The organism is Nostoc sp. UCD121 (genome assembly GCF_014222285.1).
In the GTDB taxonomy this organism is placed as follows: Bacteria; Cyanobacteriota; Cyanobacteriia; order Cyanobacteriales; family Nostocaceae; genus Nostoc.
This window is the reverse complement of sequence record NZ_JACKZS010000013.1, coordinates 1-57671: the sequence shown is the minus strand read 5'-3', so window position 1 is coordinate 57671 and position 57671 is coordinate 1. Positions and strand designations below refer to the sequence as shown.

Annotated in this window: 44 protein-coding genes, 1 tRNA gene and 2 pseudogenes (1 of these 47 running past the window's edge); 22 read left to right on the top strand and 25 right to left on the bottom strand. The window is 42.0% G+C overall.

Translation table 11 applies throughout. The features are described 5' to 3' along the window. Positions 1 to 179, top strand: partial view of an S-layer homology domain-containing protein gene (locus GNF10_RS04925; RefSeq protein WP_185581043.1) — the 3' portion only. 955 nt of this gene lie to the left of the window's left edge; only the last 179 of its 1134 coding nucleotides appear in the window; the start codon falls outside the window, past its left edge; the stop codon is at positions 177 to 179. Positions 180 to 425: 246 nt separating this feature from the next. Here the strand turns inward: GNF10_RS04925 and GNF10_RS04920 are convergent, their stop codons facing one another. Beyond that, entirely contained in the window at positions 426 to 863 is a 438-nt protein-coding gene (locus GNF10_RS04920; protein WP_185581042.1) for a CAAD domain-containing protein, read from the bottom strand. Between the two features lie 944 nt (positions 864 to 1807). Between GNF10_RS04920 and GNF10_RS04915 the strand changes: the two genes are divergently transcribed. Continuing rightward, a complete protein-coding gene (locus GNF10_RS04915) occupies positions 1808 to 3532 on the top strand; it encodes an ATP-binding protein (protein WP_185581041.1) in 1725 nt (574 codons plus the stop codon). A gap of 138 nt (positions 3533 to 3670) precedes the next feature. Here GNF10_RS04915 and GNF10_RS04910 read toward each other — a convergent pair whose 3' ends face one another. The 4 genes from GNF10_RS04910 to GNF10_RS04895 form a co-directional block, all read right to left on the bottom strand. After that, positions 3671 to 4384 carry a carbonic anhydrase gene (locus tag GNF10_RS04910; RefSeq protein ID WP_185581040.1) on the bottom strand — a complete coding sequence of 238 codons (714 nt, stop codon included), beginning with the start codon at positions 4382 to 4384 and terminating at the stop codon, positions 3671 to 3673. 15 nt (positions 4385 to 4399) lie between these two features. Beyond that, positions 4400 to 4711 (bottom strand): P-II family nitrogen regulator, encoded by a 312-nt coding sequence (locus GNF10_RS04905; protein ID WP_069068948.1) that lies wholly within the window; start codon positions 4709 to 4711, stop codon positions 4400 to 4402. A 4-nt stretch (positions 4712 to 4715) separates the two neighbouring features. Further along, positions 4716 to 5684, bottom strand: coding sequence for a sodium-dependent bicarbonate transport family permease (locus GNF10_RS04900; RefSeq protein ID WP_185581039.1), 969 nt, complete (start codon positions 5682 to 5684; stop codon positions 4716 to 4718). 402 nt (positions 5685 to 6086) lie between these two features. Further along, positions 6087 to 6305: a hypothetical protein gene (locus GNF10_RS04895; RefSeq protein WP_311774105.1), complete on the bottom strand. Its 219-nt coding sequence runs from the start codon at positions 6303 to 6305 to the stop codon at positions 6087 to 6089. Between the two features lie 190 nt (positions 6306 to 6495). Between GNF10_RS04895 and pcrA the strand changes: the two genes are divergently transcribed. After that, positions 6496 to 8820 (top strand): DNA helicase PcrA, encoded by a 2325-nt coding sequence (gene pcrA, locus GNF10_RS04890; protein ID WP_185581050.1) that lies wholly within the window; start codon positions 6496 to 6498, stop codon positions 8818 to 8820. 854 nt (positions 8821 to 9674) lie between these two features. Here pcrA and GNF10_RS04885 read toward each other — a convergent pair. Next, complete coding sequence (locus GNF10_RS04885) at positions 9675 to 9968, bottom strand: antibiotic biosynthesis monooxygenase (RefSeq protein WP_185592819.1); 294 nt, start codon at positions 9966 to 9968, stop codon at positions 9675 to 9677. A gap of 536 nt (positions 9969 to 10504) precedes the next feature. On the opposite strand from GNF10_RS04885, the gene GNF10_RS04880 reads away from it, so the two are divergent. Further along, positions 10505 to 11038, top strand: coding sequence for a group 1 truncated hemoglobin (locus tag GNF10_RS04880; RefSeq protein ID WP_260446276.1), 534 nt, complete (start codon positions 10505 to 10507; stop codon positions 11036 to 11038). A 106-nt stretch (positions 11039 to 11144) separates the two neighbouring features. Here GNF10_RS04880 and GNF10_RS38355 read toward each other — a convergent pair. From GNF10_RS38355 to GNF10_RS04870, 3 genes and pseudogenes are all read right to left on the bottom strand, one after another. Next, positions 11145 to 11290 (bottom strand): annotated as a pseudogene (locus tag GNF10_RS38355) (antibiotic biosynthesis monooxygenase); the annotation flags it as partial. A 9-nt stretch (positions 11291 to 11299) separates the two neighbouring features. Further along, the gene (locus GNF10_RS04875) at positions 11300 to 12625 is read right to left on the bottom strand and encodes an MATE family efflux transporter (protein WP_311774104.1); all 1326 of its coding nucleotides are present in this window, start codon (positions 12623 to 12625) and stop codon (positions 11300 to 11302) included. A 485-nt stretch (positions 12626 to 13110) separates the two neighbouring features. Then, positions 13111 to 14028, bottom strand: a complete 918-nt coding sequence (locus GNF10_RS04870; RefSeq protein ID WP_185586134.1) for a metallophosphoesterase — start codon at positions 14026 to 14028, stop codon at positions 13111 to 13113. 135 nt (positions 14029 to 14163) lie between these two features. Between GNF10_RS04870 and GNF10_RS04865 the strand changes: the two genes are divergently transcribed. Further along, on the top strand, positions 14164 to 15015 hold the full coding sequence (locus tag GNF10_RS04865; protein ID WP_185586133.1) for a hypothetical protein: 852 nt from the start codon (positions 14164 to 14166) through the stop codon (positions 15013 to 15015). A 145-nt stretch (positions 15016 to 15160) separates the two neighbouring features. Continuing rightward, the gene (locus tag GNF10_RS04860) at positions 15161 to 15994 is read left to right on the top strand and encodes a RimK family alpha-L-glutamate ligase (RefSeq protein WP_185607124.1); all 834 of its coding nucleotides are present in this window, start codon (positions 15161 to 15163) and stop codon (positions 15992 to 15994) included. A gap of 94 nt (positions 15995 to 16088) precedes the next feature. On the opposite strand, the gene GNF10_RS04855 is transcribed toward GNF10_RS04860, so the two are convergent. Further along, positions 16089 to 18098: a GAF domain-containing sensor histidine kinase gene (locus tag GNF10_RS04855; protein ID WP_185581670.1), complete on the bottom strand. Its 2010-nt coding sequence runs from the start codon at positions 18096 to 18098 to the stop codon at positions 16089 to 16091. A 94-nt stretch (positions 18099 to 18192) separates the two neighbouring features. Between GNF10_RS04855 and cobN the strand changes: the two genes are divergently transcribed. After that, positions 18193 to 22239, top strand: coding sequence for a cobaltochelatase subunit CobN (cobN, locus tag GNF10_RS04850; RefSeq protein ID WP_185607123.1), 4047 nt, complete (start codon positions 18193 to 18195; stop codon positions 22237 to 22239). 9 nt (positions 22240 to 22248) lie between these two features. Continuing rightward, complete coding sequence (locus tag GNF10_RS04845; RefSeq protein WP_185581755.1) at positions 22249 to 23388, top strand: peptidoglycan-binding protein; 1140 nt, start codon at positions 22249 to 22251, stop codon at positions 23386 to 23388. 131 nt (positions 23389 to 23519) lie between these two features. Here the strand turns inward: GNF10_RS04845 and GNF10_RS04840 are convergent, their stop codons facing one another. From GNF10_RS04840 to lipA, 4 genes are all read right to left on the bottom strand, one after another. Beyond that, positions 23520 to 23975 (bottom strand): Fur family transcriptional regulator, encoded by a 456-nt coding sequence (locus tag GNF10_RS04840; protein WP_114080112.1) that lies wholly within the window; start codon positions 23973 to 23975, stop codon positions 23520 to 23522. A 431-nt stretch (positions 23976 to 24406) separates the two neighbouring features. After that, positions 24407 to 25657, bottom strand: a complete 1251-nt coding sequence (gene sigC / locus GNF10_RS04835) for an RNA polymerase sigma factor SigC (protein ID WP_185581756.1) — start codon at positions 25655 to 25657, stop codon at positions 24407 to 24409. A gap of 742 nt (positions 25658 to 26399) precedes the next feature. Continuing rightward, positions 26400 to 27329 carry an NAD(P)H-dependent glycerol-3-phosphate dehydrogenase gene (locus GNF10_RS04830; protein WP_185581757.1) on the bottom strand — a complete coding sequence of 310 codons (930 nt, stop codon included), beginning with the start codon at positions 27327 to 27329 and terminating at the stop codon, positions 26400 to 26402. 67 nt (positions 27330 to 27396) lie between these two features. Continuing rightward, entirely contained in the window at positions 27397 to 28269 is an 873-nt protein-coding gene (gene lipA, locus GNF10_RS04825; RefSeq protein ID WP_185581758.1) for a lipoyl synthase, read from the bottom strand. Positions 28270 to 28407: 138 nt separating this feature from the next. Here lipA and GNF10_RS04820 point away from each other — a divergent pair. Together GNF10_RS04820 and GNF10_RS04815 are read left to right on the top strand one after the other, a co-directional pair. Further along, positions 28408 to 28481: transfer RNA gene (locus tag GNF10_RS04820), tRNA-Pro, on the top strand. A gap of 235 nt (positions 28482 to 28716) precedes the next feature. Next, on the top strand, positions 28717 to 28914 hold the full coding sequence (locus GNF10_RS04815; RefSeq protein ID WP_185581759.1) for a hypothetical protein: 198 nt from the start codon (positions 28717 to 28719) through the stop codon (positions 28912 to 28914). A gap of 28 nt (positions 28915 to 28942) precedes the next feature. On the opposite strand, the gene GNF10_RS38350 is transcribed toward GNF10_RS04815, so the two are convergent. Continuing rightward, positions 28943 to 29074 (bottom strand): hypothetical protein, encoded by a 132-nt coding sequence (locus tag GNF10_RS38350; RefSeq protein WP_260445852.1) that lies wholly within the window; start codon positions 29072 to 29074, stop codon positions 28943 to 28945. Positions 29075 to 29844: 770 nt separating this feature from the next. Between GNF10_RS38350 and GNF10_RS04810 the strand changes: the two genes are divergently transcribed. Beyond that, on the top strand, positions 29845 to 35211 hold the full coding sequence (locus GNF10_RS04810; protein WP_185581799.1) for a translocation/assembly module TamB domain-containing protein: 5367 nt from the start codon (positions 29845 to 29847) through the stop codon (positions 35209 to 35211). Between the two features lie 267 nt (positions 35212 to 35478). Here GNF10_RS04810 and GNF10_RS04805 read toward each other — a convergent pair whose 3' ends face one another. Further along, positions 35479 to 36396, bottom strand: a complete 918-nt coding sequence (locus GNF10_RS04805) for a polysaccharide deacetylase family protein (protein ID WP_185581798.1) — start codon at positions 36394 to 36396, stop codon at positions 35479 to 35481. A gap of 394 nt (positions 36397 to 36790) precedes the next feature. On the opposite strand from GNF10_RS04805, the gene GNF10_RS04800 reads away from it, so the two are divergent. After that, positions 36791 to 37303 carry a DUF3122 domain-containing protein gene (locus GNF10_RS04800; RefSeq protein WP_221643374.1) on the top strand — a complete coding sequence of 171 codons (513 nt, stop codon included), beginning with the start codon at positions 36791 to 36793 and terminating at the stop codon, positions 37301 to 37303. Between the two features lie 132 nt (positions 37304 to 37435). On the opposite strand, the gene GNF10_RS04795 is transcribed toward GNF10_RS04800, so the two are convergent. Next, positions 37436 to 37726 carry a hypothetical protein gene (locus GNF10_RS04795; RefSeq protein WP_185581797.1) on the bottom strand — a complete coding sequence of 97 codons (291 nt, stop codon included), beginning with the start codon at positions 37724 to 37726 and terminating at the stop codon, positions 37436 to 37438. A gap of 347 nt (positions 37727 to 38073) precedes the next feature. Next, entirely contained in the window at positions 38074 to 38913 is an 840-nt protein-coding gene (locus tag GNF10_RS04790; protein WP_185580822.1) for a prephenate/arogenate dehydrogenase, read from the bottom strand. Between the two features lie 69 nt (positions 38914 to 38982). Between GNF10_RS04790 and GNF10_RS04785 the strand changes: the two genes are divergently transcribed. The 3 genes from GNF10_RS04785 to GNF10_RS04775 all read left to right on the top strand — a co-directional run bounded on the left by GNF10_RS04785 (position 38983) and on the right by GNF10_RS04775 (position 42239). Then, positions 38983 to 40557 (top strand): pentapeptide repeat-containing protein, encoded by a 1575-nt coding sequence (locus tag GNF10_RS04785; RefSeq protein ID WP_185580823.1) that lies wholly within the window; start codon positions 38983 to 38985, stop codon positions 40555 to 40557. A gap of 133 nt (positions 40558 to 40690) precedes the next feature. Then, on the top strand, positions 40691 to 41284 hold the full coding sequence (locus GNF10_RS04780; RefSeq protein WP_114080119.1) for a DUF1517 domain-containing protein: 594 nt from the start codon (positions 40691 to 40693) through the stop codon (positions 41282 to 41284). Positions 41285 to 41354: 70 nt separating this feature from the next. Further along, on the top strand, positions 41355 to 42239 hold the full coding sequence (locus tag GNF10_RS04775) for a hypothetical protein (RefSeq protein ID WP_185580821.1): 885 nt from the start codon (positions 41355 to 41357) through the stop codon (positions 42237 to 42239). A gap of 669 nt (positions 42240 to 42908) precedes the next feature. Here GNF10_RS04775 and GNF10_RS04770 read toward each other — a convergent pair. The 5 genes from GNF10_RS04770 to GNF10_RS04750 all read right to left on the bottom strand — a co-directional run bounded on the left by GNF10_RS04770 (position 42909) and on the right by GNF10_RS04750 (position 46953). Next, positions 42909 to 43682 carry a hypothetical protein gene (locus GNF10_RS04770; protein WP_185587864.1) on the bottom strand — a complete coding sequence of 258 codons (774 nt, stop codon included), beginning with the start codon at positions 43680 to 43682 and terminating at the stop codon, positions 42909 to 42911. Positions 43683 to 44098: 416 nt separating this feature from the next. Then, on the bottom strand, positions 44099 to 44506 hold the full coding sequence (locus GNF10_RS04765; protein WP_185587868.1) for a hypothetical protein: 408 nt from the start codon (positions 44504 to 44506) through the stop codon (positions 44099 to 44101). Positions 44507 to 44686: 180 nt separating this feature from the next. Then, positions 44687 to 45307 (bottom strand): J domain-containing protein, encoded by a 621-nt coding sequence (locus GNF10_RS04760; RefSeq protein ID WP_185587866.1) that lies wholly within the window; start codon positions 45305 to 45307, stop codon positions 44687 to 44689. 244 nt (positions 45308 to 45551) lie between these two features. Further along, positions 45552 to 46163 (bottom strand): ATP-dependent Clp protease proteolytic subunit, encoded by a 612-nt coding sequence (locus tag GNF10_RS04755; protein WP_185581293.1) that lies wholly within the window; start codon positions 46161 to 46163, stop codon positions 45552 to 45554. 127 nt (positions 46164 to 46290) lie between these two features. Next, positions 46291 to 46953 (bottom strand): ATP-dependent Clp protease proteolytic subunit, encoded by a 663-nt coding sequence (locus tag GNF10_RS04750; protein ID WP_114080125.1) that lies wholly within the window; start codon positions 46951 to 46953, stop codon positions 46291 to 46293. 238 nt (positions 46954 to 47191) lie between these two features. Between GNF10_RS04750 and GNF10_RS04745 the strand changes: the two genes are divergently transcribed. From GNF10_RS04745 to GNF10_RS04730, 4 genes and pseudogenes are all read left to right on the top strand, one after another. Then, positions 47192 to 48448, top strand: coding sequence for a VWA domain-containing protein (locus GNF10_RS04745; protein ID WP_185581294.1), 1257 nt, complete (start codon positions 47192 to 47194; stop codon positions 48446 to 48448). Then, the gene (locus GNF10_RS04740) at positions 48445 to 49725 is read left to right on the top strand and encodes a VWA domain-containing protein (RefSeq protein WP_185581295.1); all 1281 of its coding nucleotides are present in this window, start codon (positions 48445 to 48447) and stop codon (positions 49723 to 49725) included. The genes GNF10_RS04745 and GNF10_RS04740 overlap by 4 nt, the downstream gene beginning before the upstream one ends. A gap of 45 nt (positions 49726 to 49770) precedes the next feature. After that, positions 49771 to 50157 carry a VOC family protein gene (locus GNF10_RS04735; RefSeq protein ID WP_185592162.1) on the top strand — a complete coding sequence of 129 codons (387 nt, stop codon included), beginning with the start codon at positions 49771 to 49773 and terminating at the stop codon, positions 50155 to 50157. Positions 50158 to 50229: 72 nt separating this feature from the next. Then, positions 50230 to 50673, top strand: a pseudogene (locus GNF10_RS04730) (Rpn family recombination-promoting nuclease/putative transposase); the annotation flags it as partial. Between the two features lie 149 nt (positions 50674 to 50822). Here the strand turns inward: GNF10_RS04730 and GNF10_RS04725 are convergent. Next, positions 50823 to 51899: a PIN/TRAM domain-containing protein gene (locus GNF10_RS04725; protein WP_185580506.1), complete on the bottom strand. Its 1077-nt coding sequence runs from the start codon at positions 51897 to 51899 to the stop codon at positions 50823 to 50825. Between the two features lie 251 nt (positions 51900 to 52150). On the opposite strand from GNF10_RS04725, the gene hemW reads away from it, so the two are divergent. From hemW to GNF10_RS04710, 3 genes are all read left to right on the top strand, one after another. Beyond that, entirely contained in the window at positions 52151 to 53332 is a 1182-nt protein-coding gene (gene hemW, locus GNF10_RS04720) for a radical SAM family heme chaperone HemW (RefSeq protein WP_185580507.1), read from the top strand. 58 nt (positions 53333 to 53390) lie between these two features. Continuing rightward, on the top strand, positions 53391 to 54278 hold the full coding sequence (locus tag GNF10_RS04715; RefSeq protein ID WP_185580508.1) for a UTP--glucose-1-phosphate uridylyltransferase: 888 nt from the start codon (positions 53391 to 53393) through the stop codon (positions 54276 to 54278). A gap of 94 nt (positions 54279 to 54372) precedes the next feature. Continuing rightward, entirely contained in the window at positions 54373 to 55494 is a 1122-nt protein-coding gene (locus GNF10_RS04710) for a class I SAM-dependent RNA methyltransferase (RefSeq protein WP_185580509.1), read from the top strand. Between the two features lie 181 nt (positions 55495 to 55675). Here the strand turns inward: GNF10_RS04710 and GNF10_RS04705 are convergent, their stop codons facing one another. Then, complete coding sequence (locus GNF10_RS04705; protein WP_185580510.1) at positions 55676 to 57295, bottom strand: NAD(P)/FAD-dependent oxidoreductase; 1620 nt, start codon at positions 57293 to 57295, stop codon at positions 55676 to 55678. Between the last annotated feature and the right edge of the window lie 376 nt (positions 57296 to 57671).

Genomic DNA, 57671 nt, shown 5'->3' with positions numbered 1-57671 from the left:
CTCCCAACAAAGTAGCTAGTCGGGCTGAAGTGGCGGCGATGATTCATCAAGCTTTAGTAAAACGGGGCAAATTGGAGGCAATTTCATCTCCAAGTATAGTGCGATTGCCCAGTACATCTCCAGAAACTTCGCGCACTCCCAAGGTTAAATTGTCTCCAGGAGGCTCACCTCAGCGATAATTCGTAATTCGTAATTCGTAATTAAACTAAGAGTCACAATAAGCTAACTCTAAGGATAGTAGCGTTATGGATCGGATCTAAATTCTCATCTATAACGTAATCACGAATTACGAATTGTTAATGAACTTGGCAGGGAATTTTAAGAGAAGTCTGAACGCCAACTTCCGGCATTCAGACTTCGGTGATTTGGAATTAGAGCGTATTCTTATCGAGGAGTACGTCTCATAGAGAAGCGATAATTAGATATTAAGCTTCTGGAATTTGTTTACCAACCACTTGTGATTTAAGAGTGGTGATTTCACTAGTTAACTCTTTCCTCGTTGAGGCTTTGAGTAAATAGCGGTAAACAAACCAGGCAGAGTAACCAATCCCTATCAACTCAAAAGTAGGTGCTACTAAAGGGATATCATTTAAAGCATCTAATATTGCCAAGAGTACTTTAACACCAACAATTGATCCTACAATTAAACCAACTGTTACCAGGGGTTGCTTATATTCATTAAAGAAGCTTCCCACATATTCTGGCAATGTTGCTAAAAATGTTGAAACTTGCTCCCCATATTTTAGCCATTCATCTTGAGACTGTGCGGGAGGCTGGAGTTTTGTGATGGTTCCCGTTTGGGTGTTGATCTCTGCCACTGTAGTTTCTTTGGATGCGGTTTCAGTAAAATCTTGTTCTGGCATTTTCACTCCCATTAATTTGACAGTTGAGTTTTTCTAATCTGGATAATTGCAACCAAAAGGCTGTTGGTTAGGTAATGCACAAGTGCATCAGTACAATTGGTTAAAGGGCACAAAAGGGTTTGAGTGTCCTTTAACTATAATTGCCCCGTAATATCTACTGCATCAACTACAAGGTAGACAGTCAGTAGGAGGATAGAATTCAGAAGGGAGTAGGATGTATTATAATCGTCCTCCTGAGTTCTTTTCTAAATCAACTGGAATCCTCTGGTTGTGATTATCTCATTCCGTGTCATTTGTTCATAATCGTACTAAATCTAAGTACAAATCAGGCAAAATCAGCCCACCTCTCATTTATATAAGCCTAAAAGCCGATTTTAGCCAATATTAAAGCTATCTTAAGCCGGGTTCGTCAATTAACGCATTCGTATTGATATTAATACGTAATAAAAGTTTTTGTGTATTCACATCGACTAGACTTTCAACCTATTTTATGATAAGCGTGCTGGTAATTGGGGATGAGGCAGAAATAACCTAATGCCCCATGCCCCATAATCAAACCTTTTGTTTTTTTCCTGATTGTATTAATTTTATAAGGAAGCAGTAAGGTAGACTGGTGGCTTACCTGATGTCAAGAACTAATTGCTATCAACTGTATATTGAGAAAAGTATTGTGGTAAGGAGAAGACGGTCTCAGAAAGGTCTTTAGTTCGGGAAATTATTTGTTACTGTTGAAAAAAGTGAATTCGGTTCGCTGTCAGTAAGTGTACTTAGCAACATTGCTATCAAAATAACTCATAGTATATGAGGTTATGCGAATTATCTACTAAGCAATGATTTGCTGTTGCTATAAAAGAAGATAATGTAAATGTTAATAACCAATTAAACTGTTTGTACAAGCTAAACTGATTTGGTAATTTTTGCGGGAAGGCAAGGAGGTTTGAGAAATGCCAACTCAAAAGCCAACCCTTATCGATAGCAGTTCAGAAACTAAAAAAGTGTCAGCCGAAGAGCCATCGACAGACGAACTACCGACTATAGAATTTCCCTCACGAGGGAAACTCAAAGCCAGTTCTTGGCGCATCCATCAAAAAATTGGCTATGGGTACTTTGTAGCTATCGGAATTGGCTTTTTTGGAGCGCTAACTGGGTTAGTGATTGCCAACTACTACCGGGGTAGGGAAGTAAGGCAATTCAATCAAGCTTATGAACAAGGGCAACTACTGAGTAATTATAGAGATGCAGTAGTAGGGGCGCAATTACATAGCTCTAATCTAGTTGCTGTATTAGAAAATTCCCAGCAACTACAAACCAAAAAAGCTGATTTTTTGAAGAATGTTGAAAAAGCCCAGCAATTAGAGTCAAAAATTTCTGGATTTATTGACAGCAAGCCTAAAAGACTAGCGGCAACAAGTTCGACTTTACAGACGCTATTGCTAGATTACAAGAATAATTTAAAAGCTTACGTTGAGAAAATCGAGGTCGTTTTACAGAGAATTGACTCCCAACCAGCGCAGCCTCAGCAAATTTCTGCTGCCCGATCGCAGTTATTGACAATAATGCGTGGTGAAACAGCCATGCGCCTAGATCAGCTTTCTGAAAGCTTGGCTAACATCCTGCAAACTGCTGAGAATCAAGAGCAAGAAAGGCAAAAAGCTGTTGAGCAGGCAAAAGTAGTTGAGCGATTTATCGTAATTATCAGTATGCTCGTTTCGGTGGCGATCGCAGCTATTGTAGCTTGGCGTACCAGCCGAGCGATCGCGGAACCAGTTATCACCGTTACCCAAGTAGCTGAACAAGTAGCGCGGAAACATAATTTCGATTTGCGAGCGCCCGTCACCACTGAAGATGAAATTGGCCTACTCGCCAAATCTTTAAATCGTCTGATTGAGCGAGTATCTGAGCGAACAAAAGAACTACAACAAGCTAAAGAATTAGCTGAAGCCGCTAGCAAGGCAAAAAGCGTATTTTTAGCCAATGTCAGCCACGAATTACGCACACCATTAAATGCTGTCATTGGCTTGAGCCAACTTCTAGAAGACGACGCTACCGATCTTGGTTTATCAGCAGACTTTATCACCGACTTAGAAACAATTAACGCTGCTGGTAAGCATCTACTGCACTTGATTAACGAAATCCTCGACTTGTCAAAAATTGAAGCGGGGAAAATGACTCTCTATCCAGAGACATTCGAGATTGCAAATCTGATTCATAACGTCGTCCTCACAGTCAAACCAGCGATAGAAAAAAATGCCAATGTTTTAGAAGTGCATTTTGATGAACAACTTGGAACTATGTACGCCGATCAAACTAGGATGCGGCAGGTGTTATTAAACTTATTGAGCAACGCCAGTAAATTCACTACAAACGGCAAGGTGACGCTGACAGTCAAAAGAGAAAAGGATGAATTACGACTGGATGCTCCTTTGGGGATGATTACTTTTACTGTTACCGACACAGGTATCGGTATGTCTAACCGCCAACAGCAGCAGTTATTTCAACCTTTTACCCAAGGTGATACTTCGACTACGAAAAAGTATGGAGGTACGGGACTGGGGTTGGCAATTAGCCGCCACTTTTGTCAGATGATGGGTGGTGAAATTATTGTCAAAAGTCAGCCAGGAATTGGTTCTACTTTCACTATTCGTCTGCCAATGACTGTGCAGGATTGAATGGGGCATTGGGCATTGGTTATTAATTCTTCTCCCCCTGCTCCCTGCTCCCTGCTCCCTACCCCCTGCTCCCTGCTCTCTGCCTCCCCTGCTCCCTGCTCCCTGCTCTCTGCCTCCCCTGCTCCCTTATCTCCTGAATTAAGTAATGATACTCACCCTCCCTGTATCCAAGTCGTAACGACCTCCCACAATTTTCAATTTACCTGACTGCACCTGCTCACTTAAAAGCTTTGATTTTTGCAACCGTTCAATTTGATATTGCACATTTGCCACCACACCATTCTCAACCGCGTCACCTGGCTGATTCTTGACCCTTTTCAGGGCTGGCTTAATTGCCTTCACAAAAGTACTAATATCACCGGGTAACGATTCTTTTTGTACAGCTGCGGTTACAGCCCCACAACGTTCATGCCCCATCACCATCAGCAGTGGAGAACCTAATAAAACAACGGCATATTCAATACTGCCGATCGCTTCATGTGTGGCAATATTTCCGGCAATCCGAACATCAAAAATGTCTCCAATGCCTTGATCGAAAACAATTTCTGCGGGGACTCGTGAATCCGCACAACTAAGAATCGTTGCAAATGGATGTTGAGCTTGAGCAACTTCCTGCAACCGCAGTGCAGATTGATCGGGGTATTGGGGTTGATGATCGACAAATCGCTGATTTCCCTCGATCAGCTTTTGTAAGGCGGCATCGGGAGTAAGGGATTCAGCAGAAGTTGAGGGGATTTCGGCAGCTTTCGCCTGTTCTACTCGCCAGAGTAAATCGCTGGCAGATAGCATCATTCCAAATGCCCCAGTGATTCCCAACTTCAAAAAGTCACGACGTTCTATGAAATGCTTCATTGATTTATAACTTTTTTACATTGACGCAACACATCTGACAGAGCGAATTTCCATCACATCGGAAACGTAGCAAGTACCTCCGAACTTATTAAGGAGTGGTTTGATATTTTCTACAACAGGCTTGAGTTGTTCTGGCATACAAAACGCGAGGATGTAAACATTATCAAGCATGGTCATGTCTAAATCTTCTGTCGTTCCTTGTAATCCTTTACCAGCAACATTTCGGATTACGGCATGATTATGTACACCCGACTTGTCTAAATTATCTAAAATTTTGGCAAGTTCAAAGGAATTGGCAATAATTTCTATCTTTTTAACTACGTGCATATTATTAACTCCAAAATAGGTTAATTCCGTAGAGATATAACGGAATTCCCACAATAATATTGAACGGAAATGTCACCGCTAGAGCAGTAGAAACATACAGGCTGGGATTTGCTTCTGGAACAGTCATCCGCATAGCCGCCGGGACAGCAATATAAGAAGCACTGGCACACAATACAGCGAATAAGAGCGAATCTCCGCGAGGCATACCGATCAATTTGGCAATAACTAACCCAATGCCTGCATTGAGTATAGGAATTAGTATGGCAAATAAAATTAGGAAAACTCCGGTTTTTTGCAAGTCTTTAATTCTTCTGGCAGCGACTAGTCCCATGTCCAGTAAAAAGAAGGTGAGAACGCCATAAAACAACCCTTGAGTAAAAGGTTCTAATACGTGCCAACCGCGTTCTCCTGTCAAGACACCGATTAAGAGACTACCGACTAATAGAAAAACTGAACTATTAAGAAATGCTTCTTGCAAAACTTCCGGCCACGAAAGTTCTCGCTTTCCATCGGCGGTGAATATATTCACCAAAATTAGACCGACTATAATCGCTGGAGATTCCATCAGGGCAAGGGCTGCCACCATATAACCATCAAAAGGGATGCCAAGCTCAGTTAAAAAAGCGCTAGCTGTGATGAAGGTGACGGCGCTGATAGAACCGTAGGTTGCTGCGATCGCCGCCGCATCGTAAGTATCCAATTTCCACTTCAAGATAAAAAAGGTGTAAATGGGAACAACACAAGCCATCATCATTGCTGCTGCGAGTGTTAGAACTACTTCCTGAGTCACACCGCTTTTGATTAGTTCTACCCCTCCTTTAAAACCAATGGCAAACAGTAGGTAGAGCGAAAAGAGTTTGGGCATTGGTGCGGGAATTTCTAAATCAGACTTGACAAAAACAGCAGTCATGCCTAAAAAGAAAAACAGGATTGGCGGATTCAAAATGTTGGATACAATTAAGCTCAGATCCATATCCACCCACCCTTGTATTGGTTAAACCTGAAATTAAAGAAATTTTTCATCTTTAAAAACATAACGGTTGAATCGTGATGTATTGTGTATCGCTACCCGATGTCAATTGGGTACTCAAGGAGTTAATTGTCCTATTCGTGACAATACTTATTGATTAGGTATTAAACAGCGCTGATAACAGAAAAAGTGAGAGCTTGCCCAACATTTTTTGATGTTGGATTCCCCGTCGCTGATCTTACGACAGAAAGTGTAGGGAGAACTCGCGATCAACGTATTTAGCGTAGAAAAAATTAACGTATTGTAGGGGCAATTCATGAATTGCTCCTACACAAACCTTGCTTAAATCCCACTATTTTTTGATTTACAACAGTTTTGTAAATCCTGCTTGCTCAAAAGTCAAGGTTATGATTCTCGCTTTGGCATTCCATAGAGATAATGGTCATGCTGGTGTGCCAAATCGCCAATATCTGTATCAACTGCACAGTTTTTAATCAACTGCCTCAGTTTATCCCAATCTGAGTCTTCTGGCATTGCTGGCTCAGGTGTGCGGTTTTCTTCGACAAACACAATTATCACTGACTGCCCCTCATGCCCTTTAATTGGTTCATTAGGATGAACCACACCGTTTTGGAATGTGCCTTTGACTAACAGTATAGCTTTTTTTTGCTTCTACATAAATCATGATAAAGTACCATTCTGGTTAAGAATATTGCCACACAATCTTTATTGACCAAGTTTCGTTAGGATATTGTAACCTGGGCAATAGCAACTCTCTATTGATGTGACACCAGGCAATCGCTTTTTCACATCCATGACAACAACCATCGACTTTCTCAGTCACCTTAACCCTAGTCAACGTCAAGCTGTCGAACACTACTGTGGCCCGTTGCTAGTTGTTGCTGGCGCAGGTTCCGGTAAAACACGAGCGCTGACTTATCGCATTGCAAATCTGATTCTGAAACACAAAGTTGATCCAGAACATATCTTGGCGGTTACTTTTACCAACAAAGCCGCACGGGAAATGAAAGAACGGATTCAAAGGCTGTTTGCGGAACAACTGGCAATGAAACAACACGGCCAGCGTTTTGATTTATTGACAGAATATCAACAAACGCAACTGCGATCGCAAGTTTACAAAACCACTATCAAAGACTTATGGTGTGGTACTTTCCATAGTCTCTTTTCTCGCATACTCCGCTTTGATATTGAAAAATACGTAGACGAAAAAGGACGCAAGTGGAATCGTAATTTCTCTATTTTTGATGAATCAGATGTAATAAGTCTGATCAAAGAACTCGTTAATAAAGAACTAAATTTAGACGATAAGAAGTTTGATGCTCGCTCTGTTCGCTACGCTATTAGTAACGCTAAAAACCAAGGTTTATCGCCCCAAGAATTTGAGCAAGACCAACCAAATTATCGCGGACGAGTAATTGCCCAAGTTTACAATTTATATCAAGATAAGTTAGCACAAAATAACGCTCTCGACTTTGACGATCTTATTCTTGTACCTACTAGATTATTTCAACAAAACGAGCAGGTATTAAGTTACTGGCATCGCAAGTTCCGTCATATACTCGTAGATGAATATCAGGATACTAACCGCACTCAGTATCAACTGATTAATTTATTAGTTACTAATGGCGAAACCAAAAAGAGCGAATGGCAATGGGAAAATCGCTCAGTTTTTGTTGTCGGCGATGCAGACCAATCAATTTACAGCTTTCGGATGGCAGATTTCACCATCCTGCTAGGTTTTCAGGAAGACTTTGGCGATGGTTTGGTAGATGATGATACCCGAACGATGGTTAAGCTAGAAGAAAACTATCGTTCTTGTGAAAACATTTTGCAAGCGGCTAATGAACTGATTGAAAATAACACCCAACGGATTGATAAAGTTCTGAAGGCAACGCGGGGGACGGGTGAACAGATTACTTGTCACAAAGCTGATGAAGAACTTGCAGAAGCGGCATTTGTAATTAATCAAATTAGCACTTTAGAACAGCAAAATCCAGAGTTAAACTGGGGTAGTTTTGCTATACTTTATCGGACGAATGCTCAATCTCGTCCCTTTGAAGAATTGTTGGTGAAATATCAAATTCCTTACACAGTTGTGGGGGGAATGAGATTTTACGATCGCAAAGAAATTAAAGATGTCGTCGCTTATTTAAGAGCGATAAATAATCCGGCTGATACAGTCAGTTTATTACGAGTTATTAATACTCCCCGGCGGGGAATTGGCAAAACCACTATTGACGCTTTGATGAACGCATCTCAGCAATTAGGGACGACTTTGTGGGAAATACTCAGCGATGAAACATCAGTTAATACATTAGCTGGACGGGCGACAAAAGCTGTAAATAACTTTGCCGCAATCATTAGCCGTTGGCAAGCACAAGTCGCTACGCTTCCGGTGACAGAGGTTTTGCAAGGAATATTAGAAGATTCTGGTTACGTTCAAGACTTGATGAATCAAGGCACAGATGAAGCCACAGATCGGGTACAAAACGTTCAGGAACTTTATAACGCTGCACTGCAATTTCAAGAAGAAAACGAAGAGATTTCCCTGCGAGATTTTCTGAGTAGTGCCGCCCTCAGTTCCGATTTGGATAATTTAAAAGAAGGACAGACAGCCGTTTCTTTGATGACTTTGCACGCTTCCAAAGGTTTGGAATTTCCCGTAGTCTTTTTGGTGGGATTAGAACAGGGGCTATTTCCCGGCTACCGTTCCCTAAGCGATCCTGCATCTTTGGAAGAAGAACGCCGCCTGTGTTATGTGGGAATTACTCGCGCCCAAGAGCGGTTATTTTTATCACACGCGCGGGAACGTCGTTTGTATGGTTCTCGTGAACCTGCGATGCGATCGCAATTTCTCGACGAATTACCAGAAGAATTATTATCTACTAAACGCGCAAGTCGTCAAAGCTATACCAAGAGTGCCTCTACTCCTAATGGAAAACAAGACTCAACACAGAATTGGCAAGTAGGCGATAGAGTATTACATAAAACCTTTGGACTTGGTGAAATTACCCATGTTTTCGGAACGGGTAGTAAGATGTCTGTGGCAATTAAATTTGCTAGCTTAGGACAAAAAATTGTTGATCCCAAAGTAGCACAGTTGCAACGAGTAGAGTAAGAAGTATATAAACGACCAGATGGACTATATATATTTTGATAGTGCGTTGCTACAGGACAAGCTGTATCAACTACAAAACAAGCATTTATAACTCCAGAACATGCTGTAGTAACTAAAACTTGTTCATTTGTAACTCCAGAACGTGCTGTAGTAACTAAAACTTGTTCATTAATAAGTTAGGAAGAAGTTTTATTAACTAAAACTCCTATTTTACTTATCATTTTTGGAGTTTTTATAATCAATGATTAAATTGATTTAAATCCAACTTTAGTTTTACTTATCTAAAAACGAGTATTTGTAACTAAAACATCAACATCTATAAGTTGAACTTAAGTTGCATTAACTCCAGCTTCTTCTGAACTTATCAAAGGATGAGTTGTTGTAACTTATTCTCTTAAAACTGCTAGACGGCTACAGCAAAGAAAGCTTTGCGATGTTATGGTGTTTGCAAAGTATCTCAAATGCTTGTCTCACACACGCATTACCCTTCGTAACCCTATAGTTTACACACAAGTCAAATTATCCCCCTTAATCCCCCCGATGTATTGGGGGGAAACTGGAAAATCTTGTTCCCTCACGCCACATGCTTCAAGTCGGTAAAGCCGCCCAACGCAGTGTCTCCCCTTTATAAGGGGAGGGTTAGGGTGGGGTAAAACCTTAGTTAATCAGCTATTCCAGACTTGTGTGTACACCGTAGCCTTGGTAAGGGGAGGGGCGGTTTTGGCTTTAGACAAAACCGGAGTGGGGTGACGCGGTGAGTAACGGTCAGTAAATGAACTTAATATCGCGTCTTGACAAGGGTTTTATGTTAAGTTTGCACCAATGAGCAATGCTAAACCCTTACGACTTATTTTTTATATTTCAATTTCTTCAAAGTGTTCAACAGTAGGAAATGGTTCATAAAAATGATGCAGAAGTTTTTTCCACTCTTGATACTCAGCAGAATTTCTAAATTCTACAGTATGAGATTCTAAAGTTTCCCATCTGACAAGTAATAAATATTTACCTTGGACTTCTATACATTTATGCAATTCATGGGATAAATATCCATCCATTGAGGAAATAATTTTAGAAGCTTTTTTGAAAGCAGCTTCAAACTCTGATTCTAGACCAGATTTGACATTAAGAATAACTGCCTCAAGAATCATAAAGTTTTGCGGTGACAATTGGACTAATGTTATTTAGTATAATTTTAAGCATATTTACTCATGAAAATGTGAGCATTAACTTTGTTTTTGAAGATGAACTGATTTTCTAAGCAAACCTTTCAATAAATTATATGTATTTTAAAAAGTCGAAAAAGTAGGAAACGTAAGTTTTTTATTCTAATAATTAAATATTTGTGAGATCAGTGGTAGTATACTTCTTGCTTGATCAATCAAACAGAACTTGTTTTAAAAGTAAGTGCTTTTAAAACAAGTTCTGTTTGGGCGCAATATTTCCTAAAAATGCGTGTTCTATATTTCAGGCATTGCTATTAAAAAGATGAGAAAGTCTTTGATTTTCTCAGAAATTTACTATGGAATAAAGTCAGAACTACAAAGTTTTCGAGACATTCCATACAAATTTTAGTAGTCATAAATTCGGTTGTTTTTTAGGCTTCATCTTTGTAGCCGAATTTTATTGTGTGAATTAACAAAACTGATCCAGCATCAAACTTAACAGAGGGGCTTTGACGATGAAAATGCAAAACCTATTTCCAAAAGTTTTCGGATTAACATTGCTTTGTATCACAATCATGGTTGTGACTATTTTCAGGTTAAGCCCTAGTTTGGCTATTTCCACGACAACACCGCCAGATCAACTATCAGCAGAGGAAGTGACTATAGCCCATAATTCAGCAGGAGGCTCTCTCTATAATAGATTAGGAGGCTACAATGCAATTGCCGCAGTCATTGACGATTCCGCAGAAAAGATATTTGCTGACCCATTGATTGGTAAATACTTTATTGGCTTGAGTACCAACTCAAAACAGCGACTGCGTGAGTTGCTGATAGCTCAATTCTGCCAAGCAGCAGGTGGCCCTTGTGTGTATACTGGGCGGACTATGAAGCTTTCTCATACTGGAATTGGCGAAGGTCTCACTAATGGTGAATTTTATGCTTTTGTTAATGATATAGCGCTAGCCCTTGATAAAAATGGGGTCAAGCAACCAGAGAAAAACCAAGTGCTGGAATTTGCCAATAGTCTTAGAGACCAGATTGTTGAAAAGTTATAGACGGGCATGAAGAAAGATTGTTGACCCAAAAGTAGAGCAGTTGTAATGAGTAGAGTAATGCAATCGCAGAACCCCGATTTTTCAAAGAAGTCAGGGTTCTTATTTTTCATATTTCAATTTCTTCAAAGTGTTCAACAGTAGGAAATGGCTCATAAAATGATGTAGAAGTTTTTTCCACTCTTGATACTCAGCAGAATTTCTAAATCCTACAGTATGAGATTCTAAAGTTTCCCATTTTACAAGTAATAAGTAAGCTATCCATTACCCGTGGCTAGTTGTTTTCTTGCTAAACCGCCAAGTCATGACTATTGCAGCGATCGCTAAACCAATAGCTAGTCCCCACCAAAGACCAATAGCTCCATACCCCGACCAGATTCCAAAAGTATAACCAGTCAATAAACCAACGCACCAATAAGCAAAAATCCCAATAAACATCGGAATTCGAGTGTCTTTTAGTCCGCGTAATGCTGCCCCCGCAGTAACTTGCACACCGTCAAATATTTGAAAAATCGCTGCCACTCCCAGCAATTTCACTGCGAGGACAACCACATCTGCATTGTTTGGATCGTTAATGTCAATATAAAGAGAAATAATTGACTTTGGTACTAACCAAAATGTCATGCCTACTACAGCCATAGATAAAGCTGCAATAGCAATACCTACATATCCAGCCAGACGAGTAGCAAGCAGTTCATTTTGTCCAACTAACTGCCCAACACGTACTGTTGTCGCTAGAGAAATGCCTACTGCCATCTGGAATGATATCGAAATTGTTTGTAAAGCAATTTGATGGGCAGCAAGAGCGTTTGTTCCTAATTGTCCTATTATGAAAGTAACAACGGTGAACAGTCCCCCTTCGACTGCAATCAGCCCTCCAATTGGCAATCCAACCTGAAAAATCTCACTAATGATCCGGCGATGCTCTAGGGAAAAAGCTTTTTTAGATAAAGGTCGAAAAATACCGTAAACTGCAAACCGAGGCTGATTACATATATAAACTATCAAAGCAACAAACATACTCCAAAGTGAGAATGTGCTTGCCCAACCGATACCAGCTAAACCCAGTGCAGGGAATCCCAGTTTGCCAAACATCAGCACATAGTTAGCTGTGAAGTTGAGCAGAGTACCCAAAACCACAGTTACCATCACTAATTTCGGTTGAAATAGAGCAGCAAGAAAGCTTTTAAGTACTGCAAAGCCTAAAGCAGGAATAAAACCCAGTGCGATCGCTCTTAAATAAATCTCTGCTAGTACTACTGTGTTAGCATTCTGCCCTAGTAGAAGTAGTAAAGCACCTCCATTGTAAATCAGTAATGTAGTTGGTATTCCTAGTACCAGAGCTATCCCTAGTCCAAGCCGGACAATTGCGCCAACTTTTTCTCTATTTCCAGTCCCGTATGCTTGGGCAGCTAACGGACTGACAGCAGAAAGGATACCACTAACGATCAACAGACAAAAACTAAAGAGAACAACTCCCAAACCTCCAGATGCAATAGTCTGACTTCCCAACCAGCCCATCATTACCGTATCCACAAAACCAGTTGCAGATTGAGCCAATTGTGCTGCTGCCAATGGTACGGCTAACACAAAACATTTTTTAACTTCAGAAAACATATACTTGTAACCCGATGTTAAGAACAAAGGGTTTTTCCAAATCTAAACCCATATTCAGAAGATGTTTGCTGCTCCTGTGAAATATATCTTAATGGAGTAAGAGGATTCGCGTTACAGTCTTACGGAGGAAAGACTAACGGGAGATGAATTGCGACCAGGTAACAATGAACGCGACAGTAAAAACACGTTTGCCCTGGCGAATGGAATAGAGCCTCCGGCACGCTGACGCGTTAAGCGAAGCTATGCCGTTGGCGCAGCCTCTCGTAGAGAAGGCTTTACGCGGCTATACAAACAAAACCCACCTCCGTGGGTTTCAAATTCTTCGAGTCCGCGTAGCCGCGATTTCTAATCGCTTGGTATATTTGCTTTTTGTAAAAGTATTTTATATAGCATTTGATGCTTGGTACGATTCTAAAGTATTCTTGAGTGCAGAAGTAAGTTCTTGCTGAGTCATAGAACTAAACTGATTTTAATTGAATAATGCCTTTATCAAATACGCGATTATTAGTAGCGATCGCACTTATTTCTATTCTATCTTTATACACCTCATAAGAGGCAAAACTTAAATCACTGGTAGAATACCCTGTCCACTCAGAACGCCCTACAGGACGATTACCAGCACCTGCACCACAAATTAAGTAAGTTGTCCCATCAATAGCACGAGTGCGTTCATAATTGTGTTCGTGACCATTGATGTAAAGTTGAACGCCGTATTTTTTAAATAGAGGAGTGAAAGTTTTAGTAAAATCTGGATTACTCCCATACTGACCCGATGAATAAATCGGATGATGGCCAAATACGACTTTCCAAGGAGCTTTACTAAGACTTAATTCTTTTTCTAACCAATTTAACTGGTTTTTCCAATCAGCATTACCGTTAGTATCTAAAGCGAAAAATTGTACTTGATTACGTTTAAATGTATAGTAACGTCCCTTCATATTAAAGCCAGCATATTTGACTTGGGGATCGCCATTGGCAGTACGAATATCGTGATTACCTAAACAAGCATAAAATTTCACACCTTGCTTGAGTAAACCTTGATAAGGACGCTCAAAAACTGCACCAATTTTCTCAATTTCGCCGTTATTGTAAATGTTATCTCCAGCTAAAACGACTAAATCATAAGGATTTTGTTTATGATATGCATTCATCGCTCCAGCCACAGCATACTGTCCTTTAGCTCCAGTCCCCGTATCAGCTACAGACACAAAACGTAATAACAAGTCTTTTTTGCTTGGGTTAGCAGCTATAGCTGTTGTTGAATCGCCAATATCAGCACTTTGATGATTTTGATGAGCTAACATCCAGCTTAAAAATCCTGTACCAATGGTGCTGACGCTACTTAAAAATAAAAATTGACGGCGTTTCAGTTTCATAAGTCACCAAATTTAATAAATAGTCAGTTTAGCTGAAGCAATGTGCAACGAAGTGATACATTAAGGCAAAAGAAGGCAGCACCAGTAATAATGTACGTTGTTTGTCTTTGATTCGCTGCTTTTGGTGAAAGTTCCATGTCACAAGACAATCAGTCAAAACCGACGGATGAGCAAGTAACTCAACCTCCCCAAAAACCTTACCAGAGAGTTCAGCCATTTTGGAAGGCTAAAATTATCCAAGTTCTCCGAGGGACGATTGGGGTTTTAGAAGTAACGGTGGACAAACTGGAGACAGCACCCCCATCAGGTACTAAGGAAACACCCGGCTTTTTCCAGCAGCTTCAGTTGCGATGGGGTGGACTGTTAAGGACAATCCGCTTGTTTTTGCCATCAAATTTGTCAACAAAGTTATCAGATACAGCTTTGACGGGAATTGTGACTGGAATTGCTGTAATTCTCGTTTGGACAACTACAACTGTCTTTACTGGTAAACCTACTGAAATCGCAACGGTTCCTCCAGTTGAAGAGGTTCCTACACCGACACCAACAATAACTATTCCACCGGAGTCAGTTGTACCAGAACCGCAGCCGCCACAGCCACCAGAGAAAATTACGCCACCGCCGGAACCTGAACCAATTCCCACCCCAACACCAACGCCGACACCAGCTATAGAATTGACACCAGAACAAGCTTTGATTGCGGCTATTGAAAATCAGGTAGCCGAAATTAGCGATCGCATTGCCTCTGGTCTGATAAAGTCAATTCAAGCCAACTTCCGCACGAGTAACTTGATTGTCAAAATTAGTGATGATTGGTACACTCTCAAAGAATCCCAGCAAGACAAACTAGCTGCGGAGATATTACAACGTTCTCAAGAACTTGATTTTACCCATTTAGAAATTATCGATTCCCAAGATAAGCTGATAGCGCGTAACCCAGTTGTCGGTACTGAAATGGTGATTTTTAAACGGCAAACAACAAGCTAAAATAATTCGTAATTCGTAATTCGTAATTCGTAATTCGTAATTCGTAATTCGTAATTCGTAATTCGTAATTCGTAATTCGTAATGGGCTTCTCCGCCCTGCTACGCTAACTTAATTCGTAATTTTTATCTTTAAATTGAAGTATTTATGTTAGATAACCTTTCGCTATTGCTCAAAGCTTGTGAAAATTTAAATATCAGCTATGAAATTATTCATCCGGCTGAAAACTTAGTAAAAATAAAACTGAATAATAAACAACATTTTTTTTGCAATTATAGTACTCCGATAATAAATCAAGCCGTAGCACAAATTATTAAAGATAAGGAATATACCTACCATATCTTAAAGAACAAAGTTAAACTACCTCGGACAGTTGGTTTTCTTTCCCCTTTTTGTGACCTGCAATATAAAATTTACTTAAAATTTCCAAGTTTTGAAGATATTATATTAGAAATAAAAAAAACCTTTGAAACACCTGTAATTGTTAAACGTAATTCTGGCTCAAGTGGACATAACGTTTTTTTATGTCACAATACAGATGAAGTTGAAACTGCTTTAAAAGAGATTTTTAATATTAATAATAAAAAGTACGATTACGTTGCGATCGCTCAAGAGTTTATTGACATAAAATCTGAGTATAGAGCCGTTTTTCTAAATAAAGAGTTAGTTCTACTCTATGAAAAAGATATAACTAACGCAAAATTTGCAGGCAATCTCAGCCCTCTTCACTGGGATGGTGCGAAAGCAAAATATATCAATGATCCACAAATATTATCAGAGATTGCTAATTTCGCTAAACCAATTTTTGAAGAATTAGATATTGATTATGGTGGTTTAGATATCGTTTTAGATCGAGATAACCAATATTGGTTAATTGAAATCAATTCTCATCCAAATTATACTATTTTCACTAGAGACAATGGAGAGGAGGCTGTGGTGAGAATTTTTGAAAAAATGCTCATTAGCCTAGGATCAAATTGAATAGATAAATTATAAAAAAGACGTGATAAATCACCGTCTCTACAAATACTGATTATTGTAAAGACGGCGATTCATCGCGTCTCTTGCTTAACTCTTAACTCAGCACTCTCATTGCCTGAGTTGGTATCCATACAGTAAAAATGGAGCCAATACTGATGGTTGATTCTACTTCAATTCGACCCCGATGGAGTTCTACAAGTTGTTTAGTTAAAGCTAATCCAAGTCCAGTGCCTTCGTAGCGGCGGCGATAGGGTGTATCGAGTTGCTGAAATTTCTCAAAAAGTAATGGTAACTGTTCTTCGCGGATGCCAATCCCGGTATCTTCCACTTGAAAAATAGCGGTATCATCCTCCACCCAAAGCCGTAAGGTAACGCTACCACTTTCGGGAGTGAATTTAATCGCATTAGTTAACAGATTCGAGAGAATTTGTGCTACTCGTTCGGCATCGGCGGTAAAGCGATCGCGCCTGGGATCGATTTGCAAATCAAGGTTGAGATTGATTTGTTCGCTTGTTGCTTTTTTTCGCAGTGACTCCACAGCATTTTCAGCAACATTCGCTAAAGAAAATTCCGAAATATTTAAAGCTGTCTTACCAGCCTCGATTTGCGATAAATCGAGGATGTCATTAATCATTTCTAATAAATGTTCTCCACTGTCGTGGATTGTTTGCAGATAATCGCGCTGTCGTTGACTCAATTCACCCAAAGGCCAGCGCAACAATGTAGAAGACATCCCAATCACATAAGTTAAAGGCGTGAGTAATTCGTGACTGATGGTAGCGAGAAATTCACTTCTGAGGCGGTTAGCAGCTTCGGCGGCGAGGAGAGCATCACGTAGTCCAATTGTGCGTTCAATAACTCGTTGTTCGAGAGTTTGTTTTTCTTGGGTGAGGGTTTGCATTAACTCAGCTTGGTAAATGGCGATCGCTAATTGTTCTGCGATCGCAATCAGCAAGTTTTTTTCGCTATCAATCCACTGGCGTGGTTCATTGCACTGATGAGCAATCAGCAGCCCCCACAGCTTATCCTCAAGTATAATCGGTGCTGCCAACTTAGCCCGCACTTGGCTTTCCCTTAAAAAATTCAACAAACACTCTTCTAGAGCATAAGTTTTTTCGACATCATCCACAGCTAACGTAAAGCCTTGGCGATACTTCTCCCAACATTGAGAGGTTCGCATAAAGCAATTTTTTTCTGTGTAATTCAACACGCAGGTAATCGCATCTGTAGCACGGGCTTCATAGACAATATAAGCTCCATGCTGTTGGTAATCTTCTACTAAGGATTGATTATTTACTGAGATAGAAGTTGAGCGTTTCCCGTTATCCTCATCTGTAGAAGACTGGTATTGTTGAGTCTTGACTTTGGAACCTTCAAATTTATAGATTACTAATCGGTCTAATTCTAGAAACTCACGCACCTGTGTAATTGCCGTTGCCATAATAACAGGCAAATCCAAGCTTTTGCGGATCTGCGTTGTTACCTGATTCAACAACCGTTCTTGGGAAATCTGTTTTTTTAATGCATCTTCCACTGGCTGACAGATATAAACTGCCGGCGCAGTTGGGCTTGGAGGTGCTATTATTTCTTGGTTTGGCTGAGTTAAAAGATATTCTAATAGCAACAGCGAGAACTTACTTTGGAGGGTAGCATCATTGGGCCCAATAATTTGGCGATAGCGTTCGAGATTTTGGTGAGTATAGGAATCGCACTCAAACAAGTCTCTCAATTCGTGGAGAAAAGAAGCGATCGCCTCTAAATTAAATGTCAATCTAGCATTGAGTGCTGAATCAATTCCCTGCTCCTCTGCTCCCCGTTCACTGAGCGAAGCCGTTCGCGCAGCGTCTCGTAGAGAAGTGCTGCTCCCCTGCTCACCTTCGTCAAAATTTCCTAACAAAAGCACACTAAACTGCTCAGAAACCACCAACGTAAACCTTTGCCTTTGCCACTCCACAGGTATGCAAATCCGCGCCAAAACAGCTTCTGTCAGTATCAGAGCGGCACTTCCCACCGTTTGAGCCATCTGCTCCAACAATTCCCCAAGCTGATTAAATACAACAATAGGCAAGGTTCGAGAAAAGCTCAAATCAGGAGAACTAAGCATTTTTAATCATTACTGGTAAGAGGGGGCTAAATGCAGGGGAAAAGTTTGTTTTGATTGTGTAATAACCAATAGTTTAAGACGGTAATACAGCATTATGCATCGTATAAGTAGCACATCGGGTGGATGGAATCAGTCAGAGGGTTTAATTTTTATAGAACAAACTCCAGCGCCTTTCGTGTTGATTACGGCTGCTGATACCGACATTCAAACTTTGGCAGTTGCGGTTACAAAATTACCTTCACAATTTCCTGCCTTAAGAGTCGCCAATCTGTTGCAATTGCAGCAACAGTTAAGCATAGATACTTATGGAGAGCAAGTTTTGGAGCTTGCCCAAGTAATTATTTTGCGCCTATTAGGAGGACGTTCTTACTGGAGTTATGGCTTAGAAGTAGTGCAAGAAATTGTTCAACGTAATGGTAGAACCCTCATTGTAATGCCAGGGGACGACGCTTTTGATCCCAACTTAATTTCTCAGTCTACCGTGCCTTTAAGTGTTGCTAACCAGGTATGGCAGTATTTTAGCGAGGGCGGCGTAGAAAATTTTGTTAATGCTCTGCAATTTATCTCTGATAGTTGCCTGTTAACTGCATACAATCCCCCGCTACCCCGGCCGATTCCGCGCGTGGGATTGTATGAATGGCAAGTGGGGGGACAAAGAGGCAAGGGGACAAGGGGACAAGGGGGACAAGGGGGACAAAGAGAATTAGAGGCTGATCCATCCACTTCAGAACTCTGTTCATCCACTTCAGAACCTCATTCCCAATCCCCAATTCCCAATTCCCAATTCCCAATTCCCAAAATTGGCATCCTCTTCTACCGCGCTCATTATTTAGCTGGAAACACTAAAGTAATTGATGCTTTATGCCAAGCCTTGGTACAGAAAAATTTACAACCAGTGCCAGTGTTTGTTTCCTCATTGCGTGAACCCGATGTTCAAACGGAGTTGAGTGAATTTTTCCAACCCAAAGAAGCCGCATCAATAGCTGTACTGCTGAATACTACCAGTTTTTCTCTAGCACGGTTGGAAAGTGAAACACCCCAAACTGAACTATGGGAAAAATTAGATGTGCCTGTGTTGCAGGTAATCCTTAGTGGCGGATCAATTGAGCAGTGGGAGTCACAATTTCAAGGGCTTTCTCCCCGCGATATTGGGATGAATGTGGCGCTACCAGAAGTAGATGGGCGGATTATTACTCGTGCTGTGTCTTTTAAAGCAGTACAAACTCGTAATCCCCATTTAGAGACAGATGTGGTAATTTATGAACCAGTCAGCGATCGCATCGAGTTCGTTGCTAAACTAGCAGCAAACTGGGCGCGTCTACGTTCCAAACCACCTCAAGAACGGCGAATTGCCCTAATTTTGGCAAACTACCCCAACCGCAATGGACGGCTTGCCAATGGCGTAGGACTCGACACCCCAGCTAGTTGTGTAGAAATCCTGCAAGCTTTACATCAAGCTGGGTATGAAGTAGAAAATCCACCTGCTGAAGGAGACGAGTTGATTCAACGGCTGACAGATGGTGTAACCAACGATCCAGAAGGTAGAGAATCACTTCCGGTACACCAAAGTGTTTCTTGGGAAGAATATCAAGAATATTTCGCTTCATTACCGCCAGCAGTTCAGCAAGGTATTAGTGAACGGTGGGGAATGGGGCAAGGTGCGGGAGGCAAAGGTGAAAGCTCTTCTCCCCTGCTCCCTGCTCCCTGCCCCCCTGCTTCTATCCCCGTTCCCGGAATTCAACTCGGCAACATTTTTGTGGGAATTCAGCCAGCAAGAGGTTATGATAATGACCCCAGTTTGAATTACCATGCGCCGGATTTAGAACCAACCCATGATTATTTAGCTTTCTACTATTGGGTTAGAGAAGCTTTTGGTGCTGATGCTGTAGTTCATGTAGGGAAACACGGAAATCTAGAATGGCTACCCGGTAAAAGTGTGGCTTTATCGAATAATTGTTATCCAGAAGTAGCTTTCGGCGCACTTCCCCACCTGTACCCGTTTATTGTCAATGATCCTGGTGAAGGTTCCCAAGCCAAACGTCGCGCTCAAGCGGTGATTATAGATCACTTAACGCCGCCAATGACTCGTGCGGAACTCTATGGTTCTTTGCAACAGTTAGAAAATTTAATTGATGAGTATTACGAAGCCGACAGTTTAGATCCTTCGCGTTTACCAGTGATTCGCGATCGCATCCACGAACTGGTGATCAAAGAAAATCTCCATCTAGATTTGGGAATCCAAAATGAAACAGAAATTTTTAAGTCTGAATCCTTAATTTTGAATTCTATCGGTGGTTATCTTTGTGAATTGAAAGAAGCCCAAATCCGCGATGGGTTGCACATTTTTGGGCAATGTCCCCAAGGAAGGCAGTTGCGAGACTTAATAGTAGCGATCGCTCGCATACCCAATCGCCATTCTTCAGGTATTACCCGTGCGATCGCTCAAGATTGGGGTTTAGATTTCGACCCCCTCACAGCCGATTTGTCAATGCCTAGTGGTGAATATTCAGTAGTCAATGGCACAGAATGCCGTACCCTCGGTGATATCGTCGAAGTCCTAGAAGAACACGCCGCCCTCTTAGTAGAACAACTAATAAATCAGGATTCAGAATTCAGAATTCAGAATTTAGAAATCAGGAATCAGGAATCTTGTAGAGACGCGATTCATCGCGTCTCTACCTGGATACGCGATCGCCTGCTGCCAGCTTTACAACAAACCGATCAAGAAATCACCCATTTATTACACGGACTCGATGGCGGGTACGTCCCCAGCGCTCCATCTGGCGCACCCACGCGCGGCCGCCCAGAAGTTCTACCAACAGGGAGAAACTTTTATTCTGTCGATATCCGCGCCATTCCCACAGAGACAGCTTGGGATATCGGTAGAAAAGCTGCTGAAACCCTTGTGGAATATTACACTCAAGAGCATGGCGAATATCCCAAAACACTAGGTTTGTCATTGTGGGGAACAGCCACCATGAGAACAGGCGGTGATGATATTGCCGAAGCCTTAGCTTTACTCGGAGTTCAACCAGTATGGGATGGTGCAGCGCGGCGAGTAGTGGATTTTGAAATTTTGCCTCTAGCGATTTTGGGACGACCGCGTGTAGATGTAACTTTGCGAATTTCGGGATTCTTCCGGGATGCTTTTCCCAACTTAATTGATTTATTCGATCAAGCGGTATCAGCAGTAGCAGACTTAGATGAACCGCCAGAACAAAATCCCCTAGCAGATGCAGTTCGCCAAGAAACTGAATTGTGGACAAGCCAAGGATTAACTTTAGAAGAAGCCTCGGTGCGATCGCGCTATCGCATATTTGGTTCTCGTCCAGGTGCTTACGGTGCAGGACTCCAAGGTTTAATCGAATCGCAAAACTGGACAGATGATGAAGATTTAGCCCGCGCCTACATTAACTGGAGTTCTTACGCCTATTCTTCGGGAGCAGGGGAGCAGGAGGCAGGGAGCAGGGGGCAGGGAGCAGGGGGAGATAAGGAGAATAACCAATTCCCAATTCCCAATACTTCGACTTCGCTCAGTACAAGTTCCCAATTCCCAATGCCCAATACCGAAGCCTTCAAACAACGCTTATCCCAGATGCAAGTTGTCCTGCATAATCAAGATAACCGTGAACACGACCTACTCGATTCTGATGATTATTACCAATTTCAGGGTGGCTTAACCGCAGCCGTGCGTTCTCTACAAGGAAAAAACCCCCAAACATATTTTGGTGATAATTCCATACCTGCCCAACCACGAGTCCGCCAACTCAAAGAAGAAATTTCACGCGTGTATCGTTCTCGCGTAGTTAATCCTAAGTGGATTGCAGGAGTTATGCGCCACGGTTACAAAGGTGCTTTTGAAATGGCGGCGACAGTAGATTTTTTATTCGCCTACGACGCTACAGCTAAATGTGTAGAAGATTATATGTATCAAGGCATAGTAGAGGCTTACTTGCTCGATCCAGTTGTGTCAGAATTTATTCAGGAAAAGAACCCCTATGCTCTGCGTGATATTGCTGAAAAATTATTAGAAGCACACAAGCGCAATTTATGGGAGGATGTAAATATAGGAACATTAGAAGCTTTGAGGAACCTAGTACATCAAGCTGAAGCAGTTATCGAAGAAAAATCAATGGTGTAGGAAACAAATATGGAAAATCTTGCGTATTTGCACCTAGCTTTCGCCTACGAAGACAGCACACCCAGTGAATTGGTATCCCTCAGTTCTTTGTTTAACAAAGCAGCTGCACCAGACTGGAAACGGCTTTCTGGCAGGGCTTGGAAGTATATGTTGCCCCTTGCTCTGTCCTTGTCTATTCTTGGCGCTGTCAGCAGCGTTATAGCACTGGAAAAAGGCGATCAAGGCCCCTCTGTTAGAAATCTCCAACAAAAGTTGAGAACAGCAGGCTTTTACCAATCCTCTGTTACCCAAGTATATGACGCATCCACACAAGAGGCTGTGCGCCGCTTCCAAAAAGCCGCCGGTTTACCAGTGGACGGCATTGTTGGAGCAAGCACACTGCAAAAGTTAGAAAACTGGCAAGCTAAAAAGCCCAGTACTACGACAACACAAGCAAAAAAAGCCACTGTTGTCAGTACACAAGCTAAAAAGCCCAGCACTACTAGTTCGGTTCGTTCAGCCACCAACCAACGCCGTAATCCTAACTACCTTGCTAAGGGTGATGAAGGTGAAGATGTCAGAGCCTTGCAAGAACGCTTAAGAATCGCAGGCTTTTATTATGGGAATGCCACAGGAATATTTGGTCCAATTACCGAAGAATCTGTAAAGCGGTTCCAAGATTCTTACAAATTAAGCGTTGATGGAATTGCCGGCCCCGCAACATTGCGTAAATTGCCGGGAATTGGCATTGGCGATGGAGAAGAGGCTCCCAAAAAGGTAGTCAATCGAGATAAACTCCGTGTAGGCGATCGCGGTGAGTCAGTTAGAATTATCCAAGAACAATTGATCCAGGCAGGATATTTAGAGGGAGAGCCAAATGGCTACTATGGCCCCTATACTGCCGATGCTGTACGAAGATTCCAGGCAGCTAATTTCTTAGCAGCCAGTGGCGTTGCTGGCCCAACTACGCGAGCTAAGTTATATAGCTCAGTTAATACTGCTAAAAAAAGCGAATTTAATACCCTGGAAATCCAAACGCGACTACGGGAGCGGGGTTTTTATAAAGGCAAGCTGAACGGTGTAATGGCAGATGACACCAAAAAAGCGATTAAACAAGCCCAAGAATTCTACGGCATCAGCCTCAAGGATCTTAAGAGCGGACGCTTTTAACATCCGCTTTGGTCTTGTTAGTATCAGTTCCCAACTCGTTGCTAGCCTCTAGTAACAGCAAATTACGAACTGCTCAAAATTCCACTTATTTGGTTAGTTTGAGTAGTTTCGTCTGATTATTCACCCAAGTGCTAAAGCGGCATCAGCGCCCGTTGGCACTTGGGACACACTGCATGGATTGTCATTTGACAATCAAGCAGGTGGAAACCTTCTTTTTGGGCGGTTTTCGATCCAATTTTTAAAATTGAATCATTTTTAAACTCAATAGTTGAGTTGCATCTAACACAAATCAAGTGATGGTGATGATGAGGATAAGGCTGGTTGATCTCATAATGCTTATGTCCTTCACCCAGTTCTAATTCCCGTAAAATTCCCATCCTGGCCATCAACTTCAAAGTCCGATAAATAGTTGACAGACTGATCCCTTCACCATCAGTTTCTAGCCGATGATAAAGATCCTCCGCACTTAGATGTTCACCTTGCGGAAGTTCTTGAAAAATGTGTAAAATTGTTTCGCGCTGGGGAGTTAATCGCCAGCCTCGCCCGTTCAGTTCTGCCTTGAGTGAAGTAGTTGTGTAGACAGTCATACTAATATTTCTCAACAAAGCTTGTTAGTTGAGAATATAACAAATCTTGGGAGCAATTTGCAACAATCATTGCCTATTGAGAATTTATGCTAAATATTTAAGAACAATTCATTAAATCTTGATCAAAATTCAAATAATAAGCTGTATTGCATTTAATTTGCATACAGTTAATAGTTAGGATACTTGTAACGATTGCATCCCTTAACTTTAAATTTTAGATGAGTGAATTTTGAATTGTTTAACCGATCCCCACCTTCAAGATATCTGAGCAAAGCTCTGGGGGAACTCTTATACAATTAAATGCAAATTACTTGCTATAAGCCTCTAAAAGGCTTTCAATCTGGGATAAAATCAGTCCTTTGTCCCTAGTCATTTGTCAAGTGTAGTTTTCTAATGACAAATGACTAATGACAAATGACTCTTAACATTGATTAACTTAAAGACTCCAAATAATCGCGGATGAGGTTGCGACGCTTGGGTTGGCGTAGCTTTTGCAAAGCCTTGGATTCTATTTGCCGAACTCGTTCGCGCGATAAGTCGAGGGCGCGACCAATTTCTGCTAAAGAATAAGGATGACCATCTGCCAAACCGAACCGCATCAAAATTACATCGCGTTCCCGGCTAGTCAAATCTGACAGAAGATGATGCAAGTCTCTTTGTAAAGATTCTCGCATTAACATTTCTTCTGGGGTTACACAGTCAGTTTCGAGTAATTCGCCTAACTCAGTGTCTTTATCTTTGCCTACTTTGGTTTCCAAAGAAACAGAGCGAGGAACCCGTAACAAAACTTCTCGGACTTGGGTGGGTGTCATCTCTAACTCAGTTGCTAAATCCTCTAAAGTCGGAGTACGACCTTTTTCTTGAGCAATTTTGCGTTGAGCCTTTTTAATTTTGTTTAACTTTTCGGTAATATGAACCGGTAGGCGGATAGTGCGACTAGAAGTTGCGATCGCTCGTGTAATTCCCTGACGAATCCACCAGTAAGCATAAGTACTGAAGCGATAACCCTTAGTGGGGTCAAATTTTTCTACAGCCCGCTCCAAACCTAATGTACCTTCTTGGACTAAATCCAACAATTCCAAACCACGATTTTGATACTTCTTAGCAACAGACACAACTAAGCGAAGATTCGCCTTAATCATGTGTTCTTTTGCTTGCAGTCCTTGGGTCTGAACTTGCTCCAACTCTTCTACAGTCAACTTGGCAATTTCTGCCCAGCGACGTTTACCATTTGCCAAAGTTGGCCTAAGATCGGATAAAACTATATCAGCAGTAGCAGCCCATCTTTCCAAAGACGGCCGATGTCCCAGTTCCGAAGTAAGACGTTCTTGAACTTCAACTAACCTCAAATAGGGCGTAATCACTTCATCCCCTTCCTTGGCGGCCTTAGCAAGTACTATCCGCATCCGCAAGTAGCGTTGGACTTTTTGAGCTTCTGAAACCTCTTCATCGCGCCCCAACAAGCGAACCCGACCAATTTCTTGAAGATATAGACGTACTAGGTCTGTACTCCGACGGTTACTACTAGCAGCAAAGTTAGCATTGTCAACAGAAGCGATCTCTAGATCGTGTAGGTCATCTACCGATAACTCGCTTTCATCAACCGTGAGATCCGAGTCCAAAGCCTGGCGGGACTTTTTGGTGTTGTAGGGGGCATCTGCATAAAAAGATGTTGCTGGCATAAGATCGTCTCAATGGCTCCAGGTAACAATAGATTTCGGTCAGCTTAGATTACGGTCAGCTATTCAACTGTTGCTATTGTTCCCGCGATTAACGATGAACTAACATAGTTGAAGGTTCCATTACAATTTTTTTAGAAATTAACTGTAATGGTTTTATTGGATACAGTATTACTGGACTTAATCGGCTGCTAAATTTTTGATTTAACCAATAGCTATTTAAATTGGCAGCTAGGCTTTCAATATTTCAACTACTTAGTTAACATTTCAACCTTGGTGGGTTGTGATAGTAACTTTTGTAACACAGTATAAACATCCTTCAGTGAATGTCATCTTTATATTTGGCATAGTCACATTTACATGCCTACAAAAGTAATATCCTGACGATTTAGCAATTTTTTCTCAGGATTATTCAGGTATAAGTAGGACTAATAGATATCGGGGAAGTGATTAGTATTAACGGCAAAAATTCTATCGATACGGAGATAGAAAACGTAGGAAAGTTATTAAATACTCTCTCCGTGTCTTGCTAACCCGTCAATTTCAACTTGATTATGACTTACGCAAAACTATACTCATGCTGTAGGAGCAATTCATACCTGCTACAGCAAGGGTATGCTCTCAATACTTTTCGGTTAACGGGGAAAGGGGAAGAGTTTAAATTTACCTTTCCCCTTTACCCTTTAAGCTTTCCCCAGACCAAAAGAGAGATTATTGGGTTTATCCGAAAAGTATTGGGGATGCTCTAGTAGTTGTACTCTGGCTTGATATCTCGCAGCATCAGTTCATCAAGCGCTTGCCGGGGTGTGATTTCTCCCTGAAGTAACCGATAAACTTGCTCAGTAATTGGAACTGGAATGTTTTGTTGCTTGGCTCGTTGCATCAAAACCTGGCAAGTGTTCACTCCTTCGGCTGTTCCTTGTAAATTTGCAAGGGTTTCTTTAAGTGTCTTACCACCAGCTAGCTGGTAGCCGACTTGGTAATTGCGGCTTAAGGGACTATTGCAGGTTGCTAACAAGTCTCCAAGACCCGATAATCCATAAAATGTTTCCGTCTTTGCACCCCAGTCGTTACCGATGCGAACCATTTCTGTAAGTCCACGGGTGACTAAAGCAGCTTTGGCATTGGTTCCTAGATGTAAGCCATCGCATACACCAGCTGCGATCGCAATCACATTTTTTAGCGTTCCCCCCAGTTCCACCCCCAAGGGGTCAGGATTGGTATATACCCGGAAACGATGAGAAGAAAATACTAACTGCACTACTTCCGCAGCTGTGGGAATATTACTGGCTACCACTGTTGCTGCTGGTAACTCTAGTTGAATTTCTTTAGATAAATTAGGCCCAGACAAAACAACCACTGCATGGTTAGGGAATACTGTTTGCCAAATTTGTGACGGCGTGCAAGTGGTTTGGGGATCTAAGCCTTTGGTCGCCGTCACAAAAATCGTCTCTGGAGAAAGGGGGAAAGACTGGACTTGGGAAGCAACATCTCTCACACCAATCATTGAGATAGCGGATAGGATTATTTGGGCATCTTCTAAAACTGTTTGGAGAGTTTGGGAACCTTGACGCGACCACACGCGCACCTGATGACCATTCGCTGCGGCGAGATTTGCCAGAGATGCACCCCAAGCACCTGCACCCAGAATTGCTACAGATTTTGAATTAGTCATTAATCACTATTCTCCCCATCACCCAATCACCCCATTCTCTTAGCAATCTAAAATCTAAAATCTAAAATTAGCTCCGAGGATAACGTTCCATTAATTCCCTGACTTGTTCTGCATGATATGAGCTTCTTGTCAATGGAGAAGAAACAATTTGTAAAAATCCAATTTCTTCACCGAATGTCTTCCAAGCAGCAAATTGTTCTGGGTTGATAAATTCATTTACTTGTAAATGTTTTTGACTAGGTTGGAGATATTGCCCAATTGTCAAAATGTCGCAATCTACGGTTCGTAAGTCTTGCATGACTTGGCGAATTTCGACATCAGTTTCACCGAGTCCAACCATAATCCCAGATTTTGTGTATGTGCTAGGAGAAAGTTGGCGAGTTCGCTGTAATAATTCTAAGGTGCGATCGTAGTTTCCTTGGGGACGCACCCGGCGATACAGGCGTGGAACAGTTTCGGTATTATGGTTTAATACCTCTGGCGCTGCTTGTAGAATCAACTCTAAAGCATTCCAATTACCGCACAAGTCAGGAATTAGCACCTCAATTGTGGTGTTAGGTGAAACAGTGCGAACCGCATCAATACACGCCACAAACTGAGATGCACCCCCATCAAACAAGTCATCTCGATTTACAGAAGTGATTACTACATGATTAAGGTTCATGCGGCGAACAGCTTCCGCTAGTCGTGCAGGTTCCGTGGGATCTAGTGGTTTCGGTTTTTTCTCAAAATCAATATCGCAGTAGGGACAAGCGCGTGTACAAGCCGGACCCATAATCAAAAACGTAGCAGTACCGGCATTGAAGCATTCGCCAATATTCGGACAGGATGCTTCCTCGCAAACTGTATTGAGGGATAAATCCCGCAAAATGTCTTTAACGTTACCGATGCGCTCACGCTGAGGTGCTTTTACCCGCAACCAGTCTGGTTTTACAGTCACAATCCGCTTTTACCACTAGAGTTATACAAATTTAATCGTAGCAAGCAAAGCCTTGGGTGAAACGATCATATATATAGATGTAATTCTGTAATTTGGCACGGGTTGTGATATTCTTAATTTACAATGCCATTCTTATGGCGGGATGTGGCGCAGCTTGGTAGCGCACTTCGTTCGGGACGAAGGGGCCGCTGGTTCGAATCCAGTCATCCCGATTTTTTTTAGAGCGACAAATTATTTGTCAACTGCTTTCATATTGCCTTAATGTAGCTGAATTTCTTTGAGTACACAAGGCACGCGATCGCTACTAAACTGATGGAGTTTTAGACAATCAGCAACCAAAAGATTAACATAACTTGTTACCTACCACTGCATGAAATAAGTCTCAAGATAGTGTATGCCTCACCACAGAAGGACTTAAGCTTGGCGTATAAGTTTTAGGAAATAGTGATGAATAAGGAAACAGTTCCTAGTCAAGCTGAAAAATCGAGTCCAGAAGGTGAACCGTCGCAACTAAGTCCAGAGCTACTGGACAAAATCAAACACCCTGCGAGAATCGATGATGTTATTCGGGAGCAATCGCCAGAAGAACGCAAGAGTAACCCAGCTTTAGTACCAGAAATGATTGATGATTCAACCGATCAATGATCGGTTGGCGATGGAGTAATCTAAAAGCTCAGGTTTCTAAATTTTTAGATAAGTCAATAATCTTGTTAGTAATTGGTTGCTGTCTAAGACTAAGCAGTTTGTCTTGATATACTTCCGGCGTGTTGATGTGTAGTAGCACCGCCGGAATATCATGTTTCACTTAATAAATTACCGGATAAAATTATCTGGGTTTTTGTAAGTGCGTTCACTTAGTGTTTCGTAGACATTCGCGTACCATTACTGAATAAAAATAGATGCCTCATTTTACCTTTCTAGCTGGGCGCATTAATCAACTATAAGTTTTTTCTAAATAAAAATAAGCCAATTTTTCCAACTATTTAAACCACCATGATTAAGCTGTAATCAATAATTTATCTAAATAGATTCAGCCTAATTCACTATACATAAAAATAGTATTAATTGAGTAAAATTGCTGCCCAGATGCCCGACTTCTTCAAGAACGGGGAATCTAAATCTAGCTTCAGGAATTTCATTCAACTCTAGATTACTCTTAAATTTAAAATTACTTCCTGTCATCTATATTAAGTTAGATTATACAGAGTTTTAATTTTCTAACCAGGGTTGTATATACAGGAGTTATCACAAAATATATTCAGGAATTATGCAAGATTATGGAATAATATGAAACATTTACAAAGCGTCTCATTGGGGCAGCTTCTCCTGGAGAATAGAAGTAGCATGCCGCAAAGTTATTGCGAAAGTCTTCATATTATGAAACCATAGTTTGTAACTTACCGATACAACTGAGGCTAGTACAGCACGGCGCAAATAAACCACCTATTCCAAATCAACGAAATGCCTACGCTGTATTCATTTTTAATTTTTAATTTTTAATTTTTAATTCCGCCTTGCGGTACTAGCCTGTCTCTCGGCTCACTCCAGAAAAAAGTACTGGTACTAGTAACGATAATGACGCGCTCTCCAAATTCAAAAAATAATCAGGAACCATCTAATCCTCGTTTATGGCTCCTCCTCTTAGGACGTACCAGTTTGGCTCTCGGTGTCATTTTGCTGGTTGGAATTGCAGTCGGTGCTTGGTGGGCTAGAAGCTATGTATATAAGGATTTAGCGCCATTAGTGCAGCAAAATCTCGAACAATTGCTTGGGCGACCAGTAAAAGTAGGAAAAGTTGAACGTTTTTCGCTCTCTAGTTTGAGATTTAGCTCTTTATCCATACCAGCAACTACCACCGATGCAGACCAGGTGGTTGCAAAAGCCTTGGATGTGCAGTTTTCGCCCTTGCAAGTTCTCTTAACTCGAAAACTGGTATTAAATGTAATTTTAGTTCAGCCCAGTGTCTACATCCAACAGGATCGAGATGGTCGTTGGGTTACAGCCCAAGTGAAGGCTGGGGAAGGAAAAGGTGCTATTCAAACCGAATTGCAAACACTTCAGATTCAAGATGGAAATGTGGAGTTGATGCCGTTCGCCGCACCAACTAGACCGAAAGGTTCAGTAATATTAAATCAAGTTGGTGGTGTTGCGCGATTTTTTGATCAAAATCAGAGGATTGGTTATGACATCAATGCTCAACTCGCCAGGGGAGGTGGAGTAAAAATCGCTGGTGAAACCCAATTAAAAGCTCAAACAACTAGCCTCAACCTTTCAACACAAAATTTACAAGCATCTGATATCAGTCGATTAATTGAGTTACCAATTGCCTTGCAAGCAGGGTATTTAAATGCTGACTTAGCGCTTCAGATCCCACCTAAACTGTCAGACATAGCGATTACGGGAACGGCTACTGCTAATCAAATCACTGCCAAAATTAAAAATATCCCTCAGCAAGTTTCTAATTTTAATGGAAGATTTTCATTTCAAGGTCAGACAGTTGCTTTAGAAAATTTGAGTACTAACTTTGGCAAAGTTCCCATTCTGGCTAATGGAACAATTAATAATCAAACTGGTTTTAATGTCTCTGCTCAGATAAAACCAGTTAGTGCTAAAAATATTTTAGATACATTGAATGTAAATTCGTCAGTCCCAGCTAGTGGCGAAATTCAAGCAAATATTCAGGTGTTAGGCGCACTTCAAAAACCAGTCCTTAGCGGTACACTAAGCAACACAAAACCTATTCAAGTTGACCGCGTTCTCTTCAAAGCCATCAATACTGATTTCCGCTTGAATGTTTCTCAAACTGCATCTCAACTTGCTGTCTCTAATTTGAAAATAGTCCCCGCAGCAGGTGGTCAAATTACAGGAGGCGGTCAAGCTAATTTGGGAGCCAAAAGCGACGTAAGATTTAATGCTCAAGTTGACGGTGTATCTGGGGATATATTAGCGCGTGACTATGGCGTTAGTTTACCGATCGCAGTTGGAAATGTCTCGGCAAAAGCAGAAGTCTCTGGCTCACTTGGCAAACAACCATTAAACCTTGATATTTCCAGTGTTCAGGTAACGCCGCCAACAGGGGGGCAAATTACAGCCAGTGGTCAAATTCAACTAGCTCCCCAAGGTCAAGTAGATATAGGTATTCAAGCTCAAGGTTTACCAGGAAATGCGATCGCTCAAGGTTACAATATTTCAACTCCTCTGAATCTGGGTGGTATATCTGCGAACGCTAAAGTTTCTGGATCGCTAGGTACACCCTTAAACGTCAATGTTGCTCGCGTTCAAGCAAATCCAGAGGTGGGAGGGCAAGTAATAGCTAGCGGTCAACTTCAGCTTGCACCTCAAGGTAAGGTGGCGTTGAATGTACAAGCCCAAAATTTGCCAGGAGATGCGATCGCACGAGCGTACAAATCCTCACCTGGCATTACCATTGGGAATGTATCGGCAAATGCCAATATCTCCGGCACTCTGAGCAACCTACAAGCAGTAGCGCAAGTGCAAGCGCCTACAGCTACCTATCCCACTACCGGACGAGTTGTTGTTGCCAAACAAGGAGAGAATATCCTTTTACCAGGTGCGGTGTTGAATGTGGCAGGTGGGACAATTGTGGCTCAAGGTCAACTTGCACAACAACGCTGGCAAGGATCTGTCAAAACTTCTCAAATTCAACTCAACCGTTTCTCACCACAACTGCGAGGACGGCTTAATAGCAATCTTCAGTTAGCAGGGACAACAGAATCTTTCCAGCTTGCAGATATTCGCGCCGCCGGGCAAATCCGCCTTTCCCAAGGAGTATCATTGCTGGCAAAACCGCTTACGGCTCAATTTCAGTGGAATGGACAGCAGATTATAGTTGAAAACGCAACTACCCCAGGATTGAGTGCTAATGGTGCGATCGCAATTCAAACTCCACCAAATAGCGCACCCAAAATCGCTGGGTTTAATTTAAACGTACTGGCACAGAATTTCAACTTAAAAAATACAGGCTTTCAAGTTCCTGGAGACGTAGCGTTAGCGGGGGTACTTGATTTTAATGGAAAAATTACAGGTAATCTTGATGTTCCGCAAGCTAACGGCAACATCCGGCTGCGGAATTTTCAGGTTAGTAGTTTAGCGTTTGACCCACTTTTAACTGGAAACGTGAATTTTCAAGGGGGACAGGGAGCAAGTCTGCGATTAGCTGGGAAGCAAGACAGGATTGCGCTTAACCTGGGTGCAGATTATCGCCCAACCTCATTTTTAGTCAAGCGGGATGAGGCAGTTACTACAGGTAGAACCGAGGGAGAGAACTTACTCATCAACGCTCAACAGTTTCCTATAGCTTTGATTGGGGGCTTTTTACCGAACAATCAATTGAAACCTTTAGGGGGGCAACTATCGGGAAATTTAGTTGTCAATCTTAATAATTATGCAGTTGCGGGAGACGTTGCGATCGCAGGGCCTCGTGTTGCCAGAGTTGCAGCAGATGAATTTCGCGGCAGCATCAATTATGCTGATGGTACTGCTAGCTTGGCTAATGGTCTATTGCGGATTGGAGATAGCAACATCGCCTTAAGTGGAAATGTGCAAACAGGGAATGACCCGCAATTTCAATTCCAAGCTAACTTAGACCAAGCCAGAATCGAGAGACTTTTGCAAGCATTTAATATCTTCGACTTTCAAGACCTTGGCACAGGGTTGCAGCCTCCAACGTTGGCTGGAGCAGAGGTACTTGATACCAAGCCTATCAGTTTGCCCAATTCAGATTTGCTCACACAGCTTGCATATTTTTCAAAAATTGCAACATCGATCACACAACAACAGCAATTAGAGGCAAAAAGAGACTTATCTTTACCTACCCTTGCAGAATTAACGGGTGCTTTGAGTGGCGGAATTACAGCTAATGGTTCATTAAAATCTGGGTTGAATGTCGGCTTTAATTTCCAAGGTGCTAACTGGAAATGGGGTGAATATTCCATTAATCAAGTCGTTGCTCAAGGCAATTTTGCCGATGGAATCGTCACACTTTCGCCCTTGAGTATTGGGATAAATCAAGGTCTGGTGGCATTTTCGGGACAGTTAGGAACTGAACAGCTATCTGGAAAGTTGAATGTAGCAAGTCTACCTTTATCACTTTTACAACCTTTTATAGAAAGATATCCCATAGATATCACTGGTAATGTAAATGCTGATGCCACATTAGGAGGTAGTTTACAAGATCCCAGAGCGCAAGGGAATGTGACACTGGCGAATGCAACTCTCAACCAGCAACCTGTACAAAGTGGACAGGTGAACTTTGACTACAATAATGCTCGTTTGAATTTCGACAGTACCTTACTAGTAACAGGAACGCAACCAGTTACGATTACAGGTAGCGTACCTGCGCCGTTACCATTTGCCGAGGTGCAACCAGATAGCAATCAAATCAGCATCAACGCCGATGTGAACAATGAAGGATTGGCACTATTAAATCTGTTTACTAATAATCAAGTAACTTGGGTAGACGGTCAAGGAAAAGTAGACTTAAATGTTCAGGGTACTTTAAACGAACCAATTATCAATGGAAACGCCACAGTTAACAATGCAACCATTAGCGCTCAAGCTTTATCTGAACCCCTAACGAATGTAACAGGGACAGCACAATTTAATGGTAGTACGGTGAGTGTTAACAACATTCAAGCTCTTTACAATGAAGGGCAAATAACTGCATCAGGTATCTTGCCAATTCTCAATCCTCAGCCAGCCACAGCGAATCCCCTGACAATATCAATAGCAGACAAACTCGACTTTAAGCTTGCAGGATTGTATGAAGGTGGTGTCGGCGGCAATGCTGTAATTCGCGGAACAGCCTTAAAACCCGTAATTGGTGGAGAGATTCGGCTAAGTGATGGTCGAGTGATTATTGGAAATACTGCTAAGACAAAACCAGCCGCTACAACAGAAGCTAACACTAACGTCATAAATCTAAATAGAGAACAGGTTAACGCTAATGCTATACCTACAGCCCAAAGTAGCGCTAGCGGAGTTACTAAACCAGATAATAATGCTAACACCGCAGCAACTCCACCCAATTTACCTGTAGAGTTTGCAGATTTAAGGTTGAGTCTAGATGACAATGTTCGTGTTACCACTGAATCCCTATTAAGCTTTGTACCAGGAGGAGCCGCATTAAGTCAGCCCATACTGAACTTTGAGGCAAAAGGCGACTTGACCATCAATGGTACATTAGCCAAGCCACTTCCTGAAGGATTGATTCGTTTGACAGGAGGACGACTGAGCTTATTTTCCACTGAGTTTGCTTTAGCGCGAGGCTACGAACAAACTGCGCGGTTTACTCCAAGCCAAGGACTTGACCCTACTTTGGATGTCCGACTTACTGCGATCGTACCGGAAGCATCAGCAACGAACAGCCGAATTTTGGAATCACCATTGTCTGCTGAAATCAGCGATGTTTCTGCGACTAACTTCGGTACTTTACGTACCGTTCGCGTTCAAGCAAGAGTGGACGGGCCAGCGAGTGAATTGGGCGAGAATTTGGAACTGACGAGTGAACCTAGCCGTAGTCGTGGAGAAATAGTTGCTTTGCTAGGTGGCTCGATTCTTGGTTCTTTCGGTCAAGCAGATGCAGGACAAGGGCTGACTAATTTCGCTAGTTCTACCATTTTAGGTGGTTTACAAGGAACTATTACTGCGATCGGTCAAGCTGTTGGTTTCAGTGAATTTCGGATATTTCCTACCCCTACTACTAGTAATGAAACAAGGACAGCTTCAGTTCTGAATTTATCAGCAGAAGGTGTGTTTAATATTAATAGAAATTTCTCTGCTTCTTTATCACGCCCTCTTTCTAGCGATGAGTCTTTCCGTTATAACGTCCTTTATCGACTCAATGATGAAATTTTGATGCGAGGCTCAACTAATTTGGGAGATGAAAATCTATTCCAAGTTCAGTATGAAACTCGATTTTAGATTCATACAATTCAGTTAAACCTCGTCTACCTTGAGAAACGTAGTTTTGTAGCCTATTAGATTTTAGATTGCTGCAATCTTAATGCAGACCGATGCAATGGCATTGTTAATCGATGCAATAGCGTTCCCAGTCGATGCTATGACATTGCTCGCCGATGCAATGTTAATGCAGACCAATACAATGGCATTGCCAGCCGATACAATGGTATTGTCAGTCGATGCAATAGCATTGTTACCCAATAGTTTAGTTTGTCACTGATGATTAAACTAATGGTCTGGATTTTCATGATTTGTGACTACAGGTGATACTGCCGTTACTGCACTTTCTTCTTGGGCTTGCATTTCCAGCAATTGGGGAATTGTCACAAATCGATAGCCTTGAGCCTTCAAACCTGCGATCATTTCTGGTAAAGCTTTGACAGATTTAGAACGATTACCGCCCCCATCATGCAAAAGTACGATCGCACCTGGCTTTGCATATTTCAGCACATTTTTAACCAGCATTGGCACTTGAGGCGAATGACGTTCAGCATCTCCCGACTGTTCTGACCACATCATGACAGCGTACTTCTTATTTCTGGCATATTGGGCTAGTCCGTTATTCAGAAAGCCTCCAGGGGGACGAAACAGAGTAGTTTTCTCTCCAGTCGTCTTGTAAATAATATCTGCTGTGCGGTCAATTTCACTAGCCGCAGTCGCTTCATCCATTTTAAAATACCAATGATGCCATGTATGATTGCCAATTACATGACCATCAGCAGCCACTTGCTTGGCAACTTCGGGAAAATATTTCACCATTTGCCCAAGCATAAAGAATGTGGCTTTAATATTATTTTTCTTCAAAATTTCTAAAATCTGTGCCGTATTTTTTGGGCCAGGGCCATCATCAAAAGTTAGGGCAATGACTTTCTCATTTGCTTTTAGCTTTGCTTGATAAACAATTGTTCCCTGAAAAGTCTTTGGCACTTCATTCATCTGGTCTGTAGCTGAGGTGATAGACTGTGCATCTACACTAATTGCCTTATCTAAATTTGTTTTAACATTCTCACCTTTTGGCTTTTGAATTCCCAACATACGGTCAAGTTTAGTTGTGCCTGCAAGCAGACTGATACCCACACTACTTACACCAGCAATCAATGCAATAGTTATTACCTTTAGAAACGGCGATAATTTACGATTAGACACATTAAATCTCCTTCAATATTAGGGGTTGGGCATGGGGCATTGGGTATTGAGTTATTAATTCTGCCCCCAGATCCCAGCCTTTTTCTCCCTGCTCCCCACTTACATACTCGTACTTAGCTGTAAATTAATATATCTGCTGCTAAAAGAAAAAAGAATACGATATCTTGAAACATCCCAGCTTTTTAAGCGGGGTTAGGGGGGATCAATGAGTACATAAAATCACAGCCAGCCACTTTTAAAACAACCTCTTAAGCATAGGCCGGCGTAGACATCGCTATTTCTCCCAGCATACACCGCAGCCTTTAGACTAAAATTGTTGCTTTGAGAGTTAATTCTGACATCTTGGTGGAGCTTCTTCGGCTCTGCTTGTAAATTGTGCTGTAAAATATGTTAGATGAAGCGAAAATTTCAACAATATTTTTGGTGTTGTGCCTTAATAGTGTTTTTAACATTAACTGGATGTGGATGGGGTGTGGAGTCAGCACAAGCGCTGTTGCGTCAACATCATGATTCTCCCGGTACTTTACGCTACCATTCACAAGTATCTGTCAAAGATGAAAAAGGATATGCTTGGCAAGTACTGCTGTTCAAACAGAATTACACCAGTGCAGTAAAAGATTTACGGTTACGCTTAGTTGCTTTTCCGGGTGTCGTTAAAATTGCTCACCCCCAACCATTGTTGATTGAGACAGTAGCCGGAAAATTGCTCAGTGCATCGGATGCATACTCTTTAACTGCACCCGTTCCCAATGTGGGGGAATATAACTTAACTGATATATTACCGAAATTGCCAACAACTGATGCGCTCAAAGTCTATGTGCCTCTCTCTAATGGACAGAAATTGGTTCTCAACATATCCAACACTGTAGTCACTGAGTGGCAATGGCTAGTTACAGAAATTGATTAGTAAAAGCATTTCAATATAAAAATAACCCAATGGTGACGGGGGGCATAATTACTGCCTGCGGAGGCAGAAATCCTGTCTTCATATACTTATAACGACGAGTTAAAGCCTCCCACATCACACGCAGGAGTAATGTTAGTCTTGAGACTCCTCAGAGATAGTTTCCGATTCGGTTTCAAGTTCTTCTGTTTGGACTTTGACTGGAGGTTTAACGGGTTTTGGGCCACGCGCTAGGGCAGGATTCCCCTGCTGCCTGTTTTCATCTCCGTAAGATGCTTTTTTCCCTTTGTCAGAAGAGCGGTTACGGCTCGGTTTTGAGCTTTTGGGGTTGGATTCAATAGGAGTCATAGAATCCTTATTTTCGGAATTGTTGTCAGTATTTGCTTGGGACTGACGTTCCGATTTTTTGATTGGACGTTCTACCATTGTTGATTTTTGTAAATTTATCTGTATAGTACATCGGTTTGGTGGCTGTTAAACTGTTAATTAGCATTTTTTTAAAGGTTTTATTGTTAAAATTATTAAATAGCTATGTTTATTGATTTAGAAAAGAAAGTAGCTAACTAACTTTATCAACTACATCAAAAAACATTCTTGCAGAAGAATTCAGGAGCCAGAATCAAGAAAAAACTTTCCAGGTTTTTCTATGACCACTAAATATATATATTTAGTAGGGGTCTTAAACTAATTTATTTATCTGCTTTTTCGATCAGAATTAATTCTGTAAGCGGTAGCGGGGCGTTTAGCCCATTCTGACTCCTTATCCCTGAATTCTAATCAACAAAATCAGGTCGTGCCTTACCTGTTGATTTCAACTTTTGCTCTAAAACTGTCCAATTTTCTTGCTCAATTAAATTAGTTAATTCATCGAGATTGTGACGATACTGTTGCAGCGATCGCAGCAATGCTTGACGATTATACCGCGCCATCATCACGCCCAACTCTGGATTCCCACCACCCACACGGCTGGTATCCCGAAAACCCGAACTAGCTAACTTTTGAGCTAATTCCAAAACATCGGGGTCAGTTTCACTCAAACAAGCAGCAATCAATGAGGAACTGACCATTACAGGTAAATGGGAAATCCAGCTAACAGCGCGGTCATGTTGCTCTGGCTGACAATAGTAGATATTAGCTCCTAGCGATCGCACAATTTCTTCTACAACCGCAATTGCACTCGTTGGCGTTGTAGCTATCGGTGTTAATACATAAGGTTTATCAACAAATAAATTCCGTTGTGCAGCTTCTATGCCACTATCTGTTCTTCCCGCCATTGGATGACCGCCGATAAAATTATCCCAAATGGGAGAAATCGCCTTGACTATCTGTGCTTTTGCTGAACCCACGTCAGTCACGATGGTAGTGGTAGGCAAATGAGCGATCATTTGCTTCAATTGGGGCACAATAAGCGCTAGAGGTGTACAAATAAATACAACCTCTGCGGCTGCTAACAGACTCAAATCAACTGATGCTTCATCAACACTGCCGATAGCAACTGCCTTTTGACAGGTAGATTCACGGCGACTGACTCCTAAGATATGATGTCCTTGCGATCGCAAATCAAAACCCAAAGATCCGCCGATCAATCCCAACCCTAAAATCCCAATATTCATTTTTAATTTTGACATTCCGTTTTTATGACTTTACCAACTATTAAAGTTGGCATCCAAGGGGTAGCATCGATGACTGTAGAGGAATTACTAGAAAAGTACGCAGCAGGAGTCTTAAACTTTAGTGGTATTGACCTTGCAGAAGCTAATCTGAGTGGGGTCAAACTCAGTGGCGTGAATCTTAGCGATGCTAATTTGAGTATAGTTAACCTCAGTGGCGCGAATCTGAGCGAAGCTAACTTGAGCAATGCCAAGCTGAATGTAGCCAGACTCAGTGGCGTGAATCTATCGAACGCCATCTTAAATAACGCTAGTCTCAACGTCGCTAATTTGATTCGAGCCGATCTCAGCCGCGCTCAACTTAAAGGAGCCTTATTGATTCGCGCTGAGTTAATTCGCGCTGACCTCAGTCGTGCTGACCTGTCGGAGGCTGACCTCACCAGTGCTGATTTACGAGAGGCGACACTCCGCCAAGCGAATCTCCGCCATGCTAACTTGAGTGAAAGTGTCTTGAGAGGCGCTTCCATGACGGGAGCAAATTTAGAGATGGCTAACTTAAACGCCAGTGATCTTAGTCGTTGCGATCTCAGTGGTGCAAATTTGCGAGATACTGAACTCAGACAAGCAAATCTTAGCCATGCTAACTTGAGCGGAGCAGATTTGAGTGGGGCGAACCTCCGTTGGGCAGATTTGAGCGGGGCGAACCTCCGTTGGGCAGACTTGAGCGGCGCAAAATTGAGCGGAGCTACTTTAATTGGCGCAGATTTAACCAATGCGAATTTAACGAATACAATTTTTATCCACGCCGATTTAACTCAGGCAAAATTAATTAGGGCGGAATGGATTGGTGCTGACTTAACTGGAGCAACATTAACTGGGGCCAAGCTTTACGCCACCTCCAGGTTTGGTTTAAAAACCGAAGGTATGATTTGTGAATGGGTCGATCTTAGTCCAGCCGGCGATCGCTCCATTATCCAAAAGTTCCATTCCGAAGACTCACGAGACTTTTTTAACGAAACACCGCCGACAATCCGCATTATTGTTGATGCAGCCTTAGAACACGAAGCCAATTTTGCGATCGCAGGCGCTTACTATCAAATTGCTCAGGAATACCGGATACTAAAACAACCCCCAAGCATCGAAAGTGGTCGTCGTCGAACTGTTTTCACATTTTATGTAGATAGTGACGAAGCATTATTTTCCACTGCTTACATTGTGATTCTTCCCTTTCTAGATGCGGCATTTACTCAAAAGAATATTTCCAGTGTCGTGGAAATGATTAATAGTGAAGTTGTTGAAAATCAGGATTTAAAATTGCCAAAATCGCCCCTAATTGTGAAACAATTAAATATTCTTCTAGAGCAAGCCATGAGTCAGGCGGCAACAATTAAACAAACTAAAAAAAATATTGAAGTAGCCACAAAGTTAAATTTTTGTAAAGCCCCAACTCAAATAGTTTTAACGAATTCTAGCGCCCACACATTGATTGTCCATGACCATCCCAATTTTGGGAAAAGATTTATTAATCGCTCTGCTCTTAATACTTCAACTTATGATGATATATCTAATGAAGCAACAAAATACATCTTACCTTCGTTAAGTATGGTTATAGATTTTGTCAAAGGATTTCACTATATTAGTCATTAGAAATGGGGAATGGGGAATGGGGAACTTGTACTGAGCGCAGTCGTTCGCGTAGCGTCTCGCAGAGAAGTATGGGGAATGGGAATTAATTATTAGACAAATGACAAATGACAAATAACAAAATTTTGGAGGAAAAATGAGCAATCTTTTTAATAAAATGATCGGTCGAACTCGCTATGTAGTCTTTCGCCTATTTCTGCACTTGGGGGGAGGCGAGGTAGCGCCAATTTTGGGAGTATTAAATAGTGCTGGGCGAGATGCGATCGATGCCGATGGCGACTTAGAAGTTTTGGGAGAAGGATTGGTAGAGATTAGCCAAACTCTTCTACAATACGATGAATATTGGCTTTCTGCTGCCAACGAAGGCGATGTATTTTGGAGTGAAGGCGAGGCGGGAGATTATGTTAATGAATTATTTACTGACTCTGCCGAAAGATATCTCAGTGAACCAGATTACAGTTCTGACTCTGGATTGAATGAACCTTTATCTATACCTGTAACTCGCAACGTCATTGTAATGATTACAGTAGCTTATGAAGGAGAAGTACCAGAGTTAGAAACCGATCTTTCTAACGTTCAGGCGCTTAAGGAAGGATTGAAAGCATTGATAAATTTGCATTATAAACATAGATTAAAGGCAATCCAAGTACATTTCTCCCCAGCACAGTTAGGCGATGAACTCACTAGCGATCAACTGTTGCAATATTACCCAGAATTGATTCCTTTATAATATGTTGGGTAGTCCGTACTTACTACTCACATCGAGAAATTGTTAAGCTCAGAGATAGGACAATAATCCAATGATCATGACCATAGTACGTAAATTTACAGCCGTTTTTTTAGCTCTGAGTTTGTGTGTCACAACTGTCGCTTGTGGTGGGGGAAACGAAACTACTCCTCCCGCTAAGAACGTCAGCCAAACCTCTACTAACACAAAGCTGAGTGATGGGGAGTATAAAATACAACAAGCTACTTATGACGATGCAACTGGTGAATACAGCTTGTTTTTACTTAACAATAATCCCCCAACCTTTGCAACCGAAAATTTGCAAATGGCACGGTTAACTGATGATGAAATCAAGCAAGGTAAGAAGACCTATCTGAAGGTAGAAAAGGGACAACCGATTTTATATCTAACGGAAGACTTTAAAATAGATTACGTCCACAACGTTACCGAAAATAAAACCAATCCCCAAACCGGACAACAAGAGACGGTTGTAGTCCGTCGAGAAAATAGCTTCTGGGCACCCTTTGCTGGGTCTGTAGCTGGTAGCTTGGCGGGACAGGCAATTGGTAGTATGTTGTTTAGACCTCAGTATTATGTACCCCCTGTCTATCAATCAGGGCAAGGATTAAGTGGCTTCGGTGGATATGGCGGAAGCTATGGCCAAGCTGTCCAAAACTACCAAAGTCGCTATAATGCACCACCCGCAGCCGTGACAAATCGAACTGCGTTCCGCAATACAGGGACGATTAGAAGGTCATATCCTGGAAATACAAATATACGCAATACACCGCGTAGCACTACAGGTAATAACCGTCCTTCTGGTTCTGGTTTTGGTGGTAGTACGTTGCGACCCTCTGGTAATTCCAGCACTACCAGACGCAATTCTGGCAGTGGTTTTGGTAGTGGACGTAGTACAGCACCCCGCCGCTCTAGTGGTTTTGGCAGCAGACGACGTTAGAAAATTTTCAATTAAATAAGTAGACTGCCTAAGAAGTTAAAGTAATGTGTTGCATAAAGAAGCCGGAGGGTCACAAGTCAATCCTCCGGCTTCTCTTTATATCTATGCAATTTGTGATCAGAAATTATGAATTATTCGGTCAAATAATAGGAAATACTAAATATAAATATTGCTAAGAGAACAGGAATCATTTTATTAAAGTCTATTTGCTTTTTTTGAACTATTTCTAAACAAGACATCGGAATCATCAGGGGCCAGAAGATAGTTGTTACCACAAACATCACAACTGATAAAAATTTATCTTCTGGAGTGGAAGCAGGATGACGTAGAGCAAATATTAACCAATTGATTAAAAAATAACATGTCATTAACAGATAACCAATAGTTAAAGTCAGTTGTATCTGATTCACCGTAAGTACTCCTGAAGTTATGTGAGCTTCACCAAACATCATCCGTACAAAGTTATAACATATTTGGTTTTCTTCCTTGCTCTAGAAAACTATAGTATCTTTATATACTAAACAAGTAACATATTTGTGATGTCAAACTTCTCTTGCTGTTTGTAGAGCCTCATTAACCCTCTTTGAAGAAACTTTTTAAATTTTGGATGATGAATATTTATATAGCACGCTCCAAAATTTAAAATTTGGTTAGCTATGAGAGTAATAATTAAGCAGTCTTAAAAAATCGAATAATTTCGCGGACATGATCGAGAAATTGTCCGTCGGTAGAAAGTTGCGCGATCGCAGTTCGTGCTTCTCTTGCCAAACGCTCATGTTCAGTTTGATTTGTCGCCCGTAATTCCTCAAAATTAGCTGCAATCCGGGCTAAATCTCTGCGAGTCTCTTCGGCGAAGCGTTGTTGAGTTGCGGGTAATGAATAGGGTTGTTCTGAGTTGAGTTGATCTTCTAACGACTGGATTTTTTGCTCCAATATCGAGAAGCGATCGCGCAATTCAAAAATATCTTCGCGTGGATACTTCCATTCTTGGCGAATCATCGCTAATCGCGCATATAAATACTCATAAGCTCGAATAGCTGGACGCAGAATCGTTAATAACAAAGCTGCACCAGAGCTTATATATCCCACCGTACTAATGCCAGTGGCAGCAAGGGTATAAAGACCAACGGCTGAGAATAAGTGTAAAGCAATGGCAACCCAGAGCGATCGCTTCGCCAACAATGTGACATACTTCACTTGTTTCTCATCGACTGGAATTCCTTTTTCAGTTGATTGTGCTGCTTCTGCTAAAACTTCTTTGGCTTGAAAATGCACATTCCACGGTACGGTAACAATTACTAATAGCCACCAAAAACTTGCACCACCAATCACCCAATCAAGAAAGTTACCAGCAGGGATGTGCAACCATTGCAGTAAGCCAAAAGCTGTTAACACCACAACCACAATTCCTGCAATGGAGCTGATGAAAAAGTTAATATACATCTTGCCCTGTCTCCGATGAAACCATCATCTCGATCATGACGATATCCCAGCAGTTATACGGAAATGCTTGTGATGGTTTTTCTATTTGCACACACTAGTTTTTGAGTGATATAGCTACGCTAATTAGGTTGAGTCTCTTTACTACCTTTTTCTTGGAAAGTCCCAATGGACATGATTGTGATGGTTTTTCGAGTTGCACATATACAATAAATAAAATGAACCACTACTTAGAAATAAAGAAGAGAGAAATAATGCAGTACTGCTTTGTAGAGTTTCAAGTAGATGATTCAACAAGATTCAAGCCTTAGTTTAATCCTTCGATTTTATAATTCTTGCAGAAGACGACGGTACAGGATACACAAAATTTAACCTGTAGTTTGGGAAAAGAGTGAGGCAATTCAAACCTTTCCCCGTCGCTATTGGATGAGATAACTACGCCAAATTGGTCGAGTATTTTTACTACCCTTTTGTGGAATTAGCGATCGCCAAGTTTTACCTTCTTGCTGAATTTGCAAGTAAACATCAAAGGGTTGTTTTGGTTGCGTCAAGCGCCGTTTTGGTAGCTTGAGAATCAAGTCGTAGGTTCCCCGAACGTGGAAAGCTGGTAAATTTTCAATCGTTAGGGGTTGTTCTTGGGTAATTGATAGCCGCTTGATTTCAAATCCTTGAAAATCTAGATCCAACTGTTGGCTAAGTTTTTGTTGAGTTTGCTCTAGCCCAAGTGCGATCGCTTTTTGCACTAACTCGCTAGTTGGTAGCAATCCAATACTGCCACAGGCTGTAACTAGCATCAGCAATATTGCTGTCAAAACTAACCGCACTATGTTATTCACTGCCTAATCTGATATTTTCTTCCTTATCAGTTTAACCGGACGGGCTGCTGCTTTTTCTGCGTCGAGTAACTTAGGAATTATGCAAACAATAGCTGAAAATTTTAATTGCAGATAGGGGCAATTTATAAATTGCCCTTGTTGTTAGAACTTTTCAATAAATTTTGTAAATCTTTAAAAAATTTGTTCTAAGCGTTGGAAATCGCGTTGCACTTCATACCAGAGACTTTTATTATGGGGGTCTGTTTTCAAAGCTTTTTTGAGATAAATTCTGGCTTTGAGCAATTGGTTTTCGGAAATTAGTGCCCGTCCCCAAATTTGATAAGCGATCGCTTGCCATTGGCGAACTTCTGCATCTGTTGACAAACGATCTGCTAAAGCTTCCACCAGTGCGATCGCTTGCGGAAATCGTTTCTCTTGCAAAAATCGCTGCAATTGCTCATAAGTCTTCCACTTCAGCCGTTCTTCTATTTCCAACAGATTAGGCGGTTTTGCTTTCCCTGGTTGTTGGTTTACCACCGTTGTGACTGGTGTTTTCTGGCGCTGCGTTGTCTTAGCAGCATCACGCCCACTTGACACTTGAGTTGAATGTGCAGCAGTTTCCTCTGGCAGTACTACCGTCAGCAGGAGTTTGTAAGCCTCTGTCAAGGCAATAAACTTATCTTTGGCTTTGTTGTCATCTGGGTTGATATCGGGATGATATTGCTGCGCCAATCGTCGATAAGACGCTTTGACCTCAGCAAAAGAAGCTCCCGATCTTAAACCTAGCAAACGGTAGCAATCTCCAAGATCCATCTTGAGCTATGAGCTATCGAATATTTAGCTATCGGCTATTATCTGTCAATATCAGCTTTAAGCCTGGACTATTAATGATAAATGCTAATTTTCTATTTTAAAGTTCAATGTTGACAGTTTGTTTGGGAATGGGGAATGGGGAATGGGGAATGGGGAATTGGGAATTGGGAATGGGGAATTGGAAATTAGTTATTTCCCCCCTACTCCCTGCCCTCTTCTCCCTGCTCCCCTGCCCCCTGCTTCCCTACTCGCCTGCGACTATAGAGGTTCGTTCTTCAATCACACGGTCAATTAAACCGTATTCTTTAGCCTCTTCAGCAGACATGAAAAAGTCACGATCCATATCTTTTTCAATTTTTGTTATGGTCTGACCGGTTTTATCGGCATAAATGCCATTAAGCTGGTGACGAATCCGCAGAATCTCTCTAGCTTCAATTTCGATGTCGGTTGCTTGTCCACGGGTTCCACCTGAAGGCTGGTGAATCATAATCCGTGAATGAGGCAATGCTAGCCGTTTACCTTTGGTGCCAGCAGCCAACAGGAAAGACCCCATTGAAGCAGCTAAACCAACGCAAATAGTTACTACATCTGATTTTATATGTTGCATGGTGTCAAAAATAGCCATGCCAGATGTAACCATTCCACCTGGGGAATTGATGTATAAATAAATATCCTTACCTGGATCATCTGAGTCCAGATACAGCATTACAGCAATTATTTGATTGGCAATTTCATCATCAATGTCTCGTCCCAAGAATATAATCCGTTCCCGGTAAAGGCGATCGTAGATGCTAATCCAATCTGTATATTGTCCTCCGGGCATCCGGTAAGGAACTTTAGGAACGCCTATAGGCATAATTTACTCCGTTCTTAATTAGTCATTAATCATTGGTCATTAATCATTGGTCATTAATCATTGGTCATTAGTCATTGGCCATTAATAATTTTTGGTTATTAACAAAGGACAAATGACAAAGAACAAATTAAAGGACACTGGCTGGAAGGGGGGGATTTGCGAGTTCTTCTTTCTCAAAAACTCGGTCAATTAAACCGTATTCCTTCGCTTCGTAAGGTGTTAGATATAACAACCTATCCATATCTTTAGCAATTTTTTCTGGGGGCTGCCCGGTGGTACGATTTAAAATATCAACCAACGCCCCTTTATTTACCAAAACTTCCCTTGCCCGAATTTGAATATCCGTTGCTTGACCTTGGGCGTAGCTCTTGGGCTGATGCAGGATAATCGAAGAGTGAGGCAAACTAGCGCGGCAACCTTTTGTACCAGCACTGAGAAGCATGGCTGCCATACCCATCGCAGAACCGACGCAGATGGTGTGGATAGGAGGCTTGATATATTTCATGGTGTCGTAGATGGCGAAGGCTTCGGTTTCAAAGCCAATGGGTTCGCCACTGTAACCAGATGTCCCGGTGGAGTTGATATAGATTTTAATCGGTTTTTCGGGGTCGTCGGACTGCAAAAACAGCAATTCGGCCACGATTAATTCCGTGACAGCAGGCACCAGTGGCATCCCAATATAGACTATTCGTTCCTTCAATAAGAGGGAAGGTAAATCTGGCGGTGGTGTCCGGTAAGAGCTATCGCCGTAATATGGGGCTTGAACAGCTTTGATTGGGGAAATGTCCATAGCAACTGATCGCCTGAAACTATGCCGTTAACTGTAATACATCCTAGCGCGATGCACGCTTCCCTCAAGGTGCGGATTTCTCCCTAATGCTTCAGGTGGCTTTGCATCTGCCAATGTTTGGCTTCTAAGATATTCTGATTATATTCATGTATTTGTGTTGGATAGGTTTTCCGTAGAGCTAAAGTGGTGCTTTGAAGTTATTTATTAATATGTATATCCTGAATAGGGACTTTAAGTTATGAAGGTTAGCTTGCAGCCTGCCTTGAATGATGGTAATTTGGACGCGAATCAACTGAATAGTCAACGTCAGTTGGGAATTTCGATTTCGGCGATCGCAGAGACTCAAGATCGCCATGTGCCCCTGAATTTATGTTTAATTCTGGATCACAGTGGTTCCATGAATGGGCGATCGCTAGAAACGGTCAAAAAAGCAGCGAATCGTCTGGTAGATAGACTTAATCCTAGCGATCGCCTCAGTGTTGTCGTTTTCGATCACCGTGCCAAAGTCTTAGTACCTAGCCAAAGTGTCGAAGATCCAGAAAAAATCAAAAATCAAATTAACCGCCTAGCCGCCGATGGTGGAACTTCAATTGATGAAGGATTGCGTTTGGGGATTGAGGAGTTGGCGAAGGGAAAAAAAGATACTGTTTCCCAAGCCTTCTTATTAACCGATGGGGAAAATGAACATGGTGATAATAATCGCTGTTTGAAATTTGCCCAATTAGCTGCTAGCTATAATTTGACTTTGAACACTCTGGGCTTTGGTGACAACTGGAACCAAGATGTTTTAGAAAAAATTGCTGATGCTGGTTTAGGGACTTTATCTTACATTCAAAAGCCGGAAGAGGCAGTGGATGAGTTTAATCGCCTGTTTAGCCGCATTCAAACAGTAGGATTGACTAACGCTTATCTGTTATTGTCTCTGATGCCCCATGTCCGGCTAGCGGAACTTAAACCCGTTGCCCAAGTTTCCCCAGACACAATTGAGTTACCACTGCAACAAGAAGCTGATGGACGCTTCGCTGTGCGGTTGGGAGATTTAATGAAAGATGCAGAACGGATAATCTTAGCTAATATTTATTTGGGACAATTGCCAGCAGGTGAACAAGCGATCGCTAAGGTGCAAGTCCGCTACGACGATCCAGCCGCCAACCAGGTAGGTTTAGTTACACCAAATATCCCAGTTTATGCCCATGTAGTGAGAAACTACCAAGCAGATCCGAATCCCCAAGTGCAACAGTCTATTTTGGCATTAGCTAAATATCGCCAAACTCAGCTAGCCGAAACGAAATTGCAACAGGGCGATCGCAGTGGTGCAGCAACAATGCTACAAACGGCTGCTAAAACTGCTCTGCAAATGGGAGATACTGGGGCAGCGACGGTGTTGCAAACTTCTGCCACCCAGCTACAATCTGGTGGAGATTTATCTGAAAGCGATCGCAAGAAAACCAGAATTGTCTCCAAAACAGTTTTGCAAGATACCCCTCCTCAATGAAAGTTAAATTGCTCTCGGCGTTAAATGACAATAATGTTGATCTGGCTCAAACAAGTAGCCAACGTCAACTAGCAATGACGATTTCGGCTATCGCTGGTGAGTTTGACCAAAATCTGCCCCTTAACCTCTGCCTGATTCTGGATCGAAGTGGTTCTATGCATGGACAACCGATCAAAACGGTGATTCAGGCAGTGGAAGGATTAATAGATCGGTTGAAAATTGGCGATCGCATCTCAGTTGTCGCTTTTTCCGGTACTGCGGAAGTCATTATCCCTAACCAAGCGATCGAAGACCCCGAAAGCATCAAATCTCAAATTAAAAGCAAACTCAGCGCTAGTGGCGGCACTGCGATCGCTGAGGGTTTGGAACTGGGAATTACAGAACTGATGAAGGGCACAAGAGGCGCTGTTTCCCAGGCGGTCCTGCTGACGGATGGGCATGGTGAAAGCGCTTTGCGGATTTGGAAGTGGGATATTGGGCGAGATGACAATAAGCGCTGTCTCAAACTGGCGCAAAAGGCTGCCAAGCTGAACCTAACTATCAACACTTTCGGATTTGGCAATAACTGGAATCAAGATTTGCTAGAAAAAATTGCCGATGTCGGTGGTGGTACTCTAGCTCATATTGAACATCCTGAACAAGCTGTGGAGCAATTTAGCCGACTATTTGGAAGGATTCAGTCAATTGGGCTAACTAATGCCTACTTGCTGTTATCTCTAGTGCCAAATGTCCGATTAGCAGAATTGAAGCCCATTGCCCAAGTTGCCCCAGACACAATCGAGTTACCAGTGGAACGAGAAGCTGATGGTAGCTTTGCTGTACGTTTGGGAGATTTGATGCAGGATGTACAACGGGTAGTTTTGGCGAACATTTATCTGGGACAATTGCCAGAGGGGAAACAAGCGATCGGGCATCTGCAAATTCGCTATGATGACCCATTAGTTAACCAAGAAGGCTTACTTTCGCCCCTGGTGCCAGTGTATGCAGATGTGGTGCGGGCGTATCAACCAGATTCTAATCCGCAGGTACAGCAGTCTATTTTGGCATTAGCGAAGTATCGCCAAACCCAGTTAGCCGAGGCAAAATTGCTACAAGGCGATCGCACTGGTGCAGCAACGATGTTGCAAACAGCAGCTAAAACCGCTTTACAAATCGGAGATAAAGGCGCAGCGACAGTGTTGCAAAGTTCCGCCACTCGCCTGCAAGCTGGAGAAGAACTTTCCGAAGCAGACCTCAAGAAAACTAGGATTGTATCAAAAACCGTTTTACAAGAATAGCCCTCTAAATAATTCCTAACTCCTAACTCCTAACTCTTAACTTTTATGAAAACTACAGGCATTCATCATGTAGCGATTATTTGTTCTGACTATAATCGCTCAAAAAAATTTTATGTAGAAGTTTTAGGTTTTTCAATTATTCAAGAGACTTTTCGCGCTGAAAGATATTCTTATAAATTAGATTTAAAAGTTGCAGAAAATACTCAAATCGAACTATTCTCTTTCCCAAATCCTCCAGAACGACCTAGTAAACCAGAGGCTTGTGGGTTAAGACATCTTGCTTTTAAAGTTGATAATATTGAGGAAACTGTTTTTTACTTAAACTCCCAAGGTGTAGAAACAGAGAATATCAGAATTGACGAAATCACAGGTAAGAAATTCACTTTTTTTAAAGATCCAGATAATTTGCCGTTGGAAATTTATGAAAATTAGAAAATATAATTTTTTTGGTTAAGTAATTGCAGATAAATAGCAAATGAGCGATCTGTTTGGTGAAATTCTCAAATGTTCGACAATATCTGTAAATTTTTAGCTTAAAATTTCTCCAGCGACTTCGCCACTTGGTTATTAGGCGAACCCATTACTTTAACTGAACTAAGTCCAAAAGATTTATCTATCGAACCCATTCGTGCTGATGCCTTAATTCTGCAACAGTCGGAGCAAAATATCTTGCATTTGGAATTTCAAAGCCAAGTGGATGCAGAAATTCCTTTTCGGATGATTGACTATCGATTGCGAGTGTATCGCCGTTTTCCCCACAAATCAATGCATCAAGTTGTAATTTATCTCAAGCAGACGAATTCGGATTTGGTGCAACAAAATACATTTACAATTGCTGGAACACGCCATGAATTTGCAGTTATTAGACTTTGGGAACAACCAACCGAAGTATTTTTGAGAACACCTGGACTTTTACCTTTGGCAGTGTTGAGTAGTACAATTGAGCCAGTTAGAACAGATAGCAAGGTTGACAGGGTTATCAATTGAGCAGTTACAGTATTTGCAGGTAAGCAAATCTGGTGATTAAAAATAAATAATCGGTGCAGGTTGACTGCACCGATTGCACAATTTATATTTAATTGCACCGGACATTTCCCTCACGCCAATGCTGATGCTTGGGGTTTGGCAAAAATCATTCTTCCTGCGGTGGTTTGCAAAGCACTGGTGACTACTACTCGCAGTTCACCACCAACATAACTGCTACCTTCTTCAACAACTACCATTGTGCCGTCATCTAGATAGCCAATGCCTTGACTGGGTTCTTTGCCTTCCTTGAGAATTTTCAAATCCAGGTTGTCGCCAGGTAAATAACTGGGACGGACGGCGTTCACTAAATCATTTACATTCAAAACAGGTACTTTCTGCACACTGGCGACTTTAGACAAGTTGTAGTCGTTAGTTAGCAGTGTGCCGCTAATTTCTTGGGCAAAGCGTACCAACTTGGCATCCACTGTGGGGATATCTTCGTAGTCAACTGCATTAATCAAAATGCGATCGGGATATTCTTCTTTAATACGGTTGAGAATTTCTAGTCCTCTCCTTCCCCGCACCCGCTTTTGATCTTTGCTAGCATCCGCTACTTGTTGGAGTTCTTGCAAGACAAATTGCGGTACGAGAATTTGTCCTTCTAGAAACCCTGTTTCTAATAGCGCTTCAATGCGACCATCAATAATGCAACTGGTGTCTAAAACTTTTGTATTAGCTGGTTTTAGCGTTCCTTCCACAACCATCGATTCGACGGTGTTGGGATTAATGAACCGCAATAAACCCCGCCCGTGGGTGTCTGCCAAATTCATGCCAGTAACGGAGAGGATAATACTACCGACAACTGCCACAAGTGGCTTAATAAATCCAAAATCTGCGGGGATGGGTAGTAAGAATAGTGGGGCTAACATGAGGTTAGCTAGCAACAAACCAATTACTAAGCCAATGGCACGAGTTAAGATCACTTCCAGAGGCATTTCTTTGACTTGTGATTCTAGACGGCGATATGTCGTCTGGAAACTCAGCCCGATCGCACCACCAATAATAGCGGCAAAGACGGCAACAACTAAGCGTAAAGCTTCTAGATTCGTTACCTGATCGAGAGTGCCATTGGGTAGTAGTTCAATGCTGTAGAACCCTATTCCCGAAGCTGCCAGGATAAATGAGAAAATGATAATTGCGTCAAGCATGGTTATGTTGTTTTCCTGCAACTGTGTTCACCGAGAAAGTTAAGTATTTTTTATTTCATCGGTAAGATAAACTGATCAATATTGACTTACACTAAGGGTTTAGGCTGACAATATCTGCAATTATTATAACTAAAGGCTTTTATCTTAATATTTTTCATTGTTTCTTTGTAAAACGACAAAAATTTGTAAATTAACTGCTCATTTTCATTGTCTCTAATTCGCAGTTGGCTTAACTTAAAACTTTTCTCAAAATGAGTCAAAAATTTAGTGTTTCTGGAATTGCGAGTTCTGCTTATGTGCATATTCCCTTTTGCAGACGGCGGTGTTTTTATTGTGATTTCCCGGTGTCTGTTGTGGGCGATCGCTTGCGGGGCGAAACATCTGGTACTATCTCCCAATATGTTGAGGTACTATGTCAAGAAATTACCATTACACCAGCCTTTGACCAACCCCTAAAGACAATTTTCTTCGGTGGTGGCACTCCTTCGCTGCTATCAACAGAACAGCTACAACGGATAGTGGGAGAATTGGAGAAGCATTTTGGTATTGCATCTGGGGCAGAAATTTCTATGGAAATTGACCCAGGTACCTTTGATTTAGCACATATAGTAGGCTATCGCAGTGCAGGTGTGAACCGGGTAAGTTTGGGTGTACAAGCCTTTCAAAAAGAATTATTGCAAAGGGCGGGGCGATCGCACTCAGTTGAAGATATTTTCGCAGCTGTGGAGTTAATCCACCAAGTCGAGATTCCCGAATTTAGCTTAGACCTAATTTCTGGGTTGCCGCATCAGTCTTTGGATCAATGGCAGGATTCTCTAACTAAAGCGGTAGAACTTTTACCCACTCATATTTCCATATATGATCTTACCATCGAACCAGGTACAGCCTTTGGTCGTTTCTACAAACCAGGTGATACTCCTTTGCCTACGGATGAAGCCACAGTCAAAATGTACCAGATGGGGCAGCAGGTTTTGACTAGTGCAGGTTATGAGCATTATGAGATTTCCAATTATGCCCAACCTAAGCATCAGTGTCGGCATAATCGAGTTTATTGGGAAAACCGCCCTTACTACGGCTTTGGTATGGGTGCAGCAAGTTATGTTGAAGGAAAACGCTTCACTCGTCCGCGTAAGACTAGGGAGTATTACCAGTGGGTACAAGCTGGCGGTGTAATTGATTGTGATGTTACCCCCACAAAGGAAGTATTGTTAGAAACGTTAATGTTGGGGTTGCGTTTGGCGGAGGGTTTGAGTTTGATGGCGTTGGCAGAGGCGTTTGGCGAAGAGAAGGTGAAGGAAGTTTGCAGGTGTTTGCAAGGGTATTTTGATAAAGGTTGGGTGGAAGTTACAGAGGGAAGGTTGCGTTTGATTGATCCCCAAGGGTTTTTGTTTTCTAATGTGGTGTTGGCAGAGTTGTTTGAGAAGTTGGGATGACGAACCGCAGAGGCAAGGCAGCGCAGAGTCCGCAGAGAGAAGAGGGGAGGGGAGGTTAATGCAGAAAAATCAAGTTAGAAAAGCTGTGATTCCGGTAGCTGGTTTTGGGACTCGGTTGTTTCCAGCGACTAAGGTTGTGAAAAAAGAACTTTTCCCGATTATTGATCAAGATGGGAGGGCAAAACCTGTCATTCTCGCAATTATTGAAGAGGCAATTAGTGCTGGAATTACAGAAGTGGGGATTGTGGTACAGCCGGACGATCAAGAAGTATTTGAACATTTATTGAAAAACCCACCCAAAAAAGAATTTTTAGATAAACTTTCACCGCAAAATAAAGAATATAGCCGATATCTCGAAGATTTAGGTAGCAAAATTACGTTTTTATTGCAAGAGGAACAATTAGGCTATGGTCATGCGGTATATTGTGCTAAAGATTGGGTAAAAGATGAGCCATTTTTGTTAATGTTGGGTGACCATATTTATGCTTCTGATATTGAAAAATCTTGTGCCGATCAAGTTTTAGATGTTTATAAAGAAGTTAATCGAAGTGTTGTTAGCTTAATTACAACGCCAGCAGAAAATCTTCATACATCTGGGTGTGTAACAGGAGTTTGGCAAGAGTTAAACTCGACTTTAGAAGTTACACAACTCTATGAAAAGCCAAGCATTGAATATGCACAACAACATCTACGTGTAGAGGGAATGGCAGAAAATGAGTTTTTATGTATATTTGGGTTGTATTTACTTACTCCGAAAATTTTTGACTTTTTAGCAGAACACATTAAGCAAAATTTACGAGAAAGAGGTGAATTTCAGTTAACATCCTGTCTGGAAAGATTGCGTCAGGAAGAGGGAATGACAGGATATATTGTTAAAGGTAAGTGTTTTGATACAGGTTTACCAGATGCTTATCGTCAGACAATGATTGATTTTAGAAATTTCTAGATTAATCTTAGTTTCAAAACAAAAAGATCCCCGACTTCTTCAAGAAGTCGGGGATCTGAGCGTCTCAGTAGCCATTAATTACGAATTACGAATTATGAATTATTTTGCAACAGTTGCTCGCGGATTAGAAACCCTGGCGGCTCAGGAGTTAGAGCAACTGGGTGCCCATTCTGTGGAGCCAGGATTTTGCGGTGTTGCCTTTGAGGGCGATCGCACTCTGCTTTATCGCGTCAACCTCTGGGCTAGGCTACCGTTCCGAATCTTGGTGAATATCGATGAGTTTCCTTGCCAAAATGCCGATGATCTCTATCGCGGTATCCAGACTATCGATTGGGTAAACTATTTAACGCCAGATATGACGCTAGCTGTGAATGTCACGGGCAAAAACAAACACCTCAACCACAGCCATTTCACATCTCTACAAGTCAAAAATGCGATCGTCGATCAGCAGCAGGAAAAACTGGGTGAGCGTTCAAATGTAGAACTTCATGAACCAGATGTGCGGGTTAATGTTCATATTGAGCGCGATTTTTGTACTGTTAAACTCGACAGTTCTGGAAATAGTCTACACCGCCGAGGCTATCGTCCTGCGGTTGGAGCGGCCCCTCTCAAGGAATCTCTAGCTGCTGCCCTCATTCAACTTTCGGGTTGGCAGCCAGATCAAATGTTCTACGATCCTCTCTGCGGATCTGGTACTTTACCTCTGGAAGCTAGCTTAAAGGCACTGAACATCGCACCGGGGCTGTTTCGTGAGTCCTTTGGATTTGAAAATTGGCTCGATTTTGATCTGTCTCTTTTAGAAAAGCTGCTCCAAGAAGCTAAGGACAGCCAACTGGATACCCTTCCCGCACCTATTTGGGGAAGCGATCGCGATGAAAATATAATTGAGCAAGCGATTAACAATGCCCAAAACTGCGGCGTTGATAATCATGTATGGTTTTCTCAAATGGAGCTTGCTGATGTTGTTGCCCCCGCAGACAGTGGGATTTTATTCTGTAATCCACCTTATGGCGAACGGCTAGGGCAAGATATTGATTTAGGGGAATTTTACAAACTTTTGGGCGATGTGTTGAAACAACGCTTCAAAGGCTGGACTGCTTTTGTGCTGAGTGGTAACAAGGAACTGTCTCAATCCATTGGGCTGAAATCATCCAAACGGATTTCAGTGTACAACGGAACTATACCTTGTCAGTTAATGAAATATGAACTGTACTAAGGGCGATTTGTAGTATTGTTTAGCGGCTGTCTTTGAAGATGAATCAGAAAGTGAGTCAGCCCTATTTAACTTCTGTGAAGAACCAGCTTTAACGTTCGGCTAAATTTCCCATTGCGATCGCATCCAGTATGATTTCGTTCTCAGTCGAAGCCTGAGAATGCCTAATTTGAGGGCTTCCGCCTCAAGACTTGCGATCGCAATTCCTCAAAATACTTAAAGCCACTGCTTCTGCTACTTTAATCCCATCGATACCCGCCGAGAGAATTCCCCCTGCATATCCCGCTCCCTCACCAGCCGGATAAAGACCGACTGTATTTAAACTCTGATAATCCTCATTGCGTTTAATCCGAATCGGTGACGACGTGCGGGTTTCCACACCAGTCAAAACGGCATCATTCATTGCAAATCCTTTAATTTGTTTCTCAAAAGCAGGAAGTGCTTCGCGGATAGCTGCGATCGCATAATCTGGTAAACTCTCACTCAAATCACCCAAATGTACCCCCGGTGTATAAGACGGTTTAACTGTGCCGAATGCTGTCGAGGGGCGATGGTTGAGAAAGTCTCCCACCAACTGCCCTGGAGCTTCATAAGTTTCACCGCCTAATTTAAAAGCCTGTTCTTCTAAGCGTCGTTGAAAGTCAATTCCTGCCAAGGCATTTCCCGGATAATCTTCGGGGGTGATGCCCACAACAATCGCACTATTGGCATTACGCTCATTGCGAGAGTATTGGCTCATCCCATTGGTGACAAGTCGCCCCGGTTCTGATGCGGCTGCAACCACCAAACCTCCTGGACACATACAAAAACTATAAACGGAACGACCATTTTGGCAGTGGTGAACCAGTTTATAATCGGCAGCACCTAAAAGCTTATGACCAGCTTGAGCGCCGAAACGACATTGATCGATGAGAGTCTGCGGATGTTCGACCCGAAAGCCGATGGAAAAAGGTTTCGGCTCTATGTAAACTCCGCGTTCAAATAGCATTTGGAAGGTATCGCGGGCGCTGTGACCCACCGCCAAAACTACATAATCGCTAGCGATATATTCCCCACTGGCGAGGGTGACTCCCCGCACCTGTCCATTTTCGATGTTGATATCCTCCACCCGACTTTGAAAGCGGATTTCACCGCCGAGGGATTCAATTTTGGCACGCATACTTTGGACGATTCCCACCAGTTTAAAAGTGCCGATGTGCGGTTTGTTAATATAGAGAATTTCCGGTGAGGCTCCGGCGTTGACAAGTTCGGTTAATACCTTGCGCCCATAATGCTGAGGATCTTTGACTTGACTGTAGAGTTTGCCATCAGAGAATGTACCCGCCCCACCTTCGCCAAACTGGGCATTAGATTCGGGGTTGAAGTCTGATTTTTTTTTCCAAAAGCCAAAAGTATCAGCAGTGCGATCGCGGACTTGTTTCCCACGTTCTAAAATGATGGGACGGAACCCCATTTGCGCCAGCATCAAACCCGCAAACAATCCACAAGGCCCAGTACCAATCACGATGGGGCGAATCGCCAAATTGCTTGGTGCTTTTGCCACTGGGCGATAACTCATGTCTGGCGTGACCATTACATGAGGATCTCTTTTCAGACGCTTGAGTAGATGAGTTTCCTGAGTCGTTTCTACATCCAGAATATAAACAAGGGTAATCTCTCCTTTCTTACGGGCATCGTAGCTACGCTTGAAGATGGAATAGCTGATCAAATCTTCGTCCGTGATTTGCAGCTTTTTGAGGATGGCAGTCTTGATCTCATCTTCAGGATGATCAAGCGGGAGCTTTACTTCTGTTAGTCGTAACATAGCGAGGAGAAATGCATACTGTCTATCAAAATATTAACAAGAGAGGCAGGAGGCAGGACGAATACTACCTTTTGCCGAAACCTTACATAAACACTGACTTTTCAAGTTATGAAAAACCTAATCCCCCTTCCGACGCAGTTGCAATAAGTAACCTGAGTTCGGGTTAAGCCAGAAGCTAAAAAGCTTATTCTGTCAGGATTGAATAAAACTGGAATTGGTCAAAGCAGGGATAAAAGTGGAATCATTTTGTCAATAAGGTTCACAAATGAAACTAATCTCAGCAATATGTCTTATTGACAATAGATGAAAACAGAGCTTTAGACCGAACAACGATAATTCAAGGCTTTTGAGGATTTCTTATCCCGAACTCAGGTTA

Bases quoted from the DNA above. Each gene is read 5' to 3' on its own strand.
- GNF10_RS04885 (WP_185592819.1), bottom strand. From the start codon at position 9,968: ATGATTCTTGAGGCAGTTATTCTTAATGTCAAATCTGGTCTAGAATCA.
- GNF10_RS04775 (WP_185580821.1), top strand. From the start codon at position 41,355: ATGATCATGACCATAGTACGTAAATTTACAGCCGTTTTTTTAGCTCTG.
- GNF10_RS04710 (WP_185580509.1), top strand. From the start codon at position 54,373: ATGAATTATTTTGCAACAGTTGCTCGCGGATTAGAAACCCTGGCGGCT.
- GNF10_RS04855 (WP_185581670.1), bottom strand. From the start codon at position 18,098: ATGCTTAGTTCTCCTGATTTGAGCTTTTCTCGAACCTTGCCTATTGTT.
- GNF10_RS04815 (WP_185581759.1), top strand. From the start codon at position 28,717: ATGAATAAGGAAACAGTTCCTAGTCAAGCTGAAAAATCGAGTCCAGAA.
- GNF10_RS04880 (WP_260446276.1), top strand. From the start codon at position 10,505: ATGCAAAACCTATTTCCAAAAGTTTTCGGATTAACATTGCTTTGTATC.
- hemW (WP_185580507.1), top strand. From the start codon at position 52,151: ATGAGTCAAAAATTTAGTGTTTCTGGAATTGCGAGTTCTGCTTATGTG.
- pcrA (WP_185581050.1), top strand. From the start codon at position 6,496: ATGACAACAACCATCGACTTTCTCAGTCACCTTAACCCTAGTCAACGT.
- GNF10_RS04860 (WP_185607124.1), top strand. From the start codon at position 15,161: ATGTTAGATAACCTTTCGCTATTGCTCAAAGCTTGTGAAAATTTAAAT.
- GNF10_RS04795 (WP_185581797.1), bottom strand. From the start codon at position 37,726: ATGGTAGAACGTCCAATCAAAAAATCGGAACGTCAGTCCCAAGCAAAT.
- GNF10_RS04905 (WP_069068948.1), bottom strand. From the start codon at position 4,711: ATGCACGTAGTTAAAAAGATAGAAATTATTGCCAATTCCTTTGAACTT.
- GNF10_RS04705 (WP_185580510.1), bottom strand. From the start codon at position 57,295: ATGTTACGACTAACAGAAGTAAAGCTCCCGCTTGATCATCCTGAAGAT.
- GNF10_RS04780 (WP_114080119.1), top strand. From the start codon at position 40,691: ATGAGCAATCTTTTTAATAAAATGATCGGTCGAACTCGCTATGTAGTC.
- GNF10_RS04910 (WP_185581040.1), bottom strand. From the start codon at position 4,384: ATGAAGCATTTCATAGAACGTCGTGACTTTTTGAAGTTGGGAATCACT.
- GNF10_RS04755 (WP_185581293.1), bottom strand. From the start codon at position 46,163: ATGCCTATAGGCGTTCCTAAAGTTCCTTACCGGATGCCCGGAGGACAA.
- cobN (WP_185607123.1), top strand. From the start codon at position 18,193: ATGCATCGTATAAGTAGCACATCGGGTGGATGGAATCAGTCAGAGGGT.
- GNF10_RS04760 (WP_185587866.1), bottom strand. From the start codon at position 45,307: ATGGATCTTGGAGATTGCTACCGTTTGCTAGGTTTAAGATCGGGAGCT.
- GNF10_RS04735 (WP_185592162.1), top strand. From the start codon at position 49,771: ATGAAAACTACAGGCATTCATCATGTAGCGATTATTTGTTCTGACTAT.
- GNF10_RS04790 (WP_185580822.1), bottom strand. From the start codon at position 38,913: ATGAATATTGGGATTTTAGGGTTGGGATTGATCGGCGGATCTTTGGGT.
- GNF10_RS04900 (WP_185581039.1), bottom strand. From the start codon at position 5,684: ATGGATCTGAGCTTAATTGTATCCAACATTTTGAATCCGCCAATCCTG.
- GNF10_RS04785 (WP_185580823.1), top strand. From the start codon at position 38,983: ATGACTGTAGAGGAATTACTAGAAAAGTACGCAGCAGGAGTCTTAAAC.
- GNF10_RS04800 (WP_221643374.1), top strand. From the start codon at position 36,791: ATGAAGCGAAAATTTCAACAATATTTTTGGTGTTGTGCCTTAATAGTG.
- GNF10_RS04870 (WP_185586134.1), bottom strand. From the start codon at position 14,028: ATGAAACTGAAACGCCGTCAATTTTTATTTTTAAGTAGCGTCAGCACC.
- GNF10_RS04920 (WP_185581042.1), bottom strand. From the start codon at position 863: ATGCCAGAACAAGATTTTACTGAAACCGCATCCAAAGAAACTACAGTG.
- GNF10_RS04770 (WP_185587864.1), bottom strand. From the start codon at position 43,682: ATGTATATTAACTTTTTCATCAGCTCCATTGCAGGAATTGTGGTTGTG.
- GNF10_RS04840 (WP_114080112.1), bottom strand. From the start codon at position 23,975: ATGACTGTCTACACAACTACTTCACTCAAGGCAGAACTGAACGGGCGA.
- GNF10_RS04865 (WP_185586133.1), top strand. From the start codon at position 14,164: ATGTCACAAGACAATCAGTCAAAACCGACGGATGAGCAAGTAACTCAA.
- GNF10_RS04725 (WP_185580506.1), bottom strand. From the start codon at position 51,899: ATGCTTGACGCAATTATCATTTTCTCATTTATCCTGGCAGCTTCGGGA.
- GNF10_RS04740 (WP_185581295.1), top strand. From the start codon at position 48,445: ATGAAAGTTAAATTGCTCTCGGCGTTAAATGACAATAATGTTGATCTG.
- GNF10_RS04915 (WP_185581041.1), top strand. From the start codon at position 1,808: ATGCCAACTCAAAAGCCAACCCTTATCGATAGCAGTTCAGAAACTAAA.
- GNF10_RS04750 (WP_114080125.1), bottom strand. From the start codon at position 46,953: ATGGACATTTCCCCAATCAAAGCTGTTCAAGCCCCATATTACGGCGAT.
- GNF10_RS04845 (WP_185581755.1), top strand. From the start codon at position 22,249: ATGGAAAATCTTGCGTATTTGCACCTAGCTTTCGCCTACGAAGACAGC.
- GNF10_RS04715 (WP_185580508.1), top strand. From the start codon at position 53,391: ATGCAGAAAAATCAAGTTAGAAAAGCTGTGATTCCGGTAGCTGGTTTT.
- GNF10_RS04745 (WP_185581294.1), top strand. From the start codon at position 47,192: ATGAAGGTTAGCTTGCAGCCTGCCTTGAATGATGGTAATTTGGACGCG.
- GNF10_RS04830 (WP_185581757.1), bottom strand. From the start codon at position 27,329: ATGACTAATTCAAAATCTGTAGCAATTCTGGGTGCAGGTGCTTGGGGT.
- GNF10_RS04810 (WP_185581799.1), top strand. From the start codon at position 29,845: ATGACGCGCTCTCCAAATTCAAAAAATAATCAGGAACCATCTAATCCT.
- sigC (WP_185581756.1), bottom strand. From the start codon at position 25,657: ATGCCAGCAACATCTTTTTATGCAGATGCCCCCTACAACACCAAAAAG.